Genomic DNA, 54,288 nt, shown 5'->3' with positions numbered 1-54,288 from the left:
CCCCACCCACATACAACAACAAGTAACCGCCCAAATATGCGGTTTGGGGTTGTAACATTCTCGGCGGGCGGGGGGCCCGCACCTAGGGGCCGCCACCCCGCTCCGTGTGTGGCCACACCCCCGCCGCGCGCCTCGCACCACCAGAGAGAGAACCACCACACCGTGCGCCCGCCCTCCCTGCGTCCGTCCGGACTGCGCATCAAATCGCCCGACCTCCTCATCGCCGAATCGGGCGCGGACCTCGAAGGCAACGGCCTCCGGCGCAGCATGGGGCTCTTCCAGCTCATCTGCTTCGGCATCGGCGCCATCGTCGGCACCGGCATCTTCGTCGGTCTGTCCGACACCGTCGCCGAGGCCGGCCCCGCCGTCATCGTGTCCTTCGTCCTGGCGGCCGTCACCTGCGTCTTCACCGCCTTCTCCTTCGCGGAGCTGGGCGGCGCGATACCGGTGTCCGGCAGCGCCTACTCCTACGCCTACGCCACCCTCGGCGAGCGCCTCGCCTTCCTCGTCGGCTGGTGCCTGCTGCTCGAATACGGCATCTCGGTCTCGGCGGTCGCCGTCGGCTGGGGCCAGTACCTCAATGAGCTGCTCGGCAGCCTGACCGGCTGGCAGCTGCCGGACGCGCTCTCCCAGCCGCCCGGCGCCGGCGGCATCGTCAACATCCCGGCCGTCGTCGTGATGCTGCTCGCCGCGCTGCTGCTCGTCCGCGGCATCCGGGAGAGCGCCCGCGCGACCGCCGCGATGGCGGTGCTGAAGCTCGCGATCCTGGTCCTGTTCTGCGTGATCGGCTTCAGCGCCTTCCAGGCCGGCAACCTGTCGCCGTTCGCCCCGGAGGGCGTCGCCGGCATCACCTCCGGCGCCTCGCTCGCGTTCTTCTCGTACATCGGCTTCGACGCGATCACCACGGCCGGTGAGGAGGCCAGGGACCCGCGCCGGAACATCCCCGTCGCGATCATGGTCTGCATCGGTGTGGTCACCGTCCTGTACTGCCTGGTCGCGGTCTCCGCCATCGGCGCGCTCTCCGCGGACGAGGTCGGCGGCCGGCCCGCCGCGCTCTCGCTGATCGTCAACCACGTCACCGACTCGGCGCTCGGCGGCGGGGTGATCGCGTTCGGCGCCGTCGTCGCCATCGCCTCGGTCGTCCTCGCGGTCATGTACGGCCAGACCCGCATCCTGATGTCGATGGCGCGGGACGGCCTGGTCCCGCGGATCTTCGAGCGGGTCTCGCCCCGGACGTCCACCCCCGTCGCCAACACCTGGATCGTCGCGGTCGTCTTCGCCGTGCCTGCCGCGGTCGTCCCGTTGGACGCGGTGATGAACCTGTCGACCATCGGGACGCTGGCGGTCATGGCGGTGGTCAACCTCAGCGTGGTGGTGCTCCGCCGCACCCGCCCCGATCTGCCGCGCCGCTTCCGCGTCCCGCTCTTCCCGGTCAGCCCGGTGCTCGGCATCGGCTTCTGCCTCTATCTGATCTACGGCACCGGTCCGGCGACCTGGCTCCAGTTCGCCGGGTTCCTGGTGGCCGGTGCGCTGGTCTACGCGTGCTACGGGCGCCGCCGCTCGCGGCTCGCTGCTGCGTCGCAGGGCCAGGGGGCCGACGCCGACGCGGTCGATGCCGATGCGACCGGTGCCGACGCGGCCGCCGTCAGCGTCGGCGCGGGCGACGCAGCTCGGGAAGGGTGAACCAGACGGCCTTGCCGCGCGGCGTCGGGCGACAGCCGGAGGCCGCGCTGAGCGACCGGATCAGCAGCAGACCGCGACCGTCGTGGTCGCTGTCGGAGACCGGGGCGGGGGAGGGGGCGTCGGTGTCGGCCTCGGTGTCGGCATCAGCATCCGCATCGGCGTCGTCCGCGGAACGGGAGCCCGGGGAGCCCTCGGCGTAGGTGTCGCGATCGGCTCCCGGCTGCACGGCCTCCTCCGCCCGCTGCACCGGGACCTGGCCATCGGCCGGCGACGTGCCACCCGACGGCTCATCCGACGTGCCGCCCGGCGCGCCACCACCCGCTCCCCCCACCACCGCCGCCCCCGGCTCCCGCAGCGGGACCGGATCGCCCAAGCCCTTCACGAGCATCGGGCTGTCGTCGTGCACCTCGATCCGGCAGCCCGCCGGCCGCTGTTCCACCACCAGCTCGATGGGGCCGGCGCCGCAGGTGTGCTTGAGCACGTTGGTGACCAGCTCCGCGGTCAGTAGTTGAGCAGTGGTCCGGTCGGCCGTCACCCGGAGATCCTGCATGGCGGTCCGGACCATCGCACGGGCGATGGGGACGGCGGTCGCGCCGCGCGGCAGCGCGATGCGCCAGGTCACAGGGGTGGGCGGTTCCAGCATGCGCGGTGCGTCCGTTCGCGAAAGGCCGGGTCGGCGGCCTGAGACGGGATCGGGTGTTTCCACCGTAGAAAGCCCGGAGGCGGGGGATCAGGGGCGAGCGGCCGGGGATCGGATGACCTAGGTCATGCGGCGGCCGGGACCTTCGGCGGGTTCACCCCGACGGCCCCGGCGGGTGGCGGGACGCCGTCGCGCGCCCGTGTCGTATCGCGTTCTCATGACGACAGTCATGAAGGAGTGATAACTTCGAGGGGCATCCGGAACAGCATCCACCGGCCGACCCGGCCAAAGGGGGCAGGCAGCCCGATGAGCCCGTTCGCAGGATCCGCCCGCAGTACCGAGACCTGGCAGCACCTTCGTGTGACGCGGCAGGACGGGGTCGCCACCGTCACCCTGGCGCGCCCGGACAAGCTCAACGCGCTCACCTTCGAGGCATACGCCGACCTCCGTGACCTGCTCGCCGAGCTGTCCAGGGAGCGTTCCGTACGTGCCCTGGTGCTCGCGGGGGAGGGGCGCGGATTCTGCTCCGGCGGCGACGTCGAGGAGATCATCGGCGCCACCCTCGGCATGGACACCGCCCAGCTGCTGGACTTCAACCGGATGACCGGGCAGGTCGTCCGGGCGGTGCGGGAGTGCCCCTTCCCGGTGATCGCGGCGGTGCACGGGGTCGCGGCGGGCGCGGGCGCGGTGCTCGCGCTGGCCGCGGACTTCCGGGTCGCCGACCCGTCCGCCCGGTTCGCCTTCCTCTTCACCCGGGTCGGACTGTCCGGCGGTGACATGGGCGCGGCCTATCTCCTGCCCCGCGTCATCGGCCTCGGCCACGCCACCCGGCTGCTGATGCTCGGCGACACCGTCCGCGCGCCGGAGGCCGAACGCCTCGGCCTGATCAGCGAGTTGGCCGAGGAGGGCCGGGCCGACGAGGCGGCCGCGGCGCTCGCCCGGCGGCTCGCCGAGGGGCCGGCGATGGCACACGCCCAGACCAAGGCGCTGCTCACCGCCGAGCTCGACATGCCGCTGGCCGCCGCCGTGGAGATGGACGCCGCCACCCAGGCGCTGCTGATGAACAGCGACGACTACGCGGAATTCCACGCCGCCTTCACCGAGAAGCGGGCCCCCAAGTGGCAGGGGAAATAGCCATGCGGGTCGCCGTCATCGGCGGCGGGCCGGGCGGGCTGTACGCCGCGGTGCTGCTCAAGCGCCTTGACCCCACCCGCGAGATCACCGTATGGGAGCGCAACGCGCCCGACGACACCTTCGGCTTCGGCGTCGTGCTCTCCGACGAGACCCTCGGCGGTATCGAGCACGCCGACCCGGAGGTCTACCGCGCCCTCCAGGCGGAGTTCGTGCGCTGGGACGACATCGACATCGTCCACCGGGGCCGCACCCTGACCTCCGGCGGACACGGCTTCGCGGCGCTCGGCCGGCGCCGGCTGCTGGCCGTGCTCCACCGGCGCTGCCGCGACCTCGGCATCGCGCTGCGCTTCCGCACCGAGGCCCCGCCCGCCGCCGAACTGGCCGGTGCGTACGACCTGGTGATCGCCGCCGACGGGGTGCACAGCACGACCCGCACCGCACACGCCGACGCCTTCCGCCCGCGGCTGACCACCCACCGCTGCCGCTACATCTGGCTCGCCGCCGACTTCGCCTTCGACGCCTTCCGCTTCGAGATCGCGGAGACCGAGCACGGCGTCGTACAGCTCCACGCCTACCCCTTCGCCCGGCCGGAGGGCCCGGCGGACGGCGCCAGCACGGTCATCGTCGAGATGCGCGAGGAGGTCTGGCGTTCGGCCGGGCTCGACCGCTGCGATGAGCGCGAGTCGGCCGAGTGGTGCGCCAAGGTCTTCACCGACGCCCTGCGCGGCCGCTCGCTGCGCGGCAACAACTCCGGCTGGACCGCCTTCCGCACGGTCGTCAACGACCGCTGGTCGCACGGCAACACCGTGCTGCTCGGCGATGCCGCGCACACCGCGCACTTCTCCATCGGCTCCGGCACCAAGCTCGCCGTCGAGGACGCCCTGGCGCTGGCGGCCTGTCTTGAGGAGCAGCCCGACACGGCCCGTGCGCTGGCCGCGTACGAGGAGGAGCGCCGCCCCGTGGTCGCGTCCACCCAGCGTGCGGCCCGCGCCAGCCTCGCCTGGTTCGAGGAGCTGGCCACCTACCTCGACCAGCCGCCGCACCAGTTCGCGTTCAACCTCCTCACCCGCAGCCGCCGCGTCACCCACGACAACCTGCGGCTGCGCGACCCCGGATTCGTCGCGGCCGTCGAGGACGAGGCGGGCACCCCGCCCGGCACACCCCCGATGTTCCTGCCGTTCCGGCTGGGAGAGCTGACCCTGCGCAACCGCGTCGTGGTCTCCCCGATGGACATGTACTCCGCCGCCGACAACAACGGCACCCCAGGCGACTTCCACCTCGTCCACCTCGGCGCCCGCGCGCTGGGCGGGGCCGGACTGGTGATGACGGAGATGGTGTGCGTCAGCCCCGAGGGGCGGATCACGCCCGGCTGCACGGGGCTGTACGCGCCGGAGCACGAGACGGCCTGGCGCCGGGTCACCGACTTCGTGCACACCTCCGCCCCCGGCACCGCCATCGGTGTCCAGCTGGGCCACTCCGGCCGCAAGGGCTCCACCCGGCTGATGTGGGACGGCATCGACCAGCCGCTCCCGGACGGCAACTGGCCCCTCGTGGCGCCCTCCGCACTGCCCTACCGCGCCGGTGTCAACCAGACCCCGCACGCCCTGACCGAACCCGAACTCGCCACCCTCCGCGAACAATTCGTCCAGGCCGCCGAGTCCGCCGCCCGGGCCGGCTTCGACCTGCTCGAACTCCACTGCGCCCACGGCTATCTGCTCTCCGGCTTCCTCTCCCCGCTCACCAACCACCGCACCGACGCCTACGGCGGCGATCTCACCGGCCGGCTGCGCTTCCCGCTGGAGGTCTTCGACGCGGTCCGGGCCGTCTGGCCGGCCGGGCGCCCGATGACGGTCCGGATCTCCGCGACCGACTGGGCGGACGGCGGCACCACCGCGGCGGACGCGGTGGCGATGGCGCGGGCCTTCGCCGCGCACGGCGCCGACGCCATCGATGTGTCCACCGGGCAGGTGGTGCCCGACGAGCGTCCCGACTTCGGCCGCTCCTACCAGACCCCGTTCGCCGACCGCATCCGCAACACCCTCGGTGTGCCGGTCATCGCGGTCGGCGCCATCTCCTCCTGGGACGACGTCAACTCCCTGGTGCTGGCCGGACGTACGGACCTGTGCGCGCTGGCCCGGCCGCATCTGTACGACCCGCACTGGACGCTGCACGCCGCCGCCGAGCAGGGGTACGCGGGGCCGGGCGCGCCCTGGCCGCTGCCCTACCAGGCGGGCAGCCGCACCCCGCCCACCGGACGCACGGACGCGCCGAAGCCCCGCCTCACGCTGCGGTGACGGGGAGGCCGGGCAGCGGGGCGGGGCCGTTGGCGGGGCCGGTCCGGAAGGACAGCGGCGGGCCGGCGGAGAGGGTCAGCGGGCCGGCGGGCCGGTGCGGCGGCCGGCCGGGGGGCCGGTCAGGGCGTCGGTACGCAGCTGACCTGCGCCGAGACGACCGGCTGGCCGTGCTGTTCGACGGCGACCTCGACCTGGCGGCGGTCGTCGTCGTCCCGGCCGGTGGTCCGGGCCTGCACCCAGGTCGGCGCGTCGAGTTCGGCGTAGCGCGAGAAGGAGCACTCCATCGAGACCGGCAGGGTGAAGCCGGGCGTGATGGCCTGCGCGGCCTGCCGGGCGGCCTCGACCATCAGCATGCCGGGGGCGTGGTCCACGGGGTGGTCGAAGAGAACGGGGTGCGAGGTGTCCACCCGCAGTTGCCAGCGGTCGGGGCGGTCGGTGGGGGAGAGCACCACATCGCGGTCGTGTTCCCGGGCGACCAGCTGCGGGCGCACGGCCTCGGGCAGCGGCAGCGTACGGGAGTTGGCGAGCGCCAGATCGCCGTACTCGCCGCGCAGCCGACGGTAGACGGCCGGGCTGTGACAGGAGTAGTCGAGCGTCGCGGAGGCCAGCTCGGCGCCGTCGCACCGGATCCGGAACTCCTGGAGGGCGCTGACCAGCCGCTTGCCGCGGTGGACCATGTCGCGGTCGGTGATGTGCAGTTCGACCTCGGCGGGGTGCTGCGCGGTGCGCAGTGCCTGCGGCGCGAGGTCGTAGCGGACCCGCTGCCAGATGATCGGGTGGTCGAGCGGCACCCGGTGCCCGACATGGCTCAGTAATATCCCGGCCTGCCGCACGGTCTCTATCAGCAGGATCGGGTCGTGCATCCCGTGCAGTGGCCCGTAGAAGGTGTGGGCGCGCGGCCACTGGGCGCTGACCACCCAGCCGTCGGCCCCGTCACGCCGCCAGTTCGTCAGGAACACCTCGGACACCGCGTTGCGGTGCACATACTCACGCGGCACGGTCGTGGTGAGCGACGACGGTCGGATTCCGTCGGCGGATCCGCCTCCGATGTCGTGGCGCTGATCGCGCAAGTACGGCGTGAGCGTGGCGCTGGCCATAGGTGGTTCCTTTCTGTGGAGCGGCTCTCAGCGCCCTGACGGGCTGAGGCTTGGTCACGTCCCAAAAACCCTAAGATACGGACCATGTGGTTTGTTTTCCAGGGCCGGGAAGGAGCCGGCGGCTCCGCCAGGGCGGTGACCCCGGGCGTCAGACCGAGATCTTGACGCAGCGTCCGTGCGGATCCAGATGGCTCAGCGCACCGGGCGACGCGAGGCCCGGAAGCGTGTGCTTCCACAGGGCCGTGACCCGCTCCGGGAGATCGGCGCGGTTGGTCGCGGCGCGCGAGAACAACTGCACGCCCATGTAGGCGGCGACGAAGAACTCGGCCGCCCGGTCCGGTGCCACACCGGGCAGTAATTCCCCGTTGTCCCGGGCCTCGGTGAACATCGTGGTGATGATGTCGGTCCACGCCTGGTACGGCACCAGCGGATCCTCGCTGAAGGTCGTCTCCACCGCGATCCGCGTGCCGGCCTGGAGCAACGGGTCGCTGCGCAGCGCCAGCGCCACCTGGTGGGTGAAGTCGATGGCGTCCTGGAGCCGGGACTCGCTGACCTGTGGCAGAAAGGGGTCGGTCTGCTCCGTTATGACCGCGCGGGCCAGTGCGTCCTTGGACGTGAAGTGGAAGTACACCGCCCCCTTGGTGACCCCGGCGCGCTGGATGATCTCGGCCATCGTGGCGGCCTGGTACCCGCGGGTGCCGATGACATGAGCCGCTGCTTCGAGGACGGCGCGTCGGGTGCGCACTGCGCGTTCCTGCTTGACCACCGATCATCCTCCGTATGCTCTCTTGGAGTTGTTGTGCCTGAGTGCGACCCGCTGCCCGTGGCCGCGCAGTCTATTTCCGCATCATAAAGAAGCCAACCATGCGGTATTGAATTTGCGCCCGGTCCGGTGGCGGGCCCCTCGGGTGTGAACGGGTGCCGTCCTCCGGGGCGGCACCATCGAGTGCTACGAGCGCGAGGAGCTGTCCGATGTCCCCCACCGTCGTCCCCGCCATACCCGCCGTACACCGCGAGGTCCGGCTCGCGTCCCAGGTCGAAGGCGAACTGTCGGCACGCCACTTCACGATCGCCGAGGTCTCCGTGCCCGAGCCGCGGGCGGGGGAGGTGCTGGTGCGCAACCGCGTGATGGCGGTGACCGCGGCGATGCGGTCGCAGATGACCGGAATCCGGCTGCCGATGCCCTCATTCGTACCGGGCGAGGCGCTGTGGGGCTCGGCGGTCGGCGAGGTGGTGGCGGCGCCCGGAGGCGGCTTCACCCCCGGCGAACTGGTCCATCACCCCTGCGGATGGCGGGAGTTCGCGGCGGTGGAGGAGTCGCGCGTACGGCGCCTGGCCCCGGACGCGCTGCCGACCGCCGCCGCCCATCTGTCGCAGGGGGCCGTCGCCTGGGGTGCGCTGCGCCTGGCCGCCGAGGTCAGGCCGGGGGACACCGTGTTCGTCAGCGGTGCGGCGGGCGGCGTGGGCAGCATGGCCGGGCAGCTCGCCCGGCGGCTGGGCGCCGGGCGGGTCGTCGGCAGCACCGGCTCGGAGCGCAAGGCCGCGCGGCTGCGCGCCGAGTTGGGCTACGACGACACGATCGTGCGCGGCGCCGGGCCGATCGAGCGGCAGCTGCGGCGGGCCGCACCGGGCGGTATCGATGTGCTGCTGGACACCGTCGGCGGCGAACAGCTGACGGCGGCGCTCGCGGTGGCCCGCCCCGATGCGCGGTTCGCGCTGGTCGGCGCGCTCTCCAGTCAGCTGGGCGGGGACCGCGGCGGCATCGCCCCGGTGGAGCTGGACGCGGGGCTGATCATCACGCGGCGGGTGGCCCTGCGCGGGTTCGGGCTGTATGCCCATCCGGACCTGCCGCAGGAGTGGACGAAGGAGTTCGGCCAGGGCCTGCGGGAGGGCACGCTGGTCTTCCCGCATGCCCTTCTGAAGGGGATCGAGCAGGCGCCGAGGGCGCTGCGCGAACTGACGCAGGGTCGTCATATCGGGGCCGTGCTGGTCGAGTTGTGAAGCGGGGGCACAGAACCGGGGCGGGTCGGGGGCGCCCGGTTCAGCCGGCCGCCGGAAGCTGCGCCGGAGCCGGGACTGCGGCCGGGATCCGGCCCGGTGCGGCCGGCAGCAGCGCCCACAGGTCGACGATGGCCTCGTGGTCCCACCACGTCCCGTCCTCACCGCCCAGATGCAGCAGGCCGACCACGATCGAGGTCAACAGCTGGGCCGTGCGCCGCGGTTCGGTGTCCGTCGCATGCGGGCCGGCCGGCCCGCCGGTCCCACAGGTCACCGCTTTGTCGAGAAACAGCGCATACCAGCGCTGCTCCAGGGCGTAGATACCGAGTCCCGGCGCGGTCTCCGGCCGCAGCTGCAAGCCGGCGCGGAGCACCGCGTCCGACTCCACCCGGCCGAACAGCGCGGTGGTGAAGTCCCGTACGGCGGTGGTCAGTGGCTGCGTCGAGCGGGTGAAGGCGTCCTCGAGCTCCTGTAGGGACTCCAGTGCCGCGTCCCGCACCGCGAGCGTGAGGTCGTCCTTCGAGGTGAAGTGGAAGTAGAGCGCTCCCTTGCTCAGCCGGGCCCGCCGGCTGATCTCGACCATGCCCGCTGCGGGAACCCCCTTCTCCAGGAAGGTCTCTGCGGCCGAGCGGATGAGTGCCTGGCGGCTCTGGATGGCGCGATGCTGGGTGGGCACGGTGTCCGTCCCGTCTCTAGTACGGCTGCGAGCTCATTGCAGTCTACATAGAAAACCAACCATGCGGTTCGATATGCTCCACGGGATTGGCCGGAACTGGCGGGCCCTGACGCGAAGGTGACGATCTTTCGCTCGTTTCAGCGCTCGGCGCCTCCCGGGGGCATGTGCCCCCCAGTCTGGCTGCGCAAAGGGGCGTTGTCGACCCGTCAGGGGAGACGGGGATGCATTGACAAACAGCGCAGGCGGTTTTTAAATCTCCGAAGGCGGTAAACGGGACGTTCCCTTCCGATGCGCCGCCTCGACGGTTGCGTGCCGCCCTGGACGGCGGTGCGCCATGGCGAGACCGCCGCTGCCGTTGCCAGTCGTCGACCACAGGCCGCCCCATCAGCCGAGCCAGCAACGTCACCCGAGCCCCTGCACCCCCCATCGGAATCCGGAAAGGTCTCCAGCCATGCGCGTAGCAACGGAAGTCGGCGAACGTCCCGTGAGAGGTGTACGGGGCGCCGGAGGTGAGACGATCCGGGCCGCCGTCTTCGACCTGGACGGCACCCTCGCCAACACCCTCCCCGCGATCAGCAAACTGCTGATCAAGGTGGCCGCGGAGCAGGGATGTTCGGTGACCGCCCGGCAGGCGGCCGCCGCGATCGGCAAGCCTCCCGGCCCCGCCTTCGGGCGGCTGCTGGGCAGGCCCGAGGACGACGGCCGGGTGCAGGCCGCGATCTCCCGCTACCGCGAACTGTTCGCCTACGAAGTGCTGTGCCTGGGGCCGCAGCTGCTCTTCCCGGGCGTGACCGCGGGGCTGTCCGCGCTGCGCGCCCACGGGGTCGAGCTGGCCGTCGCCACGTCCAAGACCACCCGCAGCGCGGAGGCGCTGCTGGACGTCATGGGCATCCGCGACCTGGTCGGCCCGGTCATCGGCCAGGACATGGTCCGGCGCGGCAAGCCGCACCCGGAGATGGTGCTGCGGGCGGCCGGCCGGCTCGGCGTCGCGGCCTGGCAGAGCGCGTATGTGGGGGACACCGTGGGGGACATGAGGATGGCGGTCACCGCGCGCATGGAGCCGGTCGCGGTGACCTACGGCGTCGGTACGTTCGGTGAGCTCGCCGGGGTCGCCGGCACCCGGATGTGCGGCTCCTTCAAGGACGTGGTCTCCGTGATCGCCGCCGCCCGGCCGCGCTCGGGCGTCAAGGTGGGGGCCCAGCAGCGCCGCCGCTGAGGCCGGTGTGCGGGGGCCCGCTATGCCCCGGTCATCGCCTCGTGCGCGTAGGGGGCCCCGGCGTCCCGGAGTTTGGCGTGCAGCCGGCCGAACACCTCCGCCGCGCGGCCGCCCGGCCAGTCCTCAGGCAGGAGGGGAGAGGGCAGTCCGGGATCCGCGTACGGCAGCCGGCGCCAGGCGTCCAGCGCCAGCAGATAGTCGCGGTAGGCCGCCTCGGGGGGCACCGAGCGGCGCCGCGACCAGCGCTGGAGGACCGGTTCCTGCTCGTCGAGGAAGGCGCGGTGCTGTGCGGCGATGGCGTCCAGGTCCCACCAGCGGGCGACCGCGTCCGCCGTGGGGGCGAAGCCGGCGTGCGTACCGGTGAACAGGTCGACGTACCGGTCCAGTTGCAGCCGCTCCAGGGTGTGCCGGGTCTCCTCGTAGAGCTGCGCGGGGGCGATCCACACACCCGGCGCGGCGGTGCCGAAGCCGAGCCGGGCCAGCCGGGAGCGCAGCAGATGGCGCTTGTGCCGCTCCTCCTCGGGCACGGAGAAGACGGCCAGCACCCAGCCGTCGGACAGCCGCGCGGCCGGCCGGCCGAAGATCCGGCGGTCGCCGTCGTCCAGCAGCTGGCGCGCCGCGTCGGACAGCCCGTACGCGGCCGCGCCGGAGGCCGTCCGGGCGGGGGTCAGCAGCTCGCGCCGCTTGAGCCGGGAGACCGCGGAGCGCACCGACGGCGGATCGACCCCGAGCGCACCGAGCAGCCGGATCAGGGCGGCCACCGGCACCGGCGCGGCCGGGCCGCCCGGGGCGCCGGGTTCGCCGCGCCCGTAGGCGCCGTAGAACGTGACGATCAGGGACCGTGGGGTGCGCTGCGTGTGCGGGTCGTTCACCGGGTCACTCTAGATCGGGTTCCCGCAGCCGGAAACGCTGGAGCTTGCCGGTCGGGGTGCGCGGCAGCGAGGTGTGGAAGACGATCTCGCGCGGGCATTTGTAGGGCGCGATACGGGTCTTGGTGAAGGCGCGCAGCGCGGCGACGGTGTCGTCACCCTGGGGGACGCCGTCCCGCAGCACCACATGGGCGATCACCACCTGCCCGCGGTCCTCGTCGGGCCGGCCCACCACCGCCGCCTCGGTCACATCGGGGTGCCGCAGCAGCGCGTCCTCCACCTCGGGACCCGCGATGTTGTACCCCGCCGAGATGATCATGTCGTCCGCGCGGGCCACATAGCGGAAGTAGCCGTCGGGTTCGCGGACGTAGGTGTCGCCGGTGAGGTTCCAGCCGTCGCGGACGTACTCCGTCTGCCGGGCGTCCGCGAGATAGCGGCAGCCGGTCGGCCCGCGGACCGCCAGCAGCCCCGGCGCGCCGTCCGGCAGCGGTGCGCCGTCCGGGCCCACCACCCGCGCCTGGAAGCCGGGGACCGGCAGTCCCGTCATCCCGGGGCGGATGGCGTCGTCGGCGGCCGCGATGAAGATGTGCAGCAGCTCGGTGGCGCCGATGCCGTTGATGATCCGCAGACCGGTCGCCGCGTGCCAGTCCTGCCAGGTCGCGGCCGGCAGATTCTCCCCGGCCGACACGCACCGGCGCAGCGAGGACACGTCGTGCGCGGCGAGCTCGGGCAGCATCGCGCGATAGGCGGTCGGCGCGGTGAACAGCACCGAGATCCGGTGCGCCGCGATATCGCCGAGCAGCTGCTTGGGCCCGCCCCAGTCGGCGAGAAAGGCCGACGCGCCCGCCCGCAGCGGGAAGATGACCAGTCCGCCGAGGCCGAAGGTGAAACCGAGCGGCGGACTGCCGGCGAACACATCGTCCGGCTCCGGGCGCAGCACCTGCGCCGAGAAGGTGTCCGCGATGGCGAGCACATCGCGGTGGAAGTGCATACAGCCCTTCGGGCGCCCGGTGGTGCCCGAGGTGAAGGCGATCAGCGCGACATCGTCGGCGGCGGTCGCCACGGCCTCGTAGGGCGTGCCGCCCGGCCGGGCGAGCTGCCGCAGATCGTCCGGCCCGTCCCCGCCGTACGTCGTGATCCGCAGCCCCGGCACCCCGGCCTTGGCGAGATCGCCGACGGCCCGCACCTCGCACAGCGCGAACCGCACCTGCGCGATCGCACAGATCGTGGCGAGCTCCTGGGGGCGCTGGGTGGCCAGCACCGTCACCGCGACCGCCCCCGCCTTCATCACGGCCAGCCAGCAGGCGGCCAGCCAGGGCGTGGTGGGACCGCGCAGCAGGACGCGGTTGCCCGGCCGTACCCCCAGCCGGTCGGTGAGAGCATGGGCGATCGCGTCCACCTGGGCGCGCAGCTGACCGTACGTCCAGACCGGGCCGCTCGCGTCGCGGACCGCGGGCCGGTCGGCGCCGAGCCGGGCGATGGTGCCGTCCAGCAGCTCGGCGCCGCAGTTCAGCCGGTCGGGATAGCCCAGATCGGTGAGGTGCGGCCACTGGTCGTGGGGCGGCAGCCGGTCGCGCGCGAAGGTGTCGGTATGGGCCGAGGACCGTAGCTCCATGACGGGTGCCCCCTTGGGCGGGGTGGCCGACGGGCGGCCGGGATCGGGGACTGCTCGGTTTGCTGCGCGTTCTGCGGTCGAGGACTGCCGATCGGATCCGTCGTCAGCGTAACGTGTTCGTGACGGCAGTCAACAGACCGCGATAGAGGACCGCTACCAGGGAGCCGCCTCGTGACCGTATTCGCGCTGGGACCGGACGAGCAGGAATGGTGCGCCGAACTCCGCGCGCTGACCGCCGAACGGCTGAGTCCGCTGGCCGGGAAGGGCGAGGAGGGCCGGGTCAACCGCCCGCTGATCGCCGCGCTCGGTGAACTGGGCCTGCTGCGCCGTCTGTTCCCCGCCGACGGCGCGCTGCGCGCCCTGGACCTGTGCCTGCTGCGGGAATCCCTCGCCCAGGAGTGCACGGAGGCGGAGACCGCGCTGGCACTACAGGGCCTGGGGGCCTACCCGGTGGTGCAGTCCGGGACCGCGGCCCAGCGGGCCCGCTGGCTGCCGGAGGTGGCCGCCGGCCGGGCGGTCGCGTCCTTCGCGCTGAGCGAGCCGGGCGCGGGCTCGGACGCCGCCGCGCTGTCCCTGGCCGCCGAGCCGGACGGCCCGGACGGCTGGCGGCTCACCGGCGAGAAGTGCTGGATCTCCAACGCCCCCGAGGCCGACTTCGCCACCGTCTTCGCCCGGACGGGCGGCGCGGCGGGGGCGCGCGGGGTCACCGCCTTCCTCGTCCCCGCCGACCGCGCGGGCCTGACCGGCGAGCACCTGGACATGCTCAGCCCGCATCCGATCGGCACGCTGGTCTTCGACGGCACGCCGGTGACCAGGGAGGACGTGCTGGGCGAGGTGGACGGCGGATTCGCCGTCGCGATGGCCACGCTGAATCTCTTCCGGCCGAGCGTCGGCGCCTTCGCGGTCGGCATGGCGCAGGCCGCGCTGGAGGCGGCGCTGACGCATGCGGGCGCGCGCACCGCGTTCGGCGGCCCCCTCAAGGACCTCCAGTCCGTCGGCCACCAGCTCGCCGAGATGGCCACCCGGGTCGAGTCCGCCCGCCTCCTGGTCTACGCGGCGGCCTCCGCGTACGACACCGGAGCCCCCGACATCGCCCGTCGCTCGGCGATGGCCAAACTGCTGGCGACCGAGACCGCCCAGTACGTCGTCGACACCGCCGTGCAGATCCACGGCGCCCGCGCGCTGCGCCGCGGGCATCTGCTGGAGCACCTCTACCGCGAGGTCCGGGCGCCGCGCATCTACGAGGGCGCCACGGAGGTGCAGCGCTCGATCATCGCCAAGGAGCTGTACCGGCCGCGGCCCTGAAGTCCGCGACCGTGTCAGCCCGTTGGGTGCCTCAGCTGTTCGTCTTCCAGACCTGGCCCAGCTTGCACTTGCCCGAGCCCGGCCCCTGGCCGCCGGGGCCCTTGAGGAAGGTGCCGGAGACCGAGGCGGGCCGGGTCTGCCCGGCGGCCACCCCGCTGACGGAAATCTGCGCCGAGCCGAAGGTGGCACCGGTCTCGTCGGTGAACTGCACGGTGCCGTTGTAGGACGCCGTGCCCTGCGAGTTGCCGTTGGTCACGCTCAGCTCGGCGCTCAGCGTCCCGGCCGCGCTGTCGACCTGGCAGTCGGTGATCCGGATGTCCGACTCGGGCGGCGTGGTGGAGCCGGCGGTCGGCGAACCGCCCGTGGTGGTGCCGCTGCTGGTGCTGCTCCCGGAGCTGCTGTAACCGCCGTCGCTGCTGCTGTAGCCGCCGCTGGAGGTGGAGCTGGAGCTGTGGCTGTTGCCGCAGCCCCCGCCGTGCGAATGCCGGGCACCGGTCAGCGCGACGACCACCAGTGCACATGCGGCGACAGCGCGGACATGGCGAAACTGCATAGCTATTTCTCCCCCGTGGCGACGGCCGCCCCCTTGGACGGCCGTCTGAGCGCGTACCTATACGCGCATCCGATTGATGATGCGCTCGCCGATCGTTCTTGACGAGCGCGCGTCAGGCTAGCAAGCGCGAGCACGGACGCCGAATCACGGCCGACGGGCGAGGGCCGGTGCCGGATGTCAGGCTGACAGCAGAGAGGATCCGCGAAGGGAATCGCCATGATCACTACTGACTTCGTTCCCGGCTCCCCGTGCTGGCTCGACCTCGGTGCCCCCGACGTCGAGGCCGCAACGGCCTTCTACCGGGCCGTGTTCGGCTGGCAGGCCGAACCGCACGGCGGCCGGGACGCGGGCGGGGACACCGGCGGATACACCCTCTTCCGGCTGGACGGCAAGGTCGTCGGCGCGGTCGGCCCGCTGACGGAGGACGGCGCCCGTTCCGCCTGGACGCTCTACTTCCACACCTCCGACGCGGACGCCACGGCCAAAGCGGTAGAGCGGGCGGGCGGCTCGGTCCGCGTGGCGCCGGCCGCCGCCGGCACGGACGACGGGCGGCTCGCCCAGCTCACGGACCCGCAGGGGGCGGAGTTCGCCGTCTGGGAACCGGCCAGGTACCCGGGCGTCGAGGCCGCGGACGGACCGGGCACGCTGGTCTGGACCGAGCTCTACACCACCGATCCCGCCGCCGCCCAGACCTTCTACAAGTCCGTCTTCGGCTGGAGCACCCAGGACATGCCGCTCCCCGGCGGCGGTGGCACCTACACCCTGCTCACCCCCGCCGGTTGCAGCGAGGAACGGATGCACGGCGGCCTCATGGGCGTCCCCGCGGACCTGCTCGGCCCCGGCGGAAAGCCGTACTGGCACCCGGTCTTCGGCTGCCAGGACTGCGACGCCACCGTCGGCCTGGCGACGGGCAACGGCGGCACCCTCTCCATGGGCCCCGAAACCGCCGAGGGCGTCGGCCGCCTCGCCGTCTGCACCGACCCGTCGGGCGCGGAGTTCGTGGTACTCACGCCGGAAGGGGCGGGGTGAGGTGGGCGCTGGGGTGGGCTATCGGGCCCCTTCGGCACAGGTGGCGACTGCTATCGGCAACCCGGCGAAGTCGGTCTCCAGCGGGCTGAGGCGCTTGAGGCTGGACAGCCTGATGGTCTTCTGGACCGGGCACCGTTCATCCAGGACCCGGGTGGGCAGGACGTAGAAGGTCCACTGGTCGAGGTCGAGGGGATCGAGGGTCTGCTTGTCCTGGTGGTACAGCAGGCAGAAGACGTACACATCGGAGCGGCGCAGCACCTCGGCCGAGGCGGTGCCGGTCCGTGCGTCCCAGCCGGAGGCCGGCGCGATGGAGAACGAGATGTCCGACGGCTGGGACTGCGCCCACGACTGCAGATAAGCCGCCGACTTGACCTCGACGCGCCACTTCTCGGGTGTACGGATGTCCACGGTGTCCCATTCGGTGCGGGTGCCGGTGGCGGCACCCAACGCCGTGGCCACGAGGTACTCCGCCAGAACACCCCGCATGGTGTTGTTGGCCAGATCGGAGCACGCCCAGCTCCAGAAGTCACCCAGCCTGCCCACGGTTTCACCCTTGGCCAGAATCGGCTCACCGCCGCTGCGGCGAGCGATGACCAGCGGACCGAGATCGACACTCATGCTGTTCTCCAGACGACGGAATGAGGCGCTACTCAGCCTGACAGCAGCCACTGACAACGGAGTTGTCCGCCCGCCCGCCCGTGGATGTCGTGCGGCCGCGTGCGGGCACCTCACCGCCGGAGTCCCACGGGTGCCGCCGCCCCCTTCCTGACCCAGATCGTTGCAGGTCATGGAAGGGTGCGGCGGCATCCGTCCCTCAGATGTCCCGGAAGATCTCGATCTGCGCCCCGATCGAGTTGAGCCGCTCCGCCAGGTCCTCGTAACCCCGGTTGATGACATAGACGTTGCGGAGTACGGAGGTGCCCTCGGCGGCCATCATGGCCAGGAGGACGACGACGGCGGGGCGCAGGGCAGGGGGGCACATCATTTCTGCGGAGCGCCAGCGGGTGGGGCCGTCTACCAGGACGCGGTGCGGGTCGAGGAGTTTGACCTGGGCGCCGAGGCGGTTGAGGTCGGTCAGGTAGATCGCGCGGTTGTCGTAGACCCAGTCGTGGATGAGGGTCTGGCCCTGGGCGCTGGCCGCGATGGCCGCGAAGAAGGGGACGTTGTCGATGTTGAGGCCCGGGAAGGGCATCGGGTGGATCTTGTCGAGAGGGGCCTGGAGCTTGGAGGGGCGGACGGTGAGGTCGATGAGCCGGGTGCGGCCGTTGTCGGCGGCGTACTCCGGGCTGCGTTCGTGGTCCAGGCCCATCTCTTCCAGGACGGCCAGTTCGATCTCCAGGAACTCGACCGGGACCCGGCGGATCGTCAGCTCGGACTCGGTGACAACTGCCGCTGCCAGCAGGCTCATTGCCTCGACCGGGTCCTCGGACGGGGCGAAGTCCACATCGCGTTCGATGTGGGCGGCACCGTGGACGGTGAGGGTGGTGGTGCCGATGCCGTCGACCCGGACGCCCAGCTCCTCCAGGAAGAAGCAGAGGTCCTGGACCATGTAGTTGGAGGAGGCGTTGCGGATGACCGTGACGCCGTCGTGGCGGGCGGCGGCCAGCAGCGCGTTCTCGGTGACGGTGTCGCCGCGTTCGGTCAGCACGATCGCGCGCTTGGGGGCGACGGTGCGGTCCACCTCGGCGATGTAGGTGCCGTCGGTCGCGGTGATTTCCAGGCCGAAGTGGCGCAGCGCGGTCATGTGCGGGGTCACGGTCCGGGTGCCGAGATCGCAACCGCCCGCGTACGGCAGCTTGAAGTGGTCCATCCGGTGCAGCAGCGGGCCGAGGAACATGATGACGCTGCGGGTGCGGCGGGCGGCCTCGGTGTCCATCGAGTCGAGGTCGAGTTCCGCGGGCGGGATGATCTCCAGGTCGTTGCCGTCGTTGATCCACCGGGTGCGTACGCCGATGCTGCCCAGTACTTCGAGGATGCGGTAGACCTCCTCAATACGGGCCACCCGGCGCAGAGTTGTGCGGCCCGCGTTGAGCAGCGTGGCGCAGAGCAGCGCCACGCAGGCGTTCTTGCTCGTCTTCACATCGATGCTGCCGGAGAGCCGGCGTCCGCCGACCACCCGCAGATGCATCGGCCCGGCATAGCCGAGCGAGACGATTTCACTGTCGAGAGCCTCGCCGATACGGGCGATCATCTCAAGGCTGATGTTCTGATTCCCGCGTTCGATGCGGTTGACGGCACTCTGGCTGGTGCCCAGAGCCTCCGCAAGCTGCGTCTGTGTCCAGCCACGGTGCTGTCGGGCGTCACGGATGAGCCTGCCGATGCGTACGAGGTAGTCGTCTGCCATGGGGTGACCGTATCTCAGATATGAGATGGATGCTTCATTGTGGCGTGTCGCACAGTTCTACTACTATGCGAACAACTGAAGGTTCGGAGTCACCGAGTCGCGGCGTTGCGGCGTCGCGGAGTCGCAAGGGGAGTCATGAAGAGTGTGATGCGTTCCGGCCCGCCGCTGGCCGGCGGGCCGCGGACCTTGGTTGCCGCCGGTCCCTTCCTTGCCGTGATCGTGGCGTTCGTCGGCATTTATGCGGCGGTGTCCGGCCGGCTGCCCGATCCGCTCGCCACCCACTTCCGGTTCGGCGGCCAGGCCGACGGCTTCACCTCGGTCGAGGGCTTTCTGACCCAGTCCCTCGCCCTGTTCCTCCTCCTCGGCTCCGTGGTCGGCTTCCTCGTCCAGCTGCGGCCGGCTGCCCCTGAGGTGCCGTGGGTGATCGCCGGCGGATACGCCACCGTTGCCGTGACCGGTTACGCCGACTGCGTGACGCTGCTCAGCAACGTCGATGCCGCCGATGCATCGACCGTCCGGGTGCCAATGTGGGAGCTGTCCCCCGGCCTCGCGGTGGCGCTGTGCGCCGGGGCGCTGGGGCGGCTGCTCGCCGGCGCGGCGCCCGCCGTGCCCCGGCAGCCGGGCGGTGCCGTGTCCCGGCTCGGCCTGCCCGCCACCGCGACGGCCGGCTGGTCGCGCACCATCGGCTCGCCGCCGCTGGCCGTATTGGGCGGGCTGCTGCTCGCCGGCGGGCTCCTCATCGGCCTCTTCGCCGACTGGATCGCGAGCGCGGGCCTGCTGTTCGGCGCTGCCGTGTCCCTGCCGCTGGCCTCGGTACGGGTGACCGTGGACCGGCGCGGGCTGACCCTCGCGCCGGCGCTGCTGTCCTCGCGTTGCCGTTTCCGGCGCATACCCCTGGACCGCGTCGAGGAGGCCGGCAGCCGACACGTCGCCTGCTTCGCGGAGTTCGGCGGCTGGGGCTACCGCATCCGGGCCGGCCGCAGCGGCTTCGTGCTGCGCTCGGGGGAGGGCATTGTGGTACGGCTGACCAACGGCAGGGAGTTCGTGGTGACGGTCGACGACGCCGCGACCGCCGCCGCACTGCTCAATACGTACACCGACCGCGCCCATTCGCGGCAAGGAGGCTGAGGTGCTCTTCCAGGTCGACCCGGGGTCGTCCGTCCCGCTCGGCGACCAGATCGCGGCCTCGGTCCGCGGCGCCATCGCCGACGGCGCGGTGAACACCGGGGAGCGGCTGCCGGCCGCCCGTGCGCTCGCCGCGTCCCTCGGCGTGAACGTCCATACCGTGCTGCGCGGCTATCAGCGCCTCAAGGAGGAGGGGCTGATCGAACTCCGCCGCGGGCGCGGTGCGGTGGTCATCGGCGCCGCCGCGCCCGCGCGCGCCCGCCTCGGGGAAACCGCCGAGCGGCTGATCGCGGAGGCCCGCCGGCTGGGGCTGTCGGACGAGGAGATCGTGACGGTGGTGCGGGTGGGGCTCGCGGGGCGGTGAGGGGGCGCGGGCGGGGCCGTTGTTGAGGTTGAGGGCTGCTGCGTCAAGTTCTCGCGGGGGACCGTGGTGCGTCCGCGGCCGCGTCCCTGGCTGGTCGCGCGGTTCCCCGCGCCTCCTTCGGGCGCCCGCGGCTTCAGTGCGGCTGCTTGCCCGCTTCGTGCTCGCTGCGGTCCTCGTCCGTCGGTTCGGGTTCCGGTGCCCGGATGCCGCGTACCTGCGGGGAGAGCAGGGCCGCGGCCGAGGCGAGGACGATCAGCGCGGCGCAGCCGGCGAGGGCGTGGCCGATGCCGATGCGGGCCGCGACCGGTCCGGCGATCAGGAGGCCGAGCGGTGCGAAGGCCAGTGAGCCGAACCAGTCGTACGAGCTGACGCGGGACAGTGCCGCCTCCGGGACCTCCCGCTGGATGGTGGTCGCCCACAGCACCCCGAAGATGTCGGCGGCGATCCCCGAGGCGAACATGGCGAGCGCGATCCACGGCAGCGGCGCCCGCACCGCGAGCAGGGCGATCGGGAGGGCCAGCGGGAAGGTGGCCAATACGGCGGTCAGCACCGGCCGGCGTACCCGGAGGCGGGCGGCCAGTCCGGCGCCGGTGATGGTGCCCAGCGCCTGCGCGGCGACGATCAGCGCCCAGGACCGGGCCCCGCCCAGCCCGTTCTCGGCCCTCAGCGGCCCCAGCACTCCGGCATTGGCGTTGAGCGCGGCGACCACGACCGAGTACTGCGCGACGACCACCCACAGCCACTGCCGCCCGGCGAACTCCCGCCAGCCGTCCCGCAGATCGGCCCACCCCGATGCCCCCGTACGGGCCCGCGCGGGCAGCCGGAGCCCTCGGATCAGCAGCGCGCTCACCACGAACGACGCGGCATTGAGCGCCAGGGCCCAGCCCGCGCCGACGACCGCGACGGCCACACCGGACAGCGCGAGCCCCAGCAGCATCGAGCTGTTCGTACCGACCCGCAGCAGTCCGTTCGCCTGCTGTAGCCGGGTGGCGGGGACGAGCAGCGGAATGACGCCGTCCATCGCGGGGGAGAACAGCGCGGTGGCCGTGCCCGCCAGCGTCGCCAGTGCGCAGAGCGCCGGCAGGGGGGCGTGCCCGGTCAGCACCATGGCGGCGAGTCCGGCGTACGCGGCGGCGCCGACGAGATCGGTGACGATCATCAGCCGGGACCGCGACATCCGGTCCGCGATCACCCCGCCGGCCAGGATGAATACCAGCTGTGGCACCGCCTGACAGGCCAGCACCAGCGAGAGTTGCCCGGGTCCCGCCCCCGGTAGTGCCAGCACCGCGAAGGACAGCGCCACCCGGGCGAAGCCGTTCCCGAGGACCGAGATGGTGCGGGCGGCGGCCAGCAGCATGAACCGTCGGTCGCGCCAGAGGGGCGGATCGGCGGGCGGCGGGGCGGCAGTTGGCGGGTCGGCAGGTGGTGGGGCGGTGGCGGCGGGCGGGGACGGGCGAGGGGGCGCGGGTTCCGGAGTGGCCGTCACGGCGTCAGCGTAGGAGCCGGAGGCCCGTCCGCGTGCGGCAATCCCGCGCAGCGGCCGAGAACATACCCCGCTCGTCCGTCCGACCGGCTCACCCGGCGCGCCGACCTGACCCGGGCGTTCCTCGGCCCGGCCCTCGACCGCACGCCGGCGACGTACGGTCACGACTCCCCGCATCCGTCCAACGTCCCACCCATAGACGGCCCTTGGGCTCGCACGACCACCAAGGCTCCCCACCGACCCGCCTGAACCCGGACAATCCCCCTGCCCTAAATTTGCGCTGTGACGCCTCACTCCTCCCCGCACCCTTCCCGCCCCGGAACCCCGGACCGCCCGCGTCCTTCCCTCTCGCGTCCCCGTGCCGTCGCGCTCGGCGCCGTGCCCGTCGTGGTGCTGCTGGCCGTCGCGGGGTTCGCGCCGCTGCCGTACTCCGTGGCGCGGCCGGGCCAGACCACGGATGTGCTGGGTACGCACGGTGGCGGGGAGGTCATCTCGACGAGTGGCGCCGCGGTGCGCAAGACCTCCGGGCAGCTGCGGATGGTGGCGATCCAGGCGACCGCGCCCACGGCCGATATCCGTGTGGGGGAGGTGGTCGAGGGGTGGTTCCGTACGGACCGGGCGGTGCTGCCGCTGCTTGCGGTCTTTCCCTCCGGCGGGTCCGAGGCGGAGATCGCGCAGCACAACGCCGCGGACATGAAGTCCTCGCAGCGGGCCGCGATCGCGGCCGCGTTCCGTTTTCTGCACCGGGACCCGGACCGGGTGAAGGTGCGGCTGCGGCTCGACGATGTGGGCGGGCCCAGTGCCGGGCTGATGTTCTCGCTCGGCATCGTCGACAAGCTGGCCGGTGACGGCAGTGGCGGTGAGCTCACCGGCGGCCGCACCATCGCAGGTACGGGCACGATCGACGCCGACGGAAGGGTGGGCGCGGTCGGCGGAGCGCCGCTCAAGACCCAGGCGGCCCGCCGCGACGGGGCGAGCGTCTTCCTGGTGCCGAAGGCGGAGTGCGCACAGGTGCAGCCCGCCCCGAAGGGGCTGCGGCTGGTCCCCGTCACCACCCTCAAAGACGCGGTGCGGGCCCTGCGCACGCTGGCGAAGGGCGGCCCGGTCCCCGGCTGCTGAACCCGGCCGCCCCGCCGCCCTGCCCGGCCCGCCCCGGCCCGTTCCGTCAGTCGTCGAGGATCGACAGATCCAGCCGGCTCAGCCGTGCGAGGTCCGCGAGGATATTGATCTCGACGATCTTCCCGTGGGCGAGGGTGAAGCCCATGACGGCCAGCGGCTGCCCGCCTTGTGCCGTGACGAGTCCCGGGGCGCCATTGACCAGCGCCGGGCGCGCGAACGGCGCGAACCGGGAGAAGGTGAGCGCCTGCTCGACGACCGCGCGCGCTCCGCGGACCAGCTTCGACAGTCCGTCGGGCGCACCACCGGCGTCGGCGCGCAGCACCACCTCCGGGTCGAGGACCGCGAGCAGCCCCTCGAAGTCGCCGCCGCGCGAGGCGGCCAGGAAGGCATCGACCACCTCCCGCTGGCGCGCGAGATCGGTGTCGGGCGCCGGGGTGGCGCCCTGGACCCGGCGGCGGGCGCGGCTGGCGAGCTGCCGCGCCGCGGCGGGGGTGCGGTCGACGAGCGGGGCGACCTCGTCGAAGGGCACCGCGAACATGTCGTGCAGGACGAACGCCAGCCGCTCGGCGGGGCTGAGGGTTTCCAGGACGACGAGCAGCGCCAGTCCGACGGAGTCGGCCAGCAGCGCCTCCTGTTCCGGGTCGACGGTGTCCGGACGGCTCACGACGGGCTCGGGGACATGCACGTCCAGGGAGTCCTCCCGCCGCGCCTTGCGCATCCGCAGCTGGTCCAGGCACACCCGCCCGACGACCGTGGTCAGCCAGCCGCCGAGGTTGTGCACGTCGTCCCCGCCGGTCCGGCTCAGCCGCAGCCAGGCTTCCTGGACGGCGTCGTCCGCCTCGCTCAGCGAGCCGAGCATGCGGTAGGCCACGGCCCGCAGCCGGCTGCGCTCCTCCTCGAAGCGTGCGGCCAGCCACTCGTGGTCGTTCATGGGTCTCATTCCTCCCCGTCGAGCTCCGTCACCGTACTGACGGAGGTCACGGGCCGAATGTGACACGAGGAGGCCCGCGGAGGGGGCGCGGCGCCGCCCCGGGCGCGGCCGCAGCACCCCGCGTGTCGTGTCGGCCGCCGGTCAGCGGGCTGTCGGTGGCGTGTCGGTGGCCGTTGGGACCCTGGGGCAGGGACGGCACCGGTGAGAAAGGTGCGGTTCCTGCCACCGCCGCCAGATCGGTCCGAGAGTGAGGAACCCTCGATGCCCTCCGCAGACAAGGCCCAGGGGTGGGACGTGCACCGGCTCCCGCCCGCCGAGGGGAAGAGTTTCCTGGTCACCGGCGGCAACGCGGGCATCGGGTACTTCGTCGCCGAGCAGCTCGCCGGCACCGGGGCCACGGTCGTGCTCGGCAGCCGCGACCCGGCGAAGGCCGAAGCCGCGACCGCGTCGATCCGTAGCCGCGTACCCGGTGCCGAGGTGCGGCACCTGCCGCTGGACCTGGCCGACCCGGCCTCGCTCAAGACGTCGGTGGCCGCCCTCGGCCCGGACCGCCTCGACGCGGTCGTCCTCAACGCCGGCGTGGCGCTCGACCATCCGCCGCGCCGGGAGACCAGGGACGGTCATGAGCTGATGTTCGCGACCAACCACCTGGGGCACTTCGCCCTGACCGGGTGGCTGGCACCGCTGCTCGCGGCCACACCGGAGAGCCGGATCGTCACCACCGGCAGCTTCGCGGCCAAGTCCGAACGCCTGGATCTCGACGATCTCCAGAGCGTCCACGAGTACCAGCCCAAGCGCACCTATGGGCGCTCGAAGCTGGCACAGATGCTCTTCGGCGTCGAGCTCGACCGCCGGCTGCGCGCCGCGGGCCGCGCGACGCTGAGCGTGGTCGTCCATCCCGGCGGCGCGCTCGACTCGCTCACCCCCTCCCGCCCGGGGGTCCGGGTCCGGACGACGGCCGAGCGGCTGCGCGGGCTGCCGCTCGGCCTGGTCGTCCAGGGCAAGGAATCCGGCGCATGGCCCGCCGTACGGGCCGTGCTCGACCCGGACGTGCGCGGCGGGCAGCTGTGGGGGCCCCGGGCGTTCGGACTGCGCGGCAGGCCGGTGACCGAACCCCTCTGGGACCACCTGGCCGACGCCGGCACCGCGGCGCGGCTGTGGACCGCGAGCCGCGCCCTGACCGGCGTCGACCCGGTCCTCGGCCCCGTGTGAGAAGCGAAGCCATCCGGACCGATCGATCCGGTGGCCGCGGTTGTCCGGACCGACCGGGATGGTGATCGCCGTCACCCGGACCGGCCAGGCCGGCGGCGGTCGCCGTTACCCGAACTGGCCGGGCTGGTAGTCGCCGGCCGGCTGCTGGATCATGACGTTCGCCCGGTTGAAGGCGTTGATGAGGGCGATCGCGCAGACCAGGGCGGCCAACTGCTCCTCGTCGTAGTGCTTGGCGGCGTTCTGCCATGCCTCGTCCGTGACGCCGCCGGCCGCATCGGCGAGGCGGGTGCCCTGCTCCGCCAGTTCCAGTGCGGCCCGCTCGGCCTCGGTGAAGACCGTGGCCTCCCGCCAGGCCGCGACCAGGTTGAGCCGTACCGAGGTCTCACCGGCGGCTGCGGCGTCCTTGGCGTGCATATCGGTGCAGAAACCGCACCCGTTGATCTGGCTGGCGCGGAGCCGCACCAGCTCCTGCGTCGCGGCCGGCAGCGTCGAGTCCTCCAGAATCTTGCCTGCGGCGACGATGTGCTTGAAGACCTTGCCGATGGTCGGGCTGCTGAAGGCGTCCAAACGGGCATTCATGGTGGCTCTCCTTTGCCGGTCGGTGCTTGCACACATACGACGACCCAGCCCGGCAGGATGTGACATGAGCACCTGACCTGCGGCTTTCCGCTTGCGCCGCGGCACGGAGCACGACGGCGGCGGGGACCTCCGCTGCCGGTGGGCGACCCCTGGCCCCGGCCCTCCCCGGTCCTGTGACCACGATCGCAGGCCGAGGGCACAGCGCACCCCGGTCGGGGCATGACCAGGACGCGGCAATGTATTAGAGTTATCTCGACATCGAGATATCTGCCGAGAGGCGTACCGCTGCCGCGCCAGTAAGGCATACCTAACTTAGGCTCACCTTAGCGGATGGGGCGAGGACGGTGACGGCAGCATTGCGGTGGTACGCGCGAATTCATGCATGAAGGAGACTGTCGTGTCGGCGAACAGCTTCGACGCCCGCAGCACGCTGCGCGTGGGCGACGAGTCGTACGAGATCTTCCGGCTGGACAAGGTCGAAGGCGCCGCGCGTCTTCCCTACAGCCTGAAGGTGCTGCTGGAGAACCTGCTCCGCACCGAGGACGGCGCGAACATCACCGCCGACCACATCCGGGCGCTCGGCGGCTGGGACTCCCAGGCTCAGCCCAGCCAGGAGATCCAGTTCACGCCGGCCCGCGTGATCATGCAGGACTTCACCGGCGTGCCCTGTGTGGTCGACCTCGCCACGATGCGTGAGGCCGTCAAGGAGCTCGGCGGTGACCCGGCGAAGATCAACCCGCTGGCGCCGGCCGAGCTGGTCATCGACCACTCCGTCATCGCCGACAAGTTCGGCACCAAGGACGCCTTCGGCCAGAACGTGGAGCTGGAGTACGGCCGCAACAAGGAGCGCTACCAGTTCCTGCGCTGGGGCCAGACCGCCTTCGACGAGTTCAAGGTCGTCCCGCCCGGCACCGGCATCGTCCACCAGGTGAACATCGAGCACCTGGCCCGTACGGTCATGGTCCGCAACGGCCAGGCATACCCGGACACCCTCGTCGGCACCGACTCGCACACCACCATGGTCAACGGCCTCGGTGTGCTGGGCTGGGGCGTCGGCGGCATCGAGGCCGAGGCCGCGATGCTCGGCCAGCCGGTCTCCATGCTCATCCCGCGGGTCGTCGGCTTCAAGCTGACCGGTGAGCTGAAGCCCGGCACCACCGCCACCGACCTGGTGCTGACCATCACCGAGATGCTGCGCAAGCACGGCGTCGTCGGCAAGTTCGTCGAGTTCTACGGTGAGGGCGTCGCCGCCACCTCGCTGGCCAACCGCGCCACCATCGGCAACATGTCGCCGGAGTTCGGTTCCACCGCCGCGATCTTCCCGATCGACGACGAGACCCTCAACTACCTGCGTCTGACCGGCCGCGACGCACAGCAGGTCGCGCTCGTCGAGGCGTACGCCAAGGAGCAGGGCCTCTGGCTCGACCCGGCCGCCGAGCCCGACTTCTCCGAGAAGCTGGAGCTGGACCTGTCGACGGTCGTCCCGTCGATCGCCGGTCCGAAGCGTCCGCAGGACCGCATCGTGCTCGCCGAGGCCGCCACGCAGTTCGAGCGTGACGTCCTCAACTACGTCTCCGACGCCGACGAGGCCGGCGAGGAGTCCTTCCCGGCCTCCGACGCCCCGGCCGCCACGAACGGCGTGCCGAGCCGCCCGACCACGGTCACCGCCCCCGACGGCTCGACCTACGAGATCGACCACGGTGCGGTGACGGTCGCGGCCATCACCTCCTGCACCAACACCTCGAACCCGTACGTCATGGTCGCCGCCGCGCTCGTCGCGAAGAAGGCCGTGGAGAAGGGCCTGACCCGCAAGCCGTGGGTCAAGACCACCCTGGCGCCGGGCTCGAAGGTCGTCACCGACTACTTCGACAAGGCCGGGCTCACCCCGTACCTCGACAAGGTCGGCTTCAACCTCGTCGGCTACGGCTGCACCACCTGCATCGGCAACTCCGGCCCGCTGCCGGAGGAGGTCTCCAAGGCCGTCAACGAGCACGACCTGGCCGTCACCTCGGTGCTCTCCGGCAACCGCAACTTCGAGGGCCGGATCAACCCCGACGTCAAGATGAACTACCTGGCGTCCCCGCCGCTGGTCGTCGCGTACGCCCTCGCGGGTTCCATGAAGGTGAACATCACCGAGGACGCGCTGGGCACCGACACCGAGGGCAACCCGGTCTACCTCAAGGACATCTGGCCGTCCGAGGCCGAGGTCAACGACGTCGTGGCCAACGCCATCGGCGAGGACATGTTCAACAAGTCCTACCAGGACGTCTTCGCGGGTGACGCCCAGTGGCAGGCGCTGTCGATCCCGACCGGCAACACCTTCGAGTGGGACCCGCAGTCCACCTACGTGCGCAAGCCCCCGTACTTCGAGGGCATGACGATGGAGACCACCCCGGTATCCGACATCTCCGGCGCCCGGGTGCTGGCCAAGCTGGGCGACTCGGTCACCACCGACCACATCTCCCCGGCCGGTGCGATCAAGGCCGACACCCCGGCCGGCCAGTACCTCACCGAGCACGGCGTCGAGCGTCGTGACTTCAACTCCTACGGCTCGCGCCGTGGTAACCACGAGGTCATGATCCGCGGCACCTTCGCCAACATCCGCCTGCGCAACCAGATCGCGCCGGGCACCGAGGGCGGCTACACCCGCGACTTCACGCAGGACGGCGGCCCGGTGTCGTTCATCTACGACGCCTCGCAGAACTACCAGGCCGCCGGCACCCCGCTGGTCATCCTGGCCGGCAAGGAGTACGGCTCCGGCTCGTCCCGTGACTGGGCGGCCAAGGGCACCGCGCTGCTCGGCGTCAAGGCCGTCGTCGCCGAGTCCTACGAGCGCATCCACCGCTCGAACCTCATCGGCATGGGCGTCCTGCCGCTCCAGTTCCCCGAGGGCCAGACCGCCGAGTCCCTCGGCCTGACCGGCGAGGAGACCTTCTCGGTCACCGGCGTGACCGAGCTGAACGACGGCAGCACGCCGCGCACCGTCAAGGTCAGCACAGACAGCGGTGTCGAGTTCGACGCGGTCGTCCGCATCGACACCCCCGGCGAGGCGGACTACTACCGCAACGGCGGCATCATGCAGTACGTGCTGCGCTCGCTCATCCGGAAGTAAACGCAGCCGCAGGTAAGTTCCCGCGGCAGCAGGACGGGCCGCACTCCCTCGGTCGAGGGGGTGCGGCCCGTCCGCGTATCCGTGGCCGGGCGGCTGCCGCCCTACGGCGACGCGAGCAGCTCGATCTCGGCGAGGGTGCCCGGACCGTCGGGCACCAGCCGGTAGTGCCGGTAGCTGCCCGGGCGGCCGATGCCGAAGACCCGTGTCTGCCGGTCCCAGGTGAAGGACTCGGCGCCGCGGTGGTCCAGCCGTGTCCACCGCTTTCCGTCCGGGGAGCCCTCCAGGGTCCAGCCGGCCGGTGCCGTGGCGTGGTCCGCCGAGGTGAGGGTGTAGGACGTGACCCGTGTGGGACGGGTGAGATCCACCGGGGCGTCGGTCGGTTCGGCCGAGGTGTTGGAGGTGTTGTCGAAGAGCGGGCCGCCGTCGGGGGCGGTGACGTCCTGGGGCGGGGCGGGGACGCGGTCGTCCTTGGTGATCGAGGTGGGGGCGGCGTGCGCTCCGGTGCCCCAGGCGGACGGGCGGTCGCCCATGGTGAAGTCCAGGGTGCCGCCGTGGGCCAGGAGCCGGTGCGGCAGGGCGGTGGAATTCCAGGGTGTGCCGTTCACCCGGAGCGCTTGGACATAGACGCTGCGCGCGTTGTTGCGCGGGGCGTGCACGGTGAGATCGCGGCCGTTCTCCAGATGGACCGTGGCCTTGGTGAAGAGCGGGGAGCCCACCGCGTATTCGCCCTGGCCCATCACCAGCGGATAGAAGCCGAGCGAGCTGAAGACGTACCACGCGGACATCTCGCCGTTGTCCTCGTCGCCCGGGTACCCCTGGCCGATCTCGCTGCCGAGGTAGAGCCGGGACATCGCCTCGCGGACCTTCTCCTGTGTCTTCCAGGGCTGCCCCGCCGCGTCATAGACATAGGCGATGTGATGCGCGGGCTGATTGCTGTGCCCGTACATGCCCATGCGGGTGTCGCGGGCCTCGGTCATTTCATGGATGACCTCGCCGTAGGAGCCGGCGAATTCCTTGGACGCGGTCTCCGGGGTGGAGAAATACGCATCCAGTTTCTTCGCCAGGGCGGTCCGGCCGCCGTAGAGGTTGGCCAGCCCCCGGGTGTCCTGCGGTGCGGTGAAGGCGAAGGTCCAGGCGTTGGTCTCGGTGTAGTCGTGGCCCCAGACCCGGGGGTCGAACGTGCCTGGTGGCAGCCGCCAGTCGCCCCGGGCGTCCTTGCCCTGGAAGAAGCCGACCCGGCGGTCGAAGAGCTTGACGTAATTCTGGGCGCGGCTCAGGAAATAGGCCGATTCTTCCTTGTAGCGGGGCTTTTTGGTCTTCTCGTACAGCGCCTTGCCCATCCGCGCGATACCGAAGTCGTTGAGGTAGCCCTCCAGTGCCCAGGACATGCCCTCACGGGTATCGGTGCTCGTATAGCCGAGGAAGGGCGCGGTGGTCATGCCCTTACGGCCGACTCCGGGGTGCGGCGGGGCGACGGTGGCGTTCTTGACGGCCGCGGCATAGGCCGCCTCGGCGTCGAATTCCACGCCCTTGGCATAGGCGTCGGCGAACGCCACATCGGAACTCGTCCCGGTCATCAGGTCCGCATAACCGGGCGAGGACCAGCGGGAGATCCAGCCGCCGTCCTTGTACTGCTGGACGAAGCCGTCGACCATTTTCCCCGCGCGTTGCGGGGTGAGGAGCGAATAGGCGGGCCAGGTGGTCCGGTAGGTGTCCCAGAAGCCGTTGTTGACGTACACCTCACCGTCGACGATCTTCGAACCGGTGTGGGTCGGGGTGTCCTGGCCGGTCTGCGGCGAGAACGGGCTGGCGTAGCGGCGGTGCGAACCGACCTGCTCGAAGCCGGAGTTGGGGTAGAGGTAGAGCCGGTAGAGGCTGGAGTAGAGCGTGGTGAGCTGATCCCGGCTCGCGCCCTCGACCTCGATCCGGCCCAGCAGGTCGTCCCACTGCGACCGCGCCCGGTCCTGGACGCCGGCGAAGGTGGCGCCGTCGGGGATCTCCCGGGTCAGATTCGCCTTCGCCTGCTCCACGCTGATGAGCGAGGTCGCGATCCGCATGGTCACCGTGCGGTCCGCGCCGGGCCGGAAGCGGAGATAACCGGTGACGTCCTTGCCACCCCCGCCCTCAAGCCTGCCGCCGCCGGTGACCGGCGCGTCGAAGGCGGCGTAGACGAACAGCCGGGTGGCGCCGACGGACAGTCCGCTCTTGACGTCCGAGAAGCCGGTGACGATCCCGCGTTCGGTGTCCGGGCTCAGCCCGCCCTTGTTGTTGACGTTGTCGAAGATCAGGCTCGCCCGGTCGCCGGGGAAGGTGAAGCGCATCAGCGCGGCATGGTCGGTGGGGGTGATCTCCGTCTTGAGGCCGTTGTCGAAGGTCACGCCGTAGTAGTGCGGCCGGGCGGTCTCGTGGTCGTGGTGGAACGGCAGTGCCCGGCCGGTGCGCGAGGCGTCCGGGGTGCCGGCCGCGACGGACGGCATGACCTGGAAGGTCTGCCGGTCGCCCATCCACGGGCTCGGCTCATGGCTGGCGCTGAACGCCTGGAGGGTGGGGAGGTTGTCGGCGTTGTTCTTCCGCGCGTACTCGTACAGCCAGTCCGCGGAGCCCGCGTTGGTGACCGGGGTCCAGAAGTTGAAGCCGTTGGGGACGGCGGTGGCGGGGAAGGTGTTGCCGCGCGAGAAACCGCCGCTGGAGAGCGTGCCGCGGGTGGTGACGGCGTAGTCGGAATAGTGGGCGAGCGGTTTGTCGGGGGCCTTGGGCGCGAGGGTGAGGTCATCGATCCAGCCGCGGAAGGTCGGCGCGGTCCGTGGTGCCGCCGCCGCGTCATAGCCGACCAGGATCCGGTCGACGGTCTTGCCCGCGGCGACCGCGCCGATCCGCGCTTCCCGGTTGTTCCACTGATTGACGTAGAGCGTCTTGGCGGCGGCCTGGCCCCGGGGCGTCAGCGGCGTGCCGTGCTGGTCGACGGCGGACAGCTCGCTGAGGTACGTACCGTCGGTGAAGGCCAGATCGACGGCGGTGTGGGTCGCCGGGTAGGCCGGATCGCTCTTCGCCATCTCGGGGAAGATCTTGTAGGAGAGCGAAGTGGCCGCGGTGACCGGCACATCGACGTCGAAGATCTTGTTGTACGCGTAGCCGTGGCCGTCGGCGGTGTGGGTGCCGGCGTAGCGCAGTGCGTGCCCTCCGGTGAAGCCGGCGTGGGCCTTGGCGGTGGGGGAGTCGCGGGGGCCGGTGTCGGTCCCGGTGTTCATCCCGGGCGCCGCCGGGGCGGTCTCCGGGGTGACGCCGGAGGTCCGGGGCTTGCCGTCGGGGCCGGTCTCGACGGTGTCGGTCCAGTCCGGCCGCGGTTCGCCGGACTCGAAGGAGGAGCGGAACTCCGTTGCCCCTCGGGGCGGTTGGGGTGGCGCGGCCTGGGCCGGGCCGGGCACGGTGATGACGAGCAGAGCGGCCGCCGCGAGGGCGGCGGGGCGGGCGATCCCCCGCAGTGGACTGTGCCGGTGTCTGAGCCGCACGCGAGCCCTCTCAACGAGATTGACATCGTTGTCAGTTACATGGCGCCGAGATAAACAGAGATAAGTAAGGTGCGTGGGGCCTTTGGTGTCAAGGGTGGCGCTGCGATCGGTGCGCCGGTCGTGCCGCCCGTCGTGCCGCCGGTCGGGCGGCGGGAGACGGCCGGGCGAATCCCCGCATACCGGGGAGGTCTCAACTAGGGAAAGACTGCCGTCCAACCCTGCATTCGATCTTGCCCCTGCGGCCGGAAGTGGACTATACCTGTCGGCGTCCGACCGGCCGTATGACGAAGGCCGTGGATCCGGGGGGAAGGCGGGAACGCATGACGGCCCCGCATTTCTCTAGCGCGCCCGGTGCACATCCCGTACAACTCAGCTTCATCTGACCCGCGGTGCCGGGGTGGCTCCGGTACACCGCCTGAGTCCTGAAGAAGGCGAGGACTTGAGCATGGGATCCACCTCTGCATTCAACCGTCGTGATCTGGTCAAGCGGGCCGCGGCCCTGGGGATCGTCGCCGTACCGGCCATGGGAGTGCTGTCGGCGTGTGCCGGCGGCGGCAGCGACAGCGATAACAAGGTCGAAAAGGGCAAGAAGTCGGCCAAGAATCCGCTCGCGGTCAATGAGTCGGCCGGCCTCGATGTCGTCATCTTCGACGGCGGATTCGGTGACAAGTACGCCAAGGACGCCCAGAGCGAGTACCTCAAGGCTTTCCCGAAGGCCGACGGCAAGGTGAAGCTCTCGTCGACCCAGAAGATCCAGTCGACCCTTCAGCCGCGCTTCAACGGCGGAAATCCCCCGGACCTGGTCGACAACTCCGGTGCGGAACAAATGGACTTCGGCACGCTGGTCGCCAAGGACCAGCTGACCGACCTCTCCACGCTTCTCGACGCCCCGTCCCTCGACGACCCGAACAAGAAGGTGCGGGACACCCTGCGCCCCGGTGTCGTCGAAATGGGCCAGTTCGGCGGCAAGGAAACCTGGATCCTCTACTACGCGTACACGGTCTATGGCGTCTGGTACTCCAAGGGCAATCTGAAGAGGCTGGACGCGGAGTATCCGGAGACCTGGGACGAGATGCTGGCCCTGTGCGCCAAGGCCAAGAAGAAGGGCGTCGCGGGCTGGACGTACCCGGGCAAGTACCCGTACTACCTCCCCTTCAGCCTCTATCCGTTCATCGCCAAGATCGGTGGTGCGGAGGTGCTGCGGAAGATCGACAATCTGGAGCCGAACGCCTGGAAGGACCCGGCGGTCAAGGCGGCATTCGACGCCTACTACGAGCTCTACAAGAAGGGCTATGTCCTCAAGGGCTCGCCCGGCCTGGACCACCTCCAGTCGCAGAAGGCGTGGGCCGAGGGGAAGGCGCTGTTCATCCCGAACGGTTCCTGGGTGGAGAACGAGTCGGCCAAGCAGATCGCGCGGAACCCGCAGTTCGATCTCGCGGTCGGCGCCCCGTCCAGCCTGTCGGACTCCGACAAGATGCCCTACGGCACCATCTGGGCCTCGGGCGGCGAGCCGTACATCGTGCCGCGAAAGGCCCGTAACGCCGAGGGCGGCATGGAACTGCTGCGCATCATGCTCAGCAAGAAGTCCGCGCGGAATTTCATCCGGCAGGTCTCCTCGCTCACCTCGCTCAACGGCGGCACCGAGGGGCTGAAGCTCCCGCCGGGTCTGGCGTCGGCGCAGGTGGCGCTGGAGAAGGCCGGGCAGAACATCGTCAATCCGCGGTTGCAGGACTGGTATGTGGCGCTCCAGAAGGAGCGGATCGGCGTCGGCGCGCTGGGCGAGATGATGGCCGGCCGGCTGACGCCCGACGAGGCCATCAAGAAGATCCAGAAGTATGCGGACGACACCCGCGACGACTCCAGCGTGAAGAAGTACCGGCGCTGACCGCGACGTTCGATGCGGTACCGGCGGCGGCACGCGCAGGCAGAGAACGGGATCGGAAGTCATGAAACACGGTAAGTACCGTTTCATCGCGGGATTCTTGGTCCTCCCGCTGGCGATTTACGCGATCTTCGTGATCTCGCCCTTCGTGCAGGCCATCTACTACTCCTTCACGGACTGGACCGGACTGAGTCCGGACATGAAGATGGTCGGCTTCGACAACTATGCGCGCCTCTTCCAGGACGATGTCTTCTGGGCCGCCGTGGGCAACAGTGTGACGTTGTTGCTGCTCCTGCCGGTGGTGACGCTCTCGCTCGGGCTCTTCTTCGCCTTCATGCTCAACGTCGGTGGCCGCCGCCGGAAGAAGGCGGTCATCGGCGGGGTGCGCGGCTCGGGCACCTATAAAATCCTCTACTTCTTCCCGCAGGTGCTGTCGGTCCCGATCGTCGCGCTGCTGTTCCAGTTCGCCTACAACCCGGAGAGCGGCGCGCTCAACGCCTTCTTCGACGCGATCGGGCTCGGCGGTGTACAGCCGGACTGGCTGGGGGATCCGCAGATCGCACTGTGGTGTGTGATGGCCGCGATGGTGTGGGCCAATGTCGGCTTCTATGTCGTGCTCTTCTCCGCCGGTATGAGCTCCATTCCGAAGGATTTCTACGAGGCCGCGCTGCTGGACGGCGCGAACCGCTTCAACACCTTCTTCCGGATCACGCTGCCGCTGCTGTGGGACACCGTCCAGACCGGCTGGATCTATATGGGCATTCTCGCCCTGGACGTGTCGGCCTTCGCCTTCGTGCAGATCATGAGCGTCGGTCCGGGCGGCCCCGACTATGCGACCGAGGTCCTTCCGCTGTACGTGTACCAGAAGACCTTCCGCGACGGTCAGGCCGGATATGCGACCGCGATCGGCGTTTCCCTGCTGATCGTGACCCTCGTCTTCTCGGCCGTCGTCATGCGGCTGGGCCGGCGCGAGCGACTGGAGTTCTGATGAGTGCGCAGACCGACCCCGCGGACCTCCCGGGGGTGACGAAGGAGCACACACCGGCTCCGGACGCGGCGCGGCTGCCCGGCCCGCGCGGCGGCCAGGCGCGGAAGGACGGCGCCGGCCCCGGCGGCGGAAGCGGTGAGGGCAAGGTCCTCAATGTCTTCTCGCACGGAGTCCTGGTGATCTGGGGCCTGTTGGTCACCATGCCGCTGCTGTGGGCGGTGGTGAGCTCCTTCAAGGACGACAGCGAGATCTTCGGCTCGCCCTGGGGGCTGCCGTCGGTCCTGCACTTCGAGAACTGGTCGCGCGCCTGGGACAAGGCGAACATGGGCCAGTACTTCCTCAACTCGCTGATCGTCGTGGGCGGTTCGCTGATCGGCACGATGCTGCTGGGCTCGATGGCGGCGTATGTCCTGGCCCGCTTCGACTTCCCCGGCAACCGCTTCCTGTACTTCCTGTTCGTGGGCGGGATGGGTTTCCCGGTCATCCTGGCGCTGGTCCCGCTGTTCTTCGTCATGAAGAACATGGCGCTGCTGGACACGTACCACGGCCTGATCCTGGTCTATATCGCCTACTCGCTGCCGTTCACGGTCTTCTTCCTCAGCGGGTTCTTCCGGACGCTGCCCACCTCGGTGGCCGAGGCGGCGCTCATCGACGGCGCCTCGCACACCCGCACCTTCTTCCAGGTGATGCTGCCGATGGCCAAGCCCGGCCTGATCAGCGTCGGCATCTTCAACTTCCTCGGCCAGTGGAATCAATATCTGCTGCCGACGGTGCTCAACGTCGGTGAGCCGGACAAGAAGATGCTGACGCAGGGTCTGGTGGCGCTGGCGGTGAGCCAGGGCTACAAGGGGGACTGGTCCGGTCTGTTCGCCGGGCTGACGATCGCGATGCTGCCGGTGCTCGCCGCGTACATCGTCTTCCAGCGGCAGGTGGTGGCCGGGCTGACGGCCGGCGCACTGAAGTAGGGAGAGGGGCCGGAAGCCGGCGGTCCGGCGGGCCGGCGTCCACCGGCTCCCGGCGAAAGATTTGCGCCACCCTGATGTGCCCTCCGGCCCGCCTCCCCGGGCGGCTCCGCGACGGCGGGGCCGCCTTCACGGGTGTCCGGATCAGCCGCTTCCCGATCATGCCGGGCTCAACGCCTTGACGAGACTTCCCGGCGGGCGTTCTGCTTAGAGTTCACATGTTGAATCGATGGCCGCCCCCCGACGATGTGGGTGCGGTCGGCGGGCGGTCGTCGTGCCTCCCCAGCTGCCGCTGGGAGGCACCCCTGGCCCCAGACGGGAGTGGATGAGTCGATGGAGACTCCAGGGTCGCAGTCCTCGCTGCACCGGGCCAATCTGGAGCGGGTCGTGCGCGCGGTGCGTATGGCGGGCTCACTCACGCAGGCGGAGATCGCCCGGAGCACGGGGCTGTCCGCGGCCACCGTTTCCAACATCGTTCGCGAGTTGAAGGACGGCGGAACCGTCGAGGTGACGCCGACCTCGGCGGGCGGACGGCGGGCGCGCAGTGTCTCGCTCTCCGGTGATGCGGGCATCGTCGTGGGGGTCGATTTCGGGCATTCCCATCTGCGGGTGGCGGTCGGCAACCTCGCCCACCAGGTGCTCGCCGAGGAAGCCGAACCGATCGATGTGGACGCCTCCGCCGCCGAGGGCTTCGACCGGGCGGAACAGCTGGTCAGCCGACTGATCGCGGCCACCGGGATCGACGCCGGCAAGGTCGTCGGCGTCGGCCTGGGCGTGCCCGGGCCGATCGACGTCGAATCCGGGACGCTCGGCTCCACGGCGATCCTGCCGGGCTGGACGGGCACGAACCCCGGCCAGGAGCTCTCGGGGCGCCTCGGGGTGCCCGTCCACGTCGACAACGACGCCAACCTCGGCGCGCTGGGCGAGCTGGTGTGGGGCGGTGGCCGCGGGGCCGCCGACCTGGCGTACATCAAGGTCGCCAGCGGTGTCGGTGCCGGGCTGGTGATCAGCGGGCAGATCTACCGCGGGCCGGGCGGCACGGCGGGCGAGATCGGGCACATCACGCTGGACGAGGCCGGCCCGGTGTGCCGCTGCGGCAACCGTGGCTGCCTGGAGACCTTCACCGCGGCCCGGTACGTCCTCCCGCTGCTTCAGCCGAGCCACGGGCCCGATCTGACCATGGCGCGGGTGGTCCAGCTGGCCCGTGAGGGCGACCCGGGCTGCCGCCGGGTCATTGCGGATGTCGGGCGCCATATCGGTAGTGGTGTGGCAAATCTGTGCAATCTGCTCAATCCCAGTCGAGTGGTGCTCGGCGGGGACCTCGCCGAGGCCGGTGAGCTGGTGCTCGCGCCGATCCGTGAGTCGGTGTCGCGGTACGCGATCCCCAGCGCGGCACGGCAGTTGGGCATCGTCCCGGGCACTCTCGGCGGCCGGGCGGAGGTGCTCGGCGCGCTGGCGCTGGTGCTGAGCGAGATGGGCGATTCGACCCTGCTCGACGGGGTGCAGCCGGCGGACGCTCCCGCCCTGGCCTGAGCGCGCTGAGTTCACACAGCTAACGCATGGCACCGTTGCCATCTCGTTAAGGATTTACTTCTTGACGGTCGGCTGGCGGCCGAGTTGACTTCCAGCCACCTCGGCCGCAACGACGCGGCCTCGTCAGGGAGGCACCCCAATGAACGTTTGGACGCGTCGCGTCGTCATAGGCACTGCCGCCGTCTCGATGGCGCTCTCCGTGGCCGCCTGCGGCAAGGCCGGTGACGGCGCCAAGTCGGGTGGCGGCGACAGCAAGACGATCGGTCTGCTGCTGCCGGAGAACAAGACCACCCGCTACGAGACCTTCGACCGCCCGCTCATGGAGTCGAAGATCCATGCGCTGTGCAGCGACTGCAAGGTGAAGTACAACAACGCGGCGCAGGAGACCGAGACCCAGAAGAAGCAGTTCGACGCGCTGATCACCCAGGGCGTGAAGGTGATCATTCTGGACGCCGTCGACTACAAGGCGACCAAGTCCTGGGTGAACCAGGCCGCCAAGAAGGGCGTGAAGGTCGTCGCCTACGACCGGCTGGCCGAGGGCAACATCTCCGCCTACGTGTCCTACGACAACGAGAAGATCGGCCGCCTCCAGGGCCAGGCGCTGGTCAAGGCGCTCGGCGACAAGGCCAAGGACAGCAATGTCGTCATGATCAACGGTTCGCCGACCGACCCGAACATGCCGTTCTTCAAGAAGGGCGCCCACAGCGTCCTCGACAAGCAGGTCAAGAAGGTCGCGTACGAGCAGGACATCCCCGACTGGTCGCCCGACGAGGCCAACAAGAAGATGAGCGCCGCCCTCGACTCGCTCGGCAAGGACGGCTTCCAGGGCGTCTACTCCGGGAACGACGGCATGGCCGGCGGCATCATCACCGCGCTCAAGCAGAAGGGCGTGGACGTCCCGGTCGGCGGCCAGGACGCCGAGCTCGCGGGTCTCCAGCGGATCCTCAAGGGTGACCAGGCGTTCACCATCTACAAGCAGATCAAGCCGCAGGCCGACTCCACGGCCGAGATCGCCGTCAAGCTGCTCAAGGGCGAGAAGATCGACTCCCTGACGGACACCAAGGTCGACAGCCTCAGCGGCGAGGTCAAGGGCATCCCGGCCAAGCTGTACGACGCGCAGATCGTGACCAAGGACAACATCGCGTCCACGATCCTCAAGGACAAGGTCTACAAGGCGAGCCAGATCTGCGCCGGCGACGCCAAGAAGGCGTGCGAGAAGGCCGGCATCAAGTAAGGCCCCGGGCCTTCCGGCGCCGGCTCCCCGGCCCCGGTCCAGGCCCCCGGCCCTGCTCCTTCGGCCCCGGCCCCGGGCTCCCGGCCCCGGGCTCCCGGTCGGACGGGGCCGCGTGGCACCGCCCCGCGGCCCCGGCCCGGCCGTAGCTCCACCGGCCCGTATCCCCACGGGCCCGCACCCCACCGGTCCGTATCCCGGCCGGCTCCCACCACCCGGCCGGTCCGCGCGACCGGTCCCTACCCCTACCGGCCCGTACCCGCGCCGCCCGTCCCGGGCGCGGACGCCGGACCGTCCCCGCAAGCCCCCCGCTCCACGCACCACCATCCCCGCCGTTGTGACGGCGGCGAAGGAGATGATTCACGTGTCCGCTACGCCTGTGCTGGCGTTGCGCGGAATCTCCAAGCGGTTCGGCGCCGTCCAGGCACTCACGGACGTCACCCTGGAGATCCACCCCGGTGAGGTGGTCGCCCTCGTCGGCGACAACGGCGCCGGCAAGTCCACCCTCGTCAAGACCATCTCGGGCGTGCACCCGGTCGACGACGGCGCCATCGAATGGCAGGGCGCGACGGTCCGCATCAACAAGCCGCACGACGCCCAGGAACTCGGCGTCGCCACCGTCTACCAGGACCTCGCGCTCTGCGACAACCTCGATGTCGTCGCCAACCTCTTCCTCGGCAACGAGACCCGCACCGTCGGTGTCCTCGACGAGATCGCCATGGAGAAGCGGGCCAAGGAGCTGCTGGACACCCTGTCCATCCGGATCCCCAGCGTCCGGATCCCGGTCGCGGCGCTCTCCGGTGGTCAGCGGCAGGTCGTCGCCATCGCCCGGGCACTGATCGGCGACCCGAAGGTCGTCATCCTGGACGAGCCCACCGCCGCGCTCGGTGTCGAGCAGACCGCGCAGGTCCTCGACCTCGTCGAGCGGCTGCGGGAGCGCGGTCTGGGCGTCATCCTCATCAGCCACAACATGGCCGATGTGCAGGCCGTCGCGGACCGGGTCGCGGTGCTGCGGCTGGGCCGCAACAACGGTGTCTTCGACGTCGAGGGCACCTCCCACGAAGAGATCATCGCCGCCATCACCGGCGCCTCGGACAACGCCGTGACCCGCCGCAAGGCGCGTACGGACCAGGTGAAGAAGGAGGTCGGGGCATGAGTGACCTCACCAAGGAGCCCGCGGCGGCCGAGGACGCGGAGACCACGGACGCCCCCGCCACGGACGCCCCCGCAGCGGAAGCCGTCCAGGCGGCCGCCGTCGACCCCCGTCTGCTCGTCCGCGAACAGGGCTTCGCCGGCTATCTCAACGACTTCAAGCGCCGGGTGCGCGGCGGTGAGCTGGGCTCGCTGCCGGTCATCATCGGCCTGTTCGTCATCGCGGTCGTCTTCCAGCTCAAGAACAGCAGCTTCCTGTCCGCGGACAGCCTCGCCAACATCGGCGTCTACACCTCCGGCCTCGGCATCATGGCCGTCGGCATCGTCTTCGTGCTGCTGCTCGGCGAGATCGATCTGTCCGTCGGCTCGGTGGCGGGTGTCGGCGCGGCCGTGTGGGCCGTACTCAGCGTCACCAACGGCGTCAACGACTGGCTCGCGGTGCTGATCGCCATCGTGACCGGTGTGGCGATCGGCGCCCTGCACGGGTTCTTTTTCGCCAAGATCGGAGTGCCGGCCTTCGTCGTCACGCTGGCCGGATTCCTCGGCTGGAGCGGTCTCCAGATCTGGATGATGGGCAAGGAAGGCTCCATCAACACGCCGAGCGGCAGTGTCGTGGAGAACCTCACCGGCTACTACTTCGAGGACAAGGCCGCCGCCTACGGTCTCGCGGTGGTCGCGGTGCTCGCCTACGCCGGATCGCTGCTGCTGGACAGCAAGCGCCGCCGGGCCGCCGCGCTGCCCTCCCGGCCGCTCAGCGAGATCCTGCTGCGCACCGGCGTGGTCGCGGTGCTCGCCTTCGTCGTCGCCTATGTCCTGAACGAGCCGGCCGGCGCCCGCGGTCTGCCGCTGGCCCTGGTGCTGTTCCTCGCGGTGCTGGTCATCGCCGACTTCGTGGTGCGCCGCACCACCTACGGCCGGCAGATCTTCGCGGTCGGCGGCAACGCCGAGGCGGCCCGCCGGGCCGGCATCAATGTGAACAAGATCCGGATCAGCGTCTTCGCGGTCTCCGGCATGCTCGCGGCCTTCGGCGGACTGTTCATCGCCAGCCTCTCCGGTGGCGCCACCAAGAACCTGGGCTCCGGCAACACCCTGATGAACGTCATCGCGGCGGCCGTCATCGGCGGCACCAGCCTCTTCGGCGGCCGGGGCAAGATCTGGTCCGCGCTGCTGGGCATGCTGGTCATCCAGTCGATCCAGCAGGGCCTGAACCTGCTCGGCATGGCGAGTGAGATCCAGTACATGATCACCGGCGCGGTGCTGCTCGCCGCCGTGGTGATCGACTCGGTCTCCCGCCGGACGCAGAAGACGGCCGGACGTACCTGACCGCGTCCCTCGCACGACGGCGCCGGCCCCCACCGGGCATCATCCGGTGGGGGCCGGTCCGCGTGCGCTGACGTACGTCGTGCGGTGTGCGGGGACCCGGTTCACCCGAGTGACATACATCGCAAGGCCCGGGCGTCGGCGCGGCGGGCGCGACATTAGACTCATCTGATCGGCAAGCTCGATCCACGGCAGCAGGCAGCAAGCAGCAAGGAGGCAGGGGTGCAGGAGGTGCCGCGCAAAGCGCGTCCGGCCGGGGCGGTGGCGGGCGACGGGAGGGCGCTGCTTTCCCGTATCAAGGGACCGCGCGATCTGGACCGACTGGACGCGGAGCAGCTGGAGCAGCTGGCGGGGGAGATCCGTACCTTCCTTGTCGATGAGGTGTCCAAGACCGGCGGACACCTCGGCCCGAACCTCGGTGTGGTCGAGCTGACCATCGCCCTGCACCGTGTCTTCGACTCCCCGAAGGACAAGGTCCTCTTCGACACCGGGCACCAGTCCTACGTCCACAAGCTGCTCACCGGCCGTCAGGACTTCTCCAAGCTCAAGGCGAAGGGCGGCCTGTCCGGTTACCCCTCCCGTGCCGAGTCCGAGCACGACGTCATCGAGAACAGCCACGCCTCCACGGTCCTGGGCTGGGCCGAGGGCATCGCGAAGGCCAACGAGGTGCGCGGCTGCGACGACCGGGTCGCCGCGGTCATCGGTGACGGCGCGCTGACCGGCGGCATGGCCTGGGAGGCGCTCAACAACATCGCCGCCGCCAAGGACCGCCCGCTCGTCATCGTCGTCAACGACAACGAGCGCTCCTACGCCCCGACCATCGGCGGCCTCGCCAACCACCTGGCCACGCTCCGCACCACGGACGGCTACGAGCGCTTCCTGGCCCGCGGAAAGGACCTGCTGGAGCGCACGCCCGTCGTCGGCAAACCGCTCTACGAGACCCTGCACGGCGCCAAGAAGGGCCTGAAGGACTTCATCGCCCCGCAGGGCATGTTCGAGGACCTGGGCCTGAAGTACGTCGGCCCGATCGACGGTCATGACATCGAGGCGTTGGAGTCCGCGCTGACGCGCGCCAAGCGCTTCGGCGGCCCGGTCATCGTGCACTGCCTCACCGAAAAGGGCCGCGGCTACCAGCCCGCCCTCCAGGACGAGGCGGACCGCTTCCACGCCGTCGGCAAGATCCACCCCGACACCGGCCTGCCCATCTCCTCGGGCGGCAAGGACTGGACCTCCGTCTTCGGCGACGAGATGGTCGAGCTCGGCAAGGAGCGCAAGGACATCGTCGCCATCACGGCGGCCATGCTCCAGCCCGTCGGCCTGGACAAGTTCGCCAAGGCTTTCCCCGACCGCGTCTTCGACGTCGGCATCGCCGAGCAGCACGGGGCGGTCTCCGCCGCGGGCATGGCCACCGGCGGTCTGCACCCGGTCTTCGCGGTCTACGCCACCTTCCTCAACCGCGCCTTCGACCAGGTGCTGATGGATGTCGCGCTGCACAAGTGCGGCGTCACCTTCGTGCTGGACCGGGCCGGCATCACCGGCACCGACGGCGCCTCGCACAACGGCATGTGGGACATGTCGATCCTTCAGGTCGTCCCCGGCCTGCGGATCGCCGCGCCGCGCGACGCCGACCAGGTCCGCGCCCAGCTGCGGGAGGCCGTCGAGGTCGATGACGCGCCCACCGTGGTGCGCTACTCCAAGGGCGCCGTCGGCCCCGCCGTGGAGGCCGTCGGACGGGTCGGCGGCATGGACGTGCTGCGCGAGCCCGCCGAGGGCGTCACCCGGCCCGACGTCCTCCTGGTGTCCGTCGGCGCGCTCGCCCCGATGTGCCTGGAGATCGCCGACCTGCTGGACAAGCAGGGCATCTCCACCACGGTCGTCGACCCCCGCTGGGTCAAGCCGGTCGACGCGGCGCTGCCGGGGCTGGCCGCCAAGCACCGGGTCGTGGTCACCGTCGAGGACAACGTCCGTTCCGGCGGCGTCGGTTCGGCCGTCGCCCAGGCGCTGCGCGACGCGGGTGTGGATCTGCCGCTGCGCGACTTCGGCATCCCCGAGCAGTTCCTCGACCACGCCTCCCGCAAGGAGGTCATGGCGGAGATCGGGCTCACCGCACCGGACATCGCCCGCCAGGTCACCGGCCTGGTCTCCAAGATCGACGGGCTGCCCCAGCCCCCGCTCCGGCCGGCCGGGGAAGACTCCGCCGACGACCCCGTGGACGCCTCCGAGGACGCCCGCGCCAAGGGTGCGGCCGAGCCGGCCGAGGCCACCCGCGACTGATTCCGCCGACGGCACGATGGGCCGGGCCGGTCATCCGTACGGATGTCCCGCCCGGCCCATCGGCATACGTACGGCCGCACCCCATCGGGTGAATCCCCTCCGTCCGGAGGCCCGCCGAAGCTGACTGTTTCCCGACATTGCGGAGACTCGGTCAGTTCAGGAGAGTTGCGAGGGTCGTCCAGGCGGAGGTTCGCCCATGAGCACACAGCACGGCACACCACACGATTCACGCCGCAATCGCGGTCTGTTCCGGACGAAGACTGTAGAACAGTCGATCCGGGATACCGAGGAGCCGGAGCACACGCTCAAGAAGTCCCTGTCGGCGCTCGATCTGACCGTCTTCGGTGTCGGTGTCGTCATCGGCACCGGGATTTTCGTCCTCACCGGAAAAATCGCCAAGGAACAGGCCGGGCCCGCCGTCGCGCTGTCCTTCGTCGTCGCGGGCGTGGTCTGCGCGCTGGCGGCGCTGTGTTACGCGGAGTTCGCCTCCACCGTGCCGGTCGCCGGATCGGCCTACACCTTCTCGTACGCCTCACTGGGGGAGCTGCCGGCCTGGATCATCGGCTGGGACCTGATCCTGGAACTCGCCCTGGGCTGTGCGGTGGTCGCGGTCGGCTGGTCCGGCTATGTGCGCTCACTGCTGGACTCCGCCGGACTGCATCTGCCCGCCGCTCTGTCCGGCACCCATGAGGGGCGGTTCGGCTTCGATCTGCTCGCCTTCCTCCTCGTTCTGCTGCTGACCGCGATTCTGGTGTTCGGGATGAAGCTGTCCTCGCGGGTGACGGCGGTGGTCGTCGGGATCAAGGTCACCGTCGTCCTGCTGGTCATCGTCGCCGGTGCCTTCTTCATCAACGGCGCCAACTACACACCCTTCATCCCGCCCAGCGAGCCCAGTGAAGCCGGCGGCGGCCTGGCCGCCCCGCTGTCCCAGCTGATGTTCGGCTTCGCCCCGGCCAACTTCGGGACCATGGGCATCTTCGCCGCGGCCGCCGTGGTCTTCTTCGCCTTCATCGGCTTCGACATCGTGGCCACCGCCGCCGAGGAGACCCGCAATCCGCAGCGCGACGTGCCGCGCGGCATCCTCGGCTCACTGGCGATCTGCACTCTCCTCTATGTGGCCGTGTCGATCGTCGTGACCGGCATGCAGAAGTACAGCAAGCTCTCCACCGACGCCCCGCTCGCCGACGCCTTCAAGGACCTCGGGCAGCCCTTCTTCGCCGGCGTGATCAGCTTCGGCGCCGCCGTCGGGCTGACCTCCGTCAGCATGATTCTGCTGCTCGGCCAGAGCCGGGTGTTCTTCGCGATGAGCCGGGACGGGCTGCTGCCGCGGGCCTTCTCCCGGTCCCACCCGCGGTTCGGCACCCCCTACCGCTCGACCATCGCGCTGGGCGCCGTCGTCGCCGTCGTCGCCGGCTTCACCTCGATCGACGAACTCGCCGAACTGGTCAATATCGGCACCCTGTTCGCCTTCGTCGTGGTCGCCGTCGGCGTCATCCTGCTCCGCCGCTCCCGGCCCGATCTGCCCCGCTCCTTCCGCACCCCGCTGGTACCGCTGGTGCCGCTGCTCTCGGTGGCCGCCTCGGTGTGGCTGATGCTCAATCTGCCCGCCGAGACCTGGGTGCGGTTCGCCATCTGGATGGTGCTCGGCTTCGTCATCTACTTCCTGTACGGGCGCTCCCACAGCCGCCTCGGCCGCCGCAACCGGCAGCCCGCCAAGGACTGACGGCCCGCACTCTTCCGGGCCCTCCGCTCGCCCCGTATGCCGCGCCCGCCGTGGCATACGGGGCACGACGCCCTTACCTGCCGGTGACGAGCCCGGCCAGATGGTGCAGCGAGTTGCTGAGATGTTCCGGGCCGAACGGCGGGAACCGGATGTACTCCCGGACGGACGGCGGCACCGCCGACCAGTCATAGGTGAGCGTGACCTCGGTCCCGGACGGACCGAGCGGCGCGAGGTCGTAGCGCCAGATCCAGCCGCCGAACTCCAGCCGCCCGTCGTCCTTCTCCGTCCCCGTCCGCCAGCCGATGGCGCGCGGCGGATCGAGCACCTGGACCTGGTTGGCCACCCGGTAGTCGCCGTCCGGATGGTTGGCGTGATACATGTCCATCCGGAAGATCTGCCCCACCTCGGTCAGCGGCGCCCGGTCGGCGGCTTCCTGCACCCAGCCGGTGCCATCGATCGCGGAATGGGCCGTCGGGTCCGCCAGCACCGCGAACACCCGCGCGGCGGGCGCGGCGACCGTCAGGCCGGCGCTCACGTTCTCCTGGTCCACGGTGTGCACGCTCCTTGTCCTCTCGTCCCTGGCCTCCCGCGGGCGCGGAAGGGGACGCTCTCACAGGGCAGACGACGCGGCGCGGCGGAATTCATCGGTCACCCGTGAAGGCACCCCCTAGGGCTTGCCCTAATCCCCGCCGCGCCCCCGCCCCCACACCGCCCGCGGGCCCGTCACCCGGGCGCCCAGGGCCTGGACCCGGTCCCGTAGTTCGCGGTCCGCGGTGACCACCAGACAGTCCCGGCCGGCGCCCTCGTCCGCCACCAGCTGCACGATCCGGTCGTCGCCGCTGCCGGCCGCCGGTACCACCCGGACGCCCTCGACGGACTGGACGCCGCGCGCCGCGCCCTCGACCACCAGGACCATCTCCAGGGGCGGCGGCACCAGCCCCGGCAGCCCCCCGGCCGCATAGCCGGGCAGCGCGTCGCGCAGCCGCTCCGCCGCGCCGTGCCGGTCCCGCCACCAGCCGTCGGGCACCGAGCCGACGACATTCGCGGCATCGACAATGACCAAGGAATCCATGGCGTTACCCTCCCATGCCGGGCCGCCGCCGGACCCGGGCACACGAAAGCGCGGGCCGGCTCCGCCGAGCCGGCCCGCGCCTTCGCTGTCAGCTGTGCACCCTTAGGCGGGCACGCTCGCGATACCCGGGGCCAGGAACTTCTTGCCCCGCACCCGCTCGGAGACCCCCGCACGGTCCAGGTACGGCGTGATGCCGCCCAGGTGGAAGGGCCAGCCGGCGCCGGTGATCAGGCACAGGTCGATGTCCTGCGCCTCGGCGACCACACCCTCGTCCAGCATCAGGCCGATCTCCTGCGCGACGGCGTCCAGGACGCGGTCGCGGACCTGCTCCTCCGTCAGCACCGAGTCGCCCTGCTTGAGCAGCGCGGCGACCTCGGGGTCCAGCTCCGGCTTGCCGGAGTCGTAGACGTAGAAGCCGCGCTTGCCGGCCTCGACGACGGCCTTGAGGTTCGGGGAGACCGTGAAGCGGTCCGGGAAGGCGCGGTTGAGCGTCTCGGAGACGTGCAGACCGATCGCCGGGCCGACCAGCTCCAGCAGCACCAGCGGCGACATCGGCAGACCGAGCGGCTCGATGGCCTCCTCGGCGACGTCGACCGGGGTGCCCTCGTCGATGACGTTCTGGATCTCGCCCATGAAGCGGGTCAGGATGCGGTTCACGACGAACGCCGGGGCGTCCTTCACCAGTACCGCGGTCTTCTTCAGCTTCTTGGCGACACCGAAGGCCGTGGCCAGCGAGGCGTCGTCGGTCTTCTCGCCGCGGACGATCTCCAGCAGCGGCAGGATCGCGACCGGGTTGAAGAAGTGGAAGCCGACGACCCGCTCGGGGTGCTTCAGCTTCGACGCCATCTCGGTGACCGACAGCGAGGAGGTGTTGGTGGCGAGGATCGCGTGCGCCGGGGCGACGGCCTCGACCTCGGCGAACACCTGCTGCTTGACGCCGATCTCCTCGAAGACCGCCTCGATGATGAAGTCGGCGTCGGAGAAGCCCTCGGCCTTGTCGAGGACACCGGAGACCAGGGCCTTGAGGCGGTTGGCCTTGTCCTGGTTGATCCGGCCCTTGCCGAGCAGCTTGTCGATCTCGGCGTGGACATAGCCCACACCCTTGTCGATGCGCTCCTGGTCGATGTCGGTCAGCACGACCGGCACCTCCAGGCGGCGCAGGAACAGCAGGGCCAGCTGCGAGGCCATCAGACCGGCGCCGACGACACCGACCTTGCTGACCGGACGCGCCAGGTTCTTGTCCGGCGCACCGGCGGGTCGCTTGGCGCGCTTCTGCACCAGGTTGAACGAGTAGATGCCGGCGCGGAGTTCGCCGCCCATGATCAGGTCCGCCAGGGCCTGGTCCTCGGCGTCGAAACCGGCCTGGAGGTCGCCGTCCTTGGCGGCCGCGATGATGTCCAGCGCGCGGTAGGCGGCCGGGGCGGCGCCGTGCACCTTGCCGTCGGCGATGAACCTGCCCTTGGCGACGGCCTGGTCCCAGCCCTCACCGCGGTCGATCTCGGGGCGCTCGACCGTCACGTCGCCCTTGAGGACGTTCGCGGTCCAGATCAGCGACTGCTCCAGGAAGTCCGCGCCCTCGAAGATCGCGTCCGCGATGCCGAGATCGAAGACCTGCCGGCCCTTGAGCTGCTTGTTCTGGTTGAGCGAGTTCTCGATGATGACCGAGACGGCCTTGTCCGCGCCGATGAGGTTCGGCAGCAGCGCACAGCCGCCCCAGCCGGGGACGAGACCGAGGAAGACCTCGGGCAGCGAGAAGGCGGGCGCGGCCTGGGAGACCGTGCGGTACGAGCAGTGCAGACCGACCTCGACGCCGCCGCCCATCGCCGCACCGTTGTAGTACGCGAAGGTCGGCACGGCCAGCTTCGACAGCCGCTTGAAGACCTCGTGGCCGCCCTTGCCGATGGCCAGCGCGTCCTCGTGCTTCTTCAGCAGCTCGACGCCCTTGAGGTCGGCGCCGACGGCGAAGATGAACGGCTTGCCGGTGAGGCCGACGCCGACGATGTCGCCGTCCGCGGCCTCCTTCTCGACCTGGTCGATCGCGGCGTTGAGGTTCGCCAGCGAGCCCGGACCGAAGGTGGTCGGCTTGGTGTGGTCGAAGCCGTTGTCGAGCGTGATCAGCGCGAACTTGCCCGCGCCGTACGGCAGATCGAGGTGGCGGACGTGCGCCGACGTGACGACCTCGTCCGGGAACAGCTCGGCCGCACCCTTCAGGAGTTCGGCGGTGGTGGTGGTGCTCATGCCGCTCCCTCGCTTCGCTCGGTCGAGCATGCGCACATGCTGCACCTATCCATTGTTCCCTCGCTGCGCTCGCTCACTTGTCGCCTCCGGCGTCCTTGTGGTTCGGGTTCTCCCAGATGACCGTCGCGCCCATGCCGAAGCCGACGCACATGGTGGTCAGGCCGTAGCGGACCTCCGGCTGCTCCTCGAACTGCCGGGCCAGCTGCGTCATCAGCCGCACACCGGAGGAGGCCAGCGGGTGGCCGAAGGCGATGGCGCCGCCGTACTGGTTGACGCGCGCGTCGTCGTCCGCGATGCCGTAGTGGTCGAGGAAGGCGAGCACCTGCACGGCGAACGCCTCGTTGATCTCGAAGAGGTTGATGTCCTCGATGCCCAGGCCCGCCTTGGCGAGCGCCTTCTCGGTGGCCGGGATCGGGCCGTAGCCCATGACCTCGGGCTCGACGCCGGCGAAGGCGTAGGAGACCAGGCGCATCTTGACCGGGAGGTTGTGCTCCCGCGCGAAGTCCTCGGAGGCGACGATCGAGGCGGTGGCGCCGTCGTTGAGGCCGGCGGCGTTACCGGCGGTGACGCGGCCGTGCGTACGGAACGGCGTCTTCAGGCCCGCGAGGTTCTCCAGGGTCGTCCCCGGACGCATCGGCTCGTCGGCGGTGACCAGGCCCCAGCCCGTCTCGCCGACCTCCGCGTTGGTGTTGCGCACCGAGATCGGCACCAGATCCTGCTGGATCTTGCCGTTCGCGTACGCCTTCGCCGCCTTCTCCTGCGAGCGCACCGCGTACTCGTCGGCGCGCTGCTTGGTGATGTGCGGGTAGCGGTCGTGGAGGTTCTCCGCCGTCATACCCATGAACAGGGCCGACTGGTCGACGAGCTTCTCGCTCACGAACCGCGGGTTGGGGTCGACGCCCTCGCCCATGGGGTGGCGGCCCATGTGCTCGACACCACCGGCGATGACGGCGTCGTACGCACCGAAGGCGATGGAGCCGGCGGTCGCCGTGACGGCGGTCAGCGCACCGGCGCACATGCGGTCGATGGAGTAGCCGGGGACGGACTGCGGGAGGCCCGCCAGGATGCCGGCCGTGCGGCCGATGGTCAGACCCTGGTCACCGATCTGGGTGGTCGCGGCGATGGCGACCTCGTCGATCTTCGCGGGGTCCAGGGCCGGGTTGCGGCGCAGCAGCTCCCGGATGGCCTTCACGACGAGATCGTCGGCGCGGGTCTCGTGGTAGATGCCCTTCGGGCCCGCCTTGCCGAACGGGGTGCGGACGCCGTCGACGAAGACGACGTCCCTAGCGGTACGAGGCACGTTGGCTCTCCTCCAGGTGCGGGATGGCACTGCTGCTGCGGGGCGCCCCGAGGGGCGCTTCACACCGACATGCTACTTACGGGTAACCAAGCTGCACACCCCCACCGCCCGGAGCGTTGAAGGTCACACCCGGCGGACGCCCGGGCTGCCGCGCGGCGGCGCCACAACCGGCGGAAACCGGCGATCGAAAAGAGCCGAATACCGTCGGGTCTTGGCGCAATTCATCCCATCACACACCTAAAGTGCCCATATGGATACGAATAGGAGTGGTGTCGTGGTCCGGCGCGGACGTCCGGCGGGCCCGCGCACGATCGGACTGGTCTGTGCCGTCGCCGCCGCGGGCGCGCTGCTGTCGGGCTGCGGGAACAGCGGCAGCGACACGGCAGGCCCCCAGAAGAGCGCGGCCCCCTCGCGGGCGGTGCCCGCCACCGCCGCCTCGCCGAGCGGTTCGCTCAGCGCGGACCAGGCCCAGCGCAAGGCTCTGATCCCCAAGGCCAAGACGGACTACCAGCAGGCGCTGAAGGCCGCGATCGCGGCCGTCCCGTCCTCGGAGGCGATCGCCGCGGAGCTCAAGGGGACGCCCGCCAGCCCGTATTGGGACACCGTGGTGGGGACGACCGACGGGAAGGCGTACGAGGTGCGCGTCGACGCGGTCTCCGGCCAGGCCCAGAAGCCGCAGCCCCAGTCTGACGATCCCGATGACAAGCAGCAGCTGGCCGCCCGGCTGTCCAAGGCCACCGTCACGGCCCAGCAGGCCGCGGAGACGGCCACCGAGAAGACGAAGGGCACCGTCACCACCATCGAGCTCGGCGACGCCGACCACGGCAACAACGACACCGTGGCGTGGACGGTGGGCGTGGTGACCACCGACGACTGGAACGAGACCACGTACGAGATCGACGCGACCAACCGCAAGGTCCTGTGGATGCACGTCGATCAGGACTGAGCGACCACCCCTTCCGCCCCGGGCCGGAGTCCCGCTCCGCCCGGGGCGGCCGCGTCAGCCGGCGTCCGTCAGCAGCGCCTCGGTGAGGATCGGCGCGACCTGCTCGATCTGCCAGGGGCGCGCGCCGTGGCCGGACAGCACCTCGGCGACCGCTTCCAGGGTCGGCTCGGCCGGCGGCTCCCAGCACAGCCGGCGCACCGTGTCCGGAGTGATCAAGTTCTCCTGCGGGAGATTCAGGTTCTCGGCGAGCGCGGTGACCGCCGCGCGGGCGGCCGACAGCCGGGCCGCGGCGGCCGGGTCCTTGTCGGCCCAGGCACGGGGCGGCGGCGGGCCGTTGAGCGGCTGGCCGGGCTGCGGCAACTCGCTCTCGGGCAGCGCACGGGCGCGGTCCACGGCGGCCTGCCACTGCTCCAGCGCCCGGCGGCCCATCCGGTGGCCGAAGCCGGGCAGCCCCGCCAGCGCGTGACTGTTCGGCGGCAGGCTCAGCGCCGCCTCCACGATCGCGGCATCCCCCAGCACCTTCCCGGGCGAGACATCGCGCCGCTGGGCGACCTGGTCACGGGCCGTCCACAGCTCCCGTACGACCGCCATCTGGCGGCGCCGGCGGACCTTGTGCATGCCGGACGTCCGGCGCCAGGGGTCCTTGCGGGGCGGCGGCGGGGGAGCGGCGGCGATCGCCGCGAACTCCTGCCGGGCCCACTCCAGCTTCCCCTGCTGCGTCAGCTCCTCCTCCAGCGCGTCCCGCAGATCCACCAGCAGCTCGACATCGAGCGCGGCATAGCGCAGCCAGGGCTCGGGCAGCGGGCGGGTGGACCAGTCGACGGCGGAGTGGCCCTTCTCCAGGGCGTAGCCGAGGACGTTCTCGACCATGGCGCCCAGGCCGACCCGGGCGAAGCCGGCCAGCCGCCCGGCCAGCTCGGTGTCGAACAGCCGGGTGGGGACCATCCCTATGTCACGCAGACACGGCAGGTCCTGGGTGGCGGCGTGCAGCACCCACTCGGCGTCGCCGATCGCCTCCCCCAGCGCCGACAGGTCGGGGCAGCCGACCGGGTCGACCAGCACACTGCCGGCGCCCTCGCGGCGCAGCTGTACGAGGTAGGCGCGCTGACCGTAGCGGTAGCCCGAGGCCCGCTCGGCGTCGACGGCCACCGGGCCCGTACCGGCCGCGAAGGCGGCCACGACCTCGGCGAGTGCCTCGTCCGTGGCGGTCACCGGGGGGATGCCCTCGCGGGGCTCCAGGAGAGGGACCGGCGCCGGTCGGGGGTCCGGAGGCGAGTCTCCGGTTGCTCGCAGTGTCGTGTCTGCTGCGGTCTTTTGGGCGTCGGTCACCAGTCAAGGGTATCTGTGTATGCACGTCGCCCGTCGAGGGAACGTTCCCTCGACGGGCGAGCCGGTCGTGTGGACGGTCAGTGAATGATGCCGGTGCGCAGGGCGACGGCCACCATTCCGGCCCGGTCGCCGGTGCCGAGCTTGCGGGCAATACGGGCGAGATGGCTCTTGACGGTCAGCGCCGACAGCCCCATCGAGACGCCGATGGCCTTGTTGGACTGGCCCTCCGCCACCAGCCGCAACACCTCGACCTCGCGCCCCGACAGCTCCCGGTAGCCGCCCGGGTGACCGGGGGCGCCCGGGGGGCGGCGCTGCATACGGGCCGCGTTGGCGCCGATGGGCGAGGTGCCGGGGCGGCCGGGAAGGCCCAGGTTGGTGCGGGTGCCGGTGACGACATAGCCCTTGACGCCGCCGGCCAGGGCGTTGCGTACGGCACCGATGTCGTCGGCCGCGGACAGCGCGAGGCCGTTCGGCCAGCCCGCCGCCCGGGTCTCGGACAGCAGCGTGAGGCCGGAGCCGTCGGGAAGGTGGACGTCGGCAACGCAGATGTCGCGCGGATTGCCGACGCGGGGACGGGCCTCCGCGATCGACGACGCCTCGATCACGTCGCGCACTCCGAGGGCCCACAGGTGGCGGGTGACGGTGGAGCGCACGCGAGGGTCGGCCACGACGACCATGGCCGTCGGCTTGTTCGGGCGGTAGGCGACCAGGCTCGAAGGTTGCTCGAGAAGAACAGACACCGGGCCTCCTGGGGGGAGTGGCGGGGGACGGACGCCGACTTGGGGGAGCCGGAATGATCCGTGTTTGAAGGGTCACTGACCTCTTCGGCAGCAAACCGGCGGGACTTTAGACTTTGATCACGATTTAGTTAGGGGCAATTCGGGCAAATCGGATGCGTGATCGATCACGGTGAGCACCCGGTGCGCACCGAGATGATCAAAGCCGTACGCGATGCCGCCCGGACCTCGTCACCGGACCTCGTCAGGGGAGCCGGCGGGGCGGGCGGGCAGCGAAACGACCGCCGGGCCGACGGTGTGGGAACACCGCGGCCCGGTCCCGGGGAGTGCGTAATTCAGCGCGGCTGGGCGCCGCGGCGCTGCGGCAGCGGCACGATCCCGCCGCGCGTCGTCATGTCGAGCGGGGCCGGCGGCAGGCCCGCGACCTGGCACAGAAGATCGCACCACGCCGACAGGTGCGCCGCCAGATCCGGCACCCCGCCGGGGCCCTCGGCCGGCGTCCAGGACGCCCGGATCTCGATCTGGGTCGCCGGCTCACGCGCCGCGAGCCCGCCGAAGTAGTACGAGCCGGCCCGGGTGACCGTCCCGCTCGGTGCGCCGTAGTGCACCCCGCGCGCGTCCAGCGCCCCCGTGAGCCACGACCAGGACACCTCCGGCAGCAGCGGATCGGCGCCCATCTCCGGCTCCAGCTCCGCCCGCGCCAGCGTCACCACCCGGAACGTGCCGTGCCATGCCTCGTCCCCGGCCGGGTTGTGCAGCACCACCAGCCGGCCGTCCGCCAGATCCCGGTCCTCGCCGTCCGGACCCGCGCCGCGCTCGACGACCGCCGCCTCCAGCGCGTACGCGAACGGGGCGAGCCGTTTCGGCGCGGGGGTCGGATCGATCTCGATCTCCGGCCGCAGTCGTGCCGCGCGGAGCGCCTCGACCGCCTGACGGAAGGGGATCGGGGCCTCGTCCGCGCTGTCCGCGAGGTGTTCGTGAGCCGCAGCCATGCCCGGAAGATTAGGCGGAACCGGGCCCGCATACGGGGAGGACACCCGGTGCGCGCGTCGCCCATTCGGAGGCGCCCCCGGGCGCATGCGGAGATATCGGCCACCTGCCCCGATGGGCGGGCGGGCCGTCGTGCGAAGATTTGGGGCGTGAGCGCCAACAACCAGGCCACGGGCCAGCAGCAGACCGCTACGTACGACTCGGCTTTCCTCAAGGCGTGCCGACGGGAGCCGGTGCCGCACACCCCGGTGTGGTTCATGCGCCAGGCGGGGCGCTCGCTCCCCGAATACCGCAAGGTCCGCGAGGGCATCGCGATGCTCGACTCGTGCATGCGGCCCGAGCTGGTCACCGAGATCACGCTTCAGCCCGTGCGCCGCCACAACGTCGACGCCGCCATCTACTTCAGCGACATCGTGGTCCCCCTCAAGGCCATCGGCATCGACCTCGACATCAAGCCCGGCGTCGGCCCGGTCGTCGAGAACCCGATCCGCACCCGCGCCGATCTGGAGCAGCTGCGCCCCCTGGAGACCGGCGACGTCTCCTACGTCACCGAGGCCATCGGCATGCTCGTCCGCGAGCTGGGCGGCACCCCGCTGATCGGCTTCGCCGGGGCGCCCTTCACGCTCGCCAGCTACCTCGTCGAGGGCGGCCCGTCGCGCAACCACGAGCGCACCAAGGCCCTCATGTACGGCGACCCGCAGCTGTGGGCCGACCTCCTGGACCG

42 protein-coding genes and 1 pseudogene (1 of these 43 running past the window's edge) are annotated in these 54,288 nt (G+C 70.9%); 23 read left to right on the top strand and 20 right to left on the bottom strand.

Annotated elements, in window-relative coordinates; translation table 11 throughout:
* Positions 1-177: 177 nt before the first annotated feature.
* Complete coding sequence (locus tag ACFWJW_RS06185; protein WP_387235834.1) at positions 178-1,683, top strand: amino acid permease; 1,506 nt, start codon at positions 178-180, stop codon at positions 1,681-1,683.
* Here ACFWJW_RS06185 and ACFWJW_RS06180 read toward each other — a convergent pair.
* Positions 1,646-1,765: pseudogene (locus tag ACFWJW_RS06180) on the bottom strand (ATP-binding protein); the annotation flags it as partial. The gene ACFWJW_RS06185 and the pseudogene ACFWJW_RS06180 overlap by 38 nt on opposite strands.
* A gap of 864 nt (positions 1,766-2,629) precedes the next feature.
* Here ACFWJW_RS06180 and ACFWJW_RS06175 point away from each other — a divergent pair.
* Together ACFWJW_RS06175 and ACFWJW_RS06170 are read left to right on the top strand one after the other, a co-directional pair.
* Positions 2,630-3,457, top strand: coding sequence for an enoyl-CoA hydratase family protein (locus ACFWJW_RS06175; protein WP_387235631.1), 828 nt, complete (start codon positions 2,630-2,632; stop codon positions 3,455-3,457).
* Positions 3,458-3,459: 2 nt separating this feature from the next.
* Positions 3,460-5,751 (top strand): bifunctional salicylyl-CoA 5-hydroxylase/oxidoreductase, encoded by a 2,292-nt coding sequence (locus tag ACFWJW_RS06170; RefSeq protein WP_387235831.1) that lies wholly within the window; start codon positions 3,460-3,462, stop codon positions 5,749-5,751.
* Between the two features lie 119 nt (positions 5,752-5,870).
* Here the strand turns inward: ACFWJW_RS06170 and ACFWJW_RS06165 are convergent, their stop codons facing one another.
* Both ACFWJW_RS06165 and ACFWJW_RS06160 read right to left on the bottom strand, forming a co-directional pair.
* Complete coding sequence (locus ACFWJW_RS06165; RefSeq protein ID WP_387235629.1) at positions 5,871-6,848, bottom strand: ScbA/BarX family gamma-butyrolactone biosynthesis protein; 978 nt, start codon at positions 6,846-6,848, stop codon at positions 5,871-5,873.
* A gap of 148 nt (positions 6,849-6,996) precedes the next feature.
* Positions 6,997-7,593 (bottom strand): ScbR family autoregulator-binding transcription factor, encoded by a 597-nt coding sequence (locus tag ACFWJW_RS06160; protein ID WP_387235627.1) that lies wholly within the window; start codon positions 7,591-7,593, stop codon positions 6,997-6,999.
* Positions 7,594-7,820: 227 nt separating this feature from the next.
* Here ACFWJW_RS06160 and ACFWJW_RS06155 point away from each other — a divergent pair, with 227 nt between their 5' ends.
* Positions 7,821-8,849, top strand: a complete 1,029-nt coding sequence (locus ACFWJW_RS06155) for an MDR family NADP-dependent oxidoreductase (protein ID WP_387235624.1) — start codon at positions 7,821-7,823, stop codon at positions 8,847-8,849.
* 40 nt (positions 8,850-8,889) lie between these two features.
* On the opposite strand, the gene ACFWJW_RS06150 is transcribed toward ACFWJW_RS06155, so the two are convergent.
* Positions 8,890-9,522, bottom strand: a complete 633-nt coding sequence (locus ACFWJW_RS06150) for a TetR family transcriptional regulator (RefSeq protein WP_387235621.1) — start codon at positions 9,520-9,522, stop codon at positions 8,890-8,892.
* A 451-nt stretch (positions 9,523-9,973) separates the two neighbouring features.
* On the opposite strand from ACFWJW_RS06150, the gene ACFWJW_RS06145 reads away from it, so the two are divergent.
* Positions 9,974-10,738 (top strand): HAD family hydrolase, encoded by a 765-nt coding sequence (locus ACFWJW_RS06145; RefSeq protein ID WP_387235618.1) that lies wholly within the window; start codon positions 9,974-9,976, stop codon positions 10,736-10,738.
* A gap of 20 nt (positions 10,739-10,758) precedes the next feature.
* On the opposite strand, the gene ACFWJW_RS06140 is transcribed toward ACFWJW_RS06145, so the two are convergent.
* A complete protein-coding gene (locus tag ACFWJW_RS06140; protein ID WP_387235615.1) occupies positions 10,759-11,610 on the bottom strand; it encodes a PaaX family transcriptional regulator C-terminal domain-containing protein in 852 nt (283 codons plus the stop codon).
* 4 nt (positions 11,611-11,614) lie between these two features.
* A complete protein-coding gene (locus ACFWJW_RS06135) occupies positions 11,615-13,222 on the bottom strand; it encodes an AMP-binding protein (protein ID WP_387235613.1) in 1,608 nt (535 codons plus the stop codon).
* A gap of 171 nt (positions 13,223-13,393) precedes the next feature.
* On the opposite strand from ACFWJW_RS06135, the gene ACFWJW_RS06130 reads away from it, so the two are divergent.
* Positions 13,394-14,527 (top strand): acyl-CoA dehydrogenase family protein, encoded by a 1,134-nt coding sequence (locus tag ACFWJW_RS06130; protein ID WP_387235610.1) that lies wholly within the window; start codon positions 13,394-13,396, stop codon positions 14,525-14,527.
* Between the two features lie 31 nt (positions 14,528-14,558).
* On the opposite strand, the gene ACFWJW_RS06125 is transcribed toward ACFWJW_RS06130, so the two are convergent.
* Positions 14,559-15,080, bottom strand: a complete 522-nt coding sequence (locus ACFWJW_RS06125) for a hypothetical protein (protein ID WP_387235607.1) — start codon at positions 15,078-15,080, stop codon at positions 14,559-14,561.
* A gap of 216 nt (positions 15,081-15,296) precedes the next feature.
* Between ACFWJW_RS06125 and ACFWJW_RS06120 the strand changes: the two genes are divergently transcribed.
* Positions 15,297-16,109 (top strand): VOC family protein, encoded by an 813-nt coding sequence (locus ACFWJW_RS06120; RefSeq protein WP_387235605.1) that lies wholly within the window; start codon positions 15,297-15,299, stop codon positions 16,107-16,109.
* An 18-nt stretch (positions 16,110-16,127) separates the two neighbouring features.
* On the opposite strand, the gene ACFWJW_RS06115 is transcribed toward ACFWJW_RS06120, so the two are convergent.
* Together ACFWJW_RS06115 and ACFWJW_RS06110 are read right to left on the bottom strand one after the other, a co-directional pair.
* Entirely contained in the window at positions 16,128-16,727 is a 600-nt protein-coding gene (locus ACFWJW_RS06115; protein ID WP_387235602.1) for a hypothetical protein, read from the bottom strand.
* 196 nt (positions 16,728-16,923) lie between these two features.
* Complete coding sequence (locus ACFWJW_RS06110) at positions 16,924-18,453, bottom strand: helix-turn-helix domain-containing protein (protein WP_387235599.1); 1,530 nt, start codon at positions 18,451-18,453, stop codon at positions 16,924-16,926.
* A gap of 135 nt (positions 18,454-18,588) precedes the next feature.
* Here ACFWJW_RS06110 and ACFWJW_RS06105 point away from each other — a divergent pair, with 135 nt between their 5' ends.
* Both ACFWJW_RS06105 and ACFWJW_RS06100 read left to right on the top strand, forming a co-directional pair.
* Positions 18,589-19,581, top strand: coding sequence for a DUF1648 domain-containing protein (locus ACFWJW_RS06105; RefSeq protein ID WP_387235596.1), 993 nt, complete (start codon positions 18,589-18,591; stop codon positions 19,579-19,581).
* Between the two features lies 1 nt (position 19,582).
* Positions 19,583-19,942: a GntR family transcriptional regulator gene (locus ACFWJW_RS06100; protein ID WP_387235593.1), complete on the top strand. Its 360-nt coding sequence runs from the start codon at positions 19,583-19,585 to the stop codon at positions 19,940-19,942.
* Positions 19,943-20,075: 133 nt separating this feature from the next.
* Here the strand turns inward: ACFWJW_RS06100 and ACFWJW_RS06095 are convergent, their stop codons facing one another.
* A complete protein-coding gene (locus ACFWJW_RS06095) occupies positions 20,076-21,428 on the bottom strand; it encodes an MFS transporter (protein ID WP_387235591.1) in 1,353 nt (450 codons plus the stop codon).
* A 279-nt stretch (positions 21,429-21,707) separates the two neighbouring features.
* On the opposite strand from ACFWJW_RS06095, the gene ACFWJW_RS06090 reads away from it, so the two are divergent.
* Positions 21,708-22,544, top strand: a complete 837-nt coding sequence (locus tag ACFWJW_RS06090; protein ID WP_387235589.1) for a S16 family serine protease — start codon at positions 21,708-21,710, stop codon at positions 22,542-22,544.
* A gap of 46 nt (positions 22,545-22,590) precedes the next feature.
* On the opposite strand, the gene sigJ is transcribed toward ACFWJW_RS06090, so the two are convergent.
* Positions 22,591-23,475: an RNA polymerase sigma factor SigJ gene (gene sigJ / locus ACFWJW_RS06085; protein ID WP_387235587.1), complete on the bottom strand. Its 885-nt coding sequence runs from the start codon at positions 23,473-23,475 to the stop codon at positions 22,591-22,593.
* Between the two features lie 261 nt (positions 23,476-23,736).
* On the opposite strand from sigJ, the gene ACFWJW_RS06080 reads away from it, so the two are divergent.
* On the top strand, positions 23,737-24,687 hold the full coding sequence (locus ACFWJW_RS06080) for an SDR family NAD(P)-dependent oxidoreductase (protein WP_387235584.1): 951 nt from the start codon (positions 23,737-23,739) through the stop codon (positions 24,685-24,687).
* Positions 24,688-24,792: 105 nt separating this feature from the next.
* On the opposite strand, the gene ACFWJW_RS06075 is transcribed toward ACFWJW_RS06080, so the two are convergent.
* Positions 24,793-25,266 (bottom strand): carboxymuconolactone decarboxylase family protein, encoded by a 474-nt coding sequence (locus tag ACFWJW_RS06075; protein WP_387235580.1) that lies wholly within the window; start codon positions 25,264-25,266, stop codon positions 24,793-24,795.
* Between the two features lie 397 nt (positions 25,267-25,663).
* Here ACFWJW_RS06075 and acnA point away from each other — a divergent pair, with 397 nt between their 5' ends.
* On the top strand, positions 25,664-28,378 hold the full coding sequence (acnA, locus tag ACFWJW_RS06070; protein WP_387235577.1) for an aconitate hydratase AcnA: 2,715 nt from the start codon (positions 25,664-25,666) through the stop codon (positions 28,376-28,378).
* Positions 28,379-28,479: 101 nt separating this feature from the next.
* Here the strand turns inward: acnA and ACFWJW_RS06065 are convergent, their stop codons facing one another.
* On the bottom strand, positions 28,480-31,887 hold the full coding sequence (locus tag ACFWJW_RS06065) for a GH92 family glycosyl hydrolase (protein ID WP_387235574.1): 3,408 nt from the start codon (positions 31,885-31,887) through the stop codon (positions 28,480-28,482).
* A 445-nt stretch (positions 31,888-32,332) separates the two neighbouring features.
* Between ACFWJW_RS06065 and ngcE the strand changes: the two genes are divergently transcribed.
* The 9 genes from ngcE (at position 32,333) to ACFWJW_RS06020 (ending at position 44,952) form a co-directional block, all read left to right on the top strand.
* Positions 32,333-33,772 carry an N-acetylglucosamine/diacetylchitobiose ABC transporter substrate-binding protein gene (ngcE, locus tag ACFWJW_RS06060; protein ID WP_387235572.1) on the top strand — a complete coding sequence of 480 codons (1,440 nt, stop codon included), beginning with the start codon at positions 32,333-32,335 and terminating at the stop codon, positions 33,770-33,772.
* 61 nt (positions 33,773-33,833) lie between these two features.
* Positions 33,834-34,757 (top strand): carbohydrate ABC transporter permease, encoded by a 924-nt coding sequence (locus ACFWJW_RS06055; RefSeq protein WP_387235570.1) that lies wholly within the window; start codon positions 33,834-33,836, stop codon positions 34,755-34,757.
* Entirely contained in the window at positions 34,757-35,722 is a 966-nt protein-coding gene (locus tag ACFWJW_RS06050) for a carbohydrate ABC transporter permease (RefSeq protein ID WP_387235567.1), read from the top strand. Before ACFWJW_RS06055 ends, ACFWJW_RS06050 begins: the two co-directional genes overlap by 1 nt.
* A gap of 330 nt (positions 35,723-36,052) precedes the next feature.
* On the top strand, positions 36,053-37,252 hold the full coding sequence (locus ACFWJW_RS06045; protein ID WP_387235565.1) for an ROK family protein: 1,200 nt from the start codon (positions 36,053-36,055) through the stop codon (positions 37,250-37,252).
* A gap of 139 nt (positions 37,253-37,391) precedes the next feature.
* A complete protein-coding gene (locus tag ACFWJW_RS06040) occupies positions 37,392-38,486 on the top strand; it encodes a substrate-binding domain-containing protein (RefSeq protein WP_387235563.1) in 1,095 nt (364 codons plus the stop codon).
* Between the two features lie 352 nt (positions 38,487-38,838).
* Positions 38,839-39,639, top strand: a complete 801-nt coding sequence (locus ACFWJW_RS06035) for an ATP-binding cassette domain-containing protein (RefSeq protein ID WP_078886026.1) — start codon at positions 38,839-38,841, stop codon at positions 39,637-39,639.
* The gene (locus ACFWJW_RS06030) at positions 39,636-40,958 is read left to right on the top strand and encodes a sugar ABC transporter permease (protein ID WP_387235559.1); all 1,323 of its coding nucleotides are present in this window, start codon (positions 39,636-39,638) and stop codon (positions 40,956-40,958) included. The genes ACFWJW_RS06035 and ACFWJW_RS06030 overlap by 4 nt, the downstream gene beginning before the upstream one ends.
* Positions 40,959-41,177: 219 nt before the next feature.
* Entirely contained in the window at positions 41,178-43,229 is a 2,052-nt protein-coding gene (gene dxs, locus ACFWJW_RS06025; protein WP_387235556.1) for a 1-deoxy-D-xylulose-5-phosphate synthase, read from the top strand.
* 196 nt (positions 43,230-43,425) lie between these two features.
* On the top strand, positions 43,426-44,952 hold the full coding sequence (locus tag ACFWJW_RS06020; RefSeq protein ID WP_387235553.1) for an amino acid permease: 1,527 nt from the start codon (positions 43,426-43,428) through the stop codon (positions 44,950-44,952).
* 73 nt (positions 44,953-45,025) lie between these two features.
* Here ACFWJW_RS06020 and ACFWJW_RS06015 read toward each other — a convergent pair whose 3' ends face one another.
* From ACFWJW_RS06015 to ACFWJW_RS06000, 4 genes are all read right to left on the bottom strand, one after another.
* Positions 45,026-45,502 carry an SRPBCC family protein gene (locus tag ACFWJW_RS06015; RefSeq protein ID WP_387235550.1) on the bottom strand — a complete coding sequence of 159 codons (477 nt, stop codon included), beginning with the start codon at positions 45,500-45,502 and terminating at the stop codon, positions 45,026-45,028.
* 129 nt (positions 45,503-45,631) lie between these two features.
* A complete protein-coding gene (locus ACFWJW_RS06010; protein WP_387235547.1) occupies positions 45,632-46,024 on the bottom strand; it encodes an NTP pyrophosphohydrolase in 393 nt (130 codons plus the stop codon).
* Between the two features lie 102 nt (positions 46,025-46,126).
* Entirely contained in the window at positions 46,127-48,262 is a 2,136-nt protein-coding gene (locus ACFWJW_RS06005; protein ID WP_387235545.1) for a 3-hydroxyacyl-CoA dehydrogenase NAD-binding domain-containing protein, read from the bottom strand.
* Between the two features lie 73 nt (positions 48,263-48,335).
* Positions 48,336-49,562, bottom strand: a complete 1,227-nt coding sequence (locus ACFWJW_RS06000) for a thiolase family protein (protein ID WP_387235542.1) — start codon at positions 49,560-49,562, stop codon at positions 48,336-48,338.
* 250 nt (positions 49,563-49,812) lie between these two features.
* Between ACFWJW_RS06000 and ACFWJW_RS05995 the strand changes: the two genes are divergently transcribed.
* Positions 49,813-50,508, top strand: coding sequence for a PepSY domain-containing protein (locus ACFWJW_RS05995; protein ID WP_387235539.1), 696 nt, complete (start codon positions 49,813-49,815; stop codon positions 50,506-50,508).
* A gap of 54 nt (positions 50,509-50,562) precedes the next feature.
* Here ACFWJW_RS05995 and ACFWJW_RS05990 read toward each other — a convergent pair whose 3' ends face one another.
* The 3 genes from ACFWJW_RS05990 to ACFWJW_RS05980 form a co-directional block, all read right to left on the bottom strand.
* On the bottom strand, positions 50,563-51,837 hold the full coding sequence (locus ACFWJW_RS05990; RefSeq protein WP_387235536.1) for an HRDC domain-containing protein: 1,275 nt from the start codon (positions 51,835-51,837) through the stop codon (positions 50,563-50,565).
* A gap of 77 nt (positions 51,838-51,914) precedes the next feature.
* A complete protein-coding gene (locus tag ACFWJW_RS05985) occupies positions 51,915-52,577 on the bottom strand; it encodes a response regulator transcription factor (protein WP_018536954.1) in 663 nt (220 codons plus the stop codon).
* Between the two features lie 332 nt (positions 52,578-52,909).
* On the bottom strand, positions 52,910-53,566 hold the full coding sequence (locus ACFWJW_RS05980) for a DUF3000 domain-containing protein (RefSeq protein ID WP_042159585.1): 657 nt from the start codon (positions 53,564-53,566) through the stop codon (positions 52,910-52,912).
* A gap of 147 nt (positions 53,567-53,713) precedes the next feature.
* On the opposite strand from ACFWJW_RS05980, the gene hemE reads away from it, so the two are divergent.
* Positions 53,714-54,288 carry the 5' portion of a uroporphyrinogen decarboxylase gene (hemE, locus tag ACFWJW_RS05975; RefSeq protein WP_387235531.1) on the top strand. Its footprint extends 493 nt past the window's final position, so the window shows 575 of its 1,068 coding nt (coding positions 1-575); it begins with the start codon at positions 53,714-53,716; its stop codon lies beyond the right edge, outside the window.

The organism is Streptomyces sp. NPDC127097 (genome assembly GCF_042724075.1).
Taxonomy (GTDB): domain Bacteria; phylum Actinomycetota; class Actinomycetes; order Streptomycetales; family Streptomycetaceae; genus Streptomyces.
The sequence above is the reverse complement of the archived record's forward strand: the minus strand, read 5'-3'. Positions and strand labels throughout refer to the sequence as shown.

What these genes read in the sequence shown, in the direction of transcription:
- ACFWJW_RS06005 (WP_387235545.1), bottom strand. Translation starts at nt 48,262, where the DNA reads ATGAGCACCACCACCACCGCCGAACTCCTGAAGGGTGCGGCCGAGCTG.
- ACFWJW_RS06055 (WP_387235570.1), top strand. Translation starts at nt 33,834, where the DNA reads ATGAAACACGGTAAGTACCGTTTCATCGCGGGATTCTTGGTCCTCCCG.
- ACFWJW_RS06145 (WP_387235618.1), top strand. Translation starts at nt 9,974, where the DNA reads ATGCGCGTAGCAACGGAAGTCGGCGAACGTCCCGTGAGAGGTGTACGG.
- ACFWJW_RS06155 (WP_387235624.1), top strand. Translation starts at nt 7,821, where the DNA reads ATGTCCCCCACCGTCGTCCCCGCCATACCCGCCGTACACCGCGAGGTC.
- ACFWJW_RS06175 (WP_387235631.1), top strand. Translation starts at nt 2,630, where the DNA reads ATGAGCCCGTTCGCAGGATCCGCCCGCAGTACCGAGACCTGGCAGCAC.
- ACFWJW_RS05980 (WP_042159585.1), bottom strand. Translation starts at nt 53,566, where the DNA reads ATGGCTGCGGCTCACGAACACCTCGCGGACAGCGCGGACGAGGCCCCG.
- ACFWJW_RS06050 (WP_387235567.1), top strand. Translation starts at nt 34,757, where the DNA reads ATGAGTGCGCAGACCGACCCCGCGGACCTCCCGGGGGTGACGAAGGAG.
- ACFWJW_RS06110 (WP_387235599.1), bottom strand. Translation starts at nt 18,453, where the DNA reads ATGGCAGACGACTACCTCGTACGCATCGGCAGGCTCATCCGTGACGCC.
- ACFWJW_RS06125 (WP_387235607.1), bottom strand. Translation starts at nt 15,080, where the DNA reads ATGCAGTTTCGCCATGTCCGCGCTGTCGCCGCATGTGCACTGGTGGTC.
- ACFWJW_RS05995 (WP_387235539.1), top strand. Translation starts at nt 49,813, where the DNA reads ATGGATACGAATAGGAGTGGTGTCGTGGTCCGGCGCGGACGTCCGGCG.
- ACFWJW_RS06075 (WP_387235580.1), bottom strand. Translation starts at nt 25,266, where the DNA reads ATGAATGCCCGTTTGGACGCCTTCAGCAGCCCGACCATCGGCAAGGTC.
- ACFWJW_RS06045 (WP_387235565.1), top strand. Translation starts at nt 36,053, where the DNA reads ATGGAGACTCCAGGGTCGCAGTCCTCGCTGCACCGGGCCAATCTGGAG.
- ACFWJW_RS06035 (WP_078886026.1), top strand. Translation starts at nt 38,839, where the DNA reads ATGATTCACGTGTCCGCTACGCCTGTGCTGGCGTTGCGCGGAATCTCC.
- ACFWJW_RS06115 (WP_387235602.1), bottom strand. Translation starts at nt 16,727, where the DNA reads ATGAGTGTCGATCTCGGTCCGCTGGTCATCGCTCGCCGCAGCGGCGGT.
- ACFWJW_RS06165 (WP_387235629.1), bottom strand. Translation starts at nt 6,848, where the DNA reads ATGGCCAGCGCCACGCTCACGCCGTACTTGCGCGATCAGCGCCACGAC.
- ACFWJW_RS06010 (WP_387235547.1), bottom strand. Translation starts at nt 46,024, where the DNA reads ATGGATTCCTTGGTCATTGTCGATGCCGCGAATGTCGTCGGCTCGGTG.
- ACFWJW_RS06135 (WP_387235613.1), bottom strand. Translation starts at nt 13,222, where the DNA reads ATGGAGCTACGGTCCTCGGCCCATACCGACACCTTCGCGCGCGACCGG.
- ACFWJW_RS06105 (WP_387235596.1), top strand. Translation starts at nt 18,589, where the DNA reads ATGAAGAGTGTGATGCGTTCCGGCCCGCCGCTGGCCGGCGGGCCGCGG.
- ACFWJW_RS06030 (WP_387235559.1), top strand. Translation starts at nt 39,636, where the DNA reads ATGAGTGACCTCACCAAGGAGCCCGCGGCGGCCGAGGACGCGGAGACC.
- ACFWJW_RS06170 (WP_387235831.1), top strand. Translation starts at nt 3,460, where the DNA reads ATGCGGGTCGCCGTCATCGGCGGCGGGCCGGGCGGGCTGTACGCCGCG.
- sigJ (WP_387235587.1), bottom strand. Translation starts at nt 23,475, where the DNA reads ATGAACGACCACGAGTGGCTGGCCGCACGCTTCGAGGAGGAGCGCAGC.
- ngcE (WP_387235572.1), top strand. Translation starts at nt 32,333, where the DNA reads ATGGGATCCACCTCTGCATTCAACCGTCGTGATCTGGTCAAGCGGGCC.
- ACFWJW_RS06080 (WP_387235584.1), top strand. Translation starts at nt 23,737, where the DNA reads ATGCCCTCCGCAGACAAGGCCCAGGGGTGGGACGTGCACCGGCTCCCG.
- ACFWJW_RS06120 (WP_387235605.1), top strand. Translation starts at nt 15,297, where the DNA reads ATGATCACTACTGACTTCGTTCCCGGCTCCCCGTGCTGGCTCGACCTC.
- ACFWJW_RS06020 (WP_387235553.1), top strand. Translation starts at nt 43,426, where the DNA reads ATGAGCACACAGCACGGCACACCACACGATTCACGCCGCAATCGCGGT.
- ACFWJW_RS06040 (WP_387235563.1), top strand. Translation starts at nt 37,392, where the DNA reads ATGAACGTTTGGACGCGTCGCGTCGTCATAGGCACTGCCGCCGTCTCG.